The sequence below is a fragment of the Pseudoalteromonas sp. Angola-4 genome (assembly GCF_028599265.1).
Classification (GTDB): domain Bacteria; phylum Pseudomonadota; class Gammaproteobacteria; order Enterobacterales; family Alteromonadaceae; genus Pseudoalteromonas; species Pseudoalteromonas atlantica.
Window position 1 is genome coordinate 57,672 of sequence record NZ_JAQREK010000009.1, and the last position, 57,671, is coordinate 115,342.

Below are 57,671 nucleotides of genomic sequence, written 5' to 3' on the forward strand. Positions count from 1 at the left end.
TGGCTCTAACGATATAGGCTTAGATAGAGGCCAGCTTGGTAACACGCATTTAGTTCAGTTTGAGCGTTTTGGCGATAAAGTAATGTTGCGCGCGCTAAATACATATTATCGCGCTAATACCACTAACAAAGCTGAGCAGCAAAGTATTAAAGAGGCCTTTGCATCCAGTATTTTAGCGGGCTTTAAAGTGGTAGCGCAAAGCGAAAAAACGCTCCTGATTGATTACACACCCTATTTATTAAGCGATGTACACGGGGTAAGCCGTACGCTTGCAGCGAGCAAGCAAGGCAGCTTTAGCCTTGATGAATCACGCAGCGCTGTATATATGAATCGCTCAAAAGCGTTTGTAAAAAATACCGAGCTTGAAGCAGTATTAACGTTTAAGGGTACTAAACCAGGTAAATTTGTGCGCCAAGTAAGCGCCGATGCATACGCACTTACTGTACATATGCACCACTCACTTATTAAATTACCTGATGATAAATACACGCCACGCAAATTTGACCCGCAATCAGGATATTGGAGCATTGAGCATAAAGACTATGCAGCCCCCCTTGGTGAATCTATGTTTGTGCGCTATATACCGCGTCATCGCTTAGCTAAAAAAGATCCAAGTTTACCGATTAGTGAACCCGTTGAGCCCATTACTTACTACCTAGACCCTGGCGTGCCTGAGCCGGTTAAAAGCGCGTTACTTGAAGGCGGTAAGTGGTGGAATGATGCCTTTAGCGCAGCAGGCTATAAAAACGCATTTATAGTCAAAGTATTGCCGAGCAATGCTGATCCTATGGATATTCGCTATAACGTTATTCAGTGGGTGCATCGTGCTACACGCGGATGGTCTTACGGAAGCTCTGTTATAGACCCTCGTACCGGCGAAATACTCAAAGGGCATGTAACACTTGGCTCATTGCGTGTACGCCAAGATATTTTAATTGCAGAAGCCCTTGGTGCGCCTTATTTAAAAGGTAACGAGGTGGCTAAAAATTTACAGGCAATGGCACTTGATAGGATTCGCCAGTTAAGTGCACACGAAATTGGCCATACGCTGGGCATTGCACATAACTTTGCAGCCTCGGTGGGGGATAGAGCGTCGGTTATGGATTACCCGCACCCACTACTTAGCTTTAACGAGCAAGGCGAGCTTGATGTAACCCGCGGCTATGCAAGCGGTATGGGCGTATGGGATACCCAAGTTATTAAGTATGGTTACAGCGACTTTACCAATCAAGATGAAAGTGCTGAGCTTGCAGCAATATTAAAAGAGAACAAAACGATGGGCCTTGAGTTTATATCTGATAGCGACGCACGCGCAAAGGGCGGGGCACACCCTACAGCGCACTTATGGGATAACGGTACTAACCCAACGCAAGAGTTACTTAGAGTGCTTGATGTACGTAAAAAAGCGCTTTCGCAATTTGGTATTAACAACATTAAAACGGGCGATGCACTCTCGCAGTTAGAAGAAAAACTCGTGCCGCTTTATTTATTTCATCGCTATCAAGTAGAGGCTGCAGTTAAGCTAATTGCGGGGGTTAACTACGAATACGAAACACGTAACAACTCACCTGCTAAGGGCGCACAAGTGGTTGCAAAAGCGCAGCAGCAAGCGGCGCTTAGTGCTATTTTAACAACATTAAAACCGGCTAATTTAATTTTGCCTGAGTCGGTGTTAGCGCTTATTCCGCCAAAAGCATATGGCGAGTCTAAATCGCGTGAAAGCATAACAGGGCGTACGGGTATAACACTTGATGCGATGGCCTTGCCAGAAGTAGCTGCGCAGCATAGTTTATCGTTATTATTAAACCCACAGCGTTTAAATCGTTTAGCTCAACAACAAGTACGTAATTATAATTTTTACAGCTTAGATGAGTTGTTAGAGCAGCTTTACAGCCAAGTGTTTAATGTGTCATCACCTAATACAATGAAAGGCAAAATCACCCAGCGGGTGCAGTTTTTAACTGCAAAAAATATGGCTGATTTAGTCACTAGTGACAAGGTAAGCCCAGAGGTGCAGGCGCAGCTACGTTTCTACTTGGTAAAATTAAGTAAAGAGTACAATCAAAACTCAATGTTAAGTAATACCAGTGTAGGAGAAAGCGCGTTTAAACAGTATTTAGCAGAGCAAATAAAACAGTTTTTAAAAGTAGGTAAGTGGCCTGAAAACTTCAGTGGTTTACCAATGCCACCGGGCTCACCAATTTAATTATATGTTTTAGTGTGTAGTGGCTACTTAACCTGAGCTCAGGTTGCTAAATAAGTAGCCACGTTGCGGTGCCTAAAAAGGCAAAAATACCGACAATATCAGTTACTGTTGTAAGTACAACACTACCGGCAAGTGCAGGGTCTATATTCATTTTTTTCAATAAAATAGGAATACATGCGCCAGCAACACCAGCCACTACAAGGTTCATAAACATTGCAAATGCGAGCACGCCGCCAAGCATAAAATCCCATTGCCAAAGCGCAATTACACTGGCTATAAGTATTGACCAAATAACCCCGTTTAATGCGCCTATCGCCAGCTCTTTAGCCATTAAAAATCGTTGGTTAGTTTGGTTAATATGGCCCACGGCAATACCGCGAATAACCAGAGTTAAAGATTGGCTACCTGCTACACCACCCATTGAGGGCACAATGCCATTGAGTACAGCTAAAATAGGTAATATATCTAAGGTGCTTTCAAAAAAGCTGGCCACAAAGGCGGCAGCTAAGGCTGTGAGTAAGTTAACGCCAAGCCATACTGAGCGTTTTTTTGAGCTTTTTAAAACAGGTGCAAAGGTGTCTTCTTCATCATCAAGACCGGCAAGGCTTAATAAGCTGTGCTCTGCATCTTCACGAATAACATCAACAATATCATCAATGGTGACACGCCCAAGCAAGTGGGCGTTATCATCGACTACAGGGGCCGATATCCAGTTATGGCGCTCAAATAACTGAGCAACTTCGCTTTCATCCATCGAAATAGGGATAGACTCACAGTCTTCATCCATTAAATCTTGAACAATTTTTTCAGGCGGGTTAGTTAACAGTGTGCTAAGTGATAATGCACCTAAAAAACAGTTATGTTTATCAACAACGTATAAATCATCGGTGCCCTCTGGAAGCTCGCCGCGTAGCCTAATATAACGCAGCACAACATCAAGTGTAACGTCTGGGCGAATGGTCACCGTATCGGTGTTCATTAGCGCGCCTGCAGAGCGCTCTTGGTAAGATAAAGCCTGTGTAGCGCGTTCGCGGTCTTGCGTATCCATAGCGCTAACCACATCTTTGTACACGGTGTCAGGAAGGCTACGCAGGACTTCACCTAAATCATCGTGGCCCATATCCTCAGTGGCCGCGGCAATATGCTCAGGTTCCATTTGTGCAATGATACCTAAACGTACATCTTCAGAGAGCTCTTCTAGCACATCCCCTTGCACATCTGGGTCAACCAGTTGCCAAAGCATGCGTCTAATTTTATGCGGAGAGGATTCAAGCAGCAGTGCTGTATCACAAGGTGCTGTTTTTGCTAGCATGCGTCTTACTTGAACAAATTGCCCACTATTAAGTGATTTAGTCACTTGTTTTAGTTGCTGTAGTGGATAGTCTTGTTCAAACGCTTCTGGCATTGGCATCCTAAATATTTTTGTGTAATGGAAAGGTGTTTAGTAAGTGGTTTTGCCCACTGTTATTTTCTTTATTTTTTGTGCTAAACCCAATGCTGGGGCTAAATTAGTGTTTAAAATTAAGTAACCAAATTTAGCAGGGGCATGGCTTTATTACCCTAAATTAAAGCACTAAATTAGGCGAGTCGGAATACCTTAATTTACTAAATCTTTATAGTTTGGCCTGATAAGTCTTTAACTTATAAGGCTATGGTGCTTTAAGTTATTCTTGTTCGTTAAATCGTTGTGCGATTAATTGCCCAACCGCATGCAAAGCTTGCTCTGAATCAGGGCCTTCACAGACTACTTTAACTTCTTTACCTTTACTGCTTTCAAGTAACATTAAAGCTAATACGCTGTCGCCTGCGGCTTCTTTATCATCTTGGTGTAAGGTGATTTTAGCATCAAACTGTACAGCTAATTGCGCAAGGACCGTTGCCGCTCTGGCGTGTAAGCCTAATTTATTTTTTATTAAAAATGTGTCTTCACAGCGCATAAATTACTATACCTAAACTGAACAGGTTATTATTTTAAGGTTACTTTTCTTGCTCACGATGACGAATTTTGACATTCGGATGCGTCATAGCAAAGCTCTCACCAATGGCTTGCGCTAAATAAACCGAGCGGTGTTGACCACCAGTACAGCCAATTGCAATAGTGAGGTAACTACGGTTATTACGCTCTAAGTGTGGCAACCAAGTTTGTACAAAGGTTTGAATTTGCCAAGTGAATTTTTGCACTATGCTGTGATTTGCCAAAAAATCTTTTACTGGTTGATCAAGGCCCGTAAGCGGTTTGAGTTCAGGCTCCCAGTGGGGGTTTGGCAAAAAGCGAGCATCAAAAACATAATCAGCTTCTTTAGGTATGCCGTGTTTAAAGCCAAACGATTCAAACGTTACAATAAGTTGCTTATCTTTTTTACCCAGTATTTTTTCGCGAATTGACTCTGCTAATTGGTGCACACTTAAATCGGTGGTATCTAGCATAAAGTCAGCGCGCGTTACGAGTACATCAAGCAGTTCTTTTTCTTTTTTTATTGCTAAATCAAGCGGCAGTGAATCGATGGATAAAGGGTGTAATCTGCGTGTTTCTGAAAAACGTTTGATCAGTGTTTGATCATCACTATCTAAATAAAACAGTGTGGGTTTAGCAAAGTCAGGAAGGTACTCGAGAATATCGTTAAATTCGTCTTGTTCTTTGGGAATATTACGAACATCTATGCTAACGGCTATTTTGTCATAGTTATCTGAAACACTTCGCACTAAAGAGGGCAGTAGGTTGACCGGAATATTATCTACGCAATAATAGCCTAAATCTTCAACCACGCGTAAAGCAACCGACTTACCTGAACCAGAACGGCCGCTTATGATAATTAACTCCATTTATAGCCCTTAGTATTTACTACGATTGATCAACAATTACTTGATACAGCTCTGCATCGGTTTTAGCACTACGCAGCTGTTTACAAAATTCTTTGTTGCTCAGTTTATCAGCTATGGTTGCCAGAGTCTTTAGGTGCTGTTGGTTATCGCCATCTGGTACGATGAGTGCAACAAAAATATCAACAGGGCAGTTATCAATAGCATCAAAGTTAACAGGAGTGTCGCTAACAAGTACTAAAGCCAGCGGCTCTTCTACGCCACCCATTCTGCCATGAGGAATGGCGATACCCCGGCCAATACCAGTACTGCCTAGCTTTTCTCTGCTTGCCAGCGCATTAAGAATATCTTGTTGTGGTAAGTAGGGGAGCTTTTCATGAGCAAGCTCACTGATAAACTCTAAAATTCTTTTTTTACTACTAAAAAGGACCGCAGCTTTGCTGCAGTCCTGGCATACTAATGTACTTAATTTCATAATATTAGTGTCTAGCAAGCTTCTCTTTATGTTTTATGACTTGACGATCGAGCTTGTCAATCAACGAGTCTATAGCGGCATACATATCTTGGTGCTCTGTTGAGGCAAATAAATCTGCGCCACTTACATGAATAGTCGCTTCTGCTTTTTGGTTGAGTTTTTCTACATCGAGAATGACATGCACATTGCTAATATGATCTGAGTGCCTTTCTAGCTTTGCAAATTTATTATTTACATAGTCTCTAAGTGAATCAGTTACTTCTACGTGACGACCAGTTAGGTTTAGTTGCATAAGCATTTCCTCTTTGTTTTTTACGTCTTATATCAAACTCTTTCTCTGATTTGACGGTGGAATAGCTAGCGATTCACGGTATTTTGCTATTGTGCGTCTAGCTACTTTAATTCCTTGCTCTGCCAATATATCCGCAATTTTACTATCACTCAATGGTTTAGCTGAGTTTTCCGCGGCAATTAGCTTTTTAATTAGGGCACGTATTGCGGTTGATGAACACTCGCCGCCATTTTCAGTGCTTACGTGGCTTGAGAAAAAATACTTAAGCTCAAATATACCACGTGGTGTATGCATATATTTTTGCGTAGTAACACGCGAAATTGTCGATTCATGCATTTCTACCATTTCAGCAACATCGTTTAAAACCATTGGCTTCATGGCTTCGGGGCCATGTTCAAAAAATGCCTGTTGCTGTTTTACAATACAGTTTGTTACCTTAAGCAGCGTGTCGTTTCTGCTTTCAAGGCTTTTTATAAACCATTTAGCTTCTTGTAAGTGAGAGCGAATAAACTGGCTATCACCACTTGATTTTACGGTACGTGACATAGCCGCGTACTGACTATTTACGCGTATTTTTGGCATGCTATCTGGGTTTAGCTCTACCACCCAGCGGCCTTTTATTTTTTTAACCGACACATCTGGTATCACATACTCCGACTCTTCCCTTACTATTGTATCTGCAGGTTTTGGGTTGAGGGTATGTATTAGGGTCATGACCTCTTTAAGCTCGTCTTCTTTAAGCTTAGTCTTTTTCATTAATGTACGATAGTCGCGTGCCGCTAATAGATCAATGTGATCGGTTAAGATCATTTTAGTTTGTTCTATAAAAGGGGTGTCTTTATCAAACTGGTTTAGCTGAATACACAAGCACTCTTGTAAACTGCGCGCGGCTATACCTACAGGGTCAAATAACTGAATACGCTTTAAAACGGCTTCTATTTCATCAAGTTCAACTTCAACTTCGTCATCGTTTTCTTGGTTAAAGCTCTCTAAAATCTCTTCGCAACTTAGCGTTAAAATACCCGAGTCATCTACAGCTTCTACAATGGCAATAGCAATGGCTTCGTCAGTTGGGCTAAAAGGAGTAAGCTGAAGCTGCCACATTAAATACTCATGTAGCGTTTCAGTAGAGGCACCTTGATAAATAGACTCATCTTCCGGCATTGGGCCTGAGGATGCCGCAGGGGCTGCGCTCATGTACTCATCCCAGGTTACATCCATTGCCATATCATCGCTAACGGTGTCTTTATTTAAAGCTTCGCCACTGTCTTGCTCGTACTCGCTGGTTGTACCGTCAGCCGATGCGCTTACGGTTACATCATCCGTATCTGCTTTTTGTTCATTTTTTCCAGCCGACTCTTCCGTGTAATCTTGCTCTTCTACTTCTAATAGCGGGTTGCTATCAAGTGCTTCTTGTATTTCTTGCTGGAGATCCAATGTACTGAGCTGCAGCAAGCGAATCGCTTGTTGCAATTGTGGAGTCATTGTAAGTTGCTGGCCCATGCGCAGCTGTAATGATTGCCTCATGTATCTCTAACAATCCTTTTATGTTGTTATAATTAATATTAGCAGATGCTTGTAGGTGTGGCTTAAATGTTACAGCCTAAATTGCTCGCCTAAATAAACATCGCGTACAGTTTTGTCATTTAATACGTGTTCTGGGGTGCCAGATGCAATTAGCTCCCCATGAGAAACAATGTAGGCTTTTTCACAAACATCAAGGGTTTCTCTTACATTGTGATCGGTAATTAATACGCCAATGCCACGGTTTTTAAGATGTTCTATTATTTTCTTTATATCTAACACTGAAATCGGATCAACACCAGCAAAAGGCTCATCCAATAAAATAAATTTAGGGTTTGCTGCCAGTGCTCTGGCAATTTCTACACGGCGGCGTTCACCACCAGAAAGCGCCATACCTTGGCTATCGCGAATATGCTGAATACTGAATTCATCAAGTAAGTTGTTAAGCGTTTCTTCTCGCGCGGCTTTATTGAGCTCTTTACGCGTTTCTAAAATAGCCATTAAGTTTTGATAAACTGTCAGCTTTCTAAATATTGATGACTCTTGCGGCAAATAGCCAATGCCTAAACGGGCGCGGCTGTGCATAGGTAATAACGTAATGTCGTTATCATCAATAGAAATTTTACCTTTGTCGCTAGGTACTAATCCTACAATCATGTAAAAGGTGGTGGTTTTACCTGCGCCATTAGGGCCCAATAAGCCAACAATGCTGCCGGCTTCTACCTCAAGGCCTACATTTTTTACAACTTGGCGGCCTTTATAGCTTTTTGCTAATAGTTTTGCTTTTAAGGTGCTCATGGTTGACCTTCGTTACCTGTTTTTTCTTTAATTTTTGCTTCAACAGGCACTAAAATTGTGTGGACACGATCCGTAGAGTTTTCGTCTTTTTCTGCGCTAATAAGCTGCTGCTGCATGTCGTAGGTAATACTTTTAGCATTAATTTTTTGACCGGCTTGTGCGACTTCAGCATCGCCAACAAGCGTTAAAAAGCGCTTTGCTACGTCGTAACGTACTTCGTTTGCGCTGGCACTCATTACGGTACCGTCGTCTTGTTTTTCTTCGAAGTAGGCTGGGCTGCCAGTGGCAATAAGGAGTTGTTTGTTATCCCCTAAGTCTTCACGTTTATGTACTTCGAGTCGGTCGGCTGTAATTTTGCGATTACCATGCACAATTTCGACGTTCTTTTCAAAAATACCTACGTTTTCTTTAAGTTGGCCTTCTTGACGGTCTGCACTAATAGAAATTTGATTTGCTGGCGGTTGAGCGGCAGGCTCAGCAGCAGAGGCGCTAAATGCAAGCATTAGCGATGGGATAATAAGTATTTTAGTGAGTTTATTGGTCATAATATATTGTTCGCGTATGGTTAATTAGTTTTATTACTTCGGTTTTTAAATCGGCTTCAAGGCCTTTACCGACAATTTTTAAATTAGGCCCAGTGACAACCACTGGCTGCTCAGAGCGCATTGTTAACGCTTTAATGTCGACTTCGATGTTATCGGCATTGATGTTATCTATCATGGCGTTATCAACTAAATTTTTAGCAACCACATTGCCTTCTAAAATAAGTTGTTTATCTTCGTAAAGCGTTGCTTCGTCTGCATTTATTCGCCATGTTTGTTTTTCGTTATATAAAGTAAAAATAGGTTTTTCAAAAAATGTAAAACCAAGCTGTTGGTACAGCTCCATTTTAGCCGCTGTGACTTTATGGCTTATTTTGCCTTGCTCGTCATAGGCTGTTTGCTTAAGCTCTATAGCGGTGTAATCGGGCTTTGCAATTACTTCAGGTTCTTGCTCTAGCGCTACATTGGTTTGGGTAAAATAAGGGTACCAAAGCCAAACCATACAGCCGATGAATAACGCACTGAGTATAACGCGTGCTGCATTCATGAACTGGTGCCTTGTGTTGTCAGCGCTATGCCATTCTCTAGCATAAGTAAGTCTGTGAGCTCTCTAACGGCGCCAAAGCCGCCAGGCATTTGCGTAGTGTAATGCGATAAGCGCTTAATAAGCGGGTGCGCATCGTTTACTGCAACGGCAAAGCCAACGCGCTCCATTACTGGCATGTCAGGGCCATCGTCGCCAATGTAGGCTATTTGTTCATCAGTTAACTTTAAAGTGTTTTTGAGTTCTTGATAAGCAATAAGTTTGTCTTCTTGGCCTTGATAAATGTGCTGCACGGTTAAGCTGCTCATGCGAGTTTGCACTATTTCTGAGTGACGCCCCGTAATGACCGCAACTTCAAAACCGCTATTGATCAGCGCTTTAATGCCAAAACCATCTTTTGTATTAAATGCTTTTAATTCTTCGCCTTGGTTACCGAGGTAAATTCGGCCATCAGAAAATACACCATCAATATCGCATATGAGTAGTTTTACTTTTTTGGCGCGTGCTTTGGCATCATCGCTTAGCGGTTGATAGAGATCTTCAAATTGCATTTATAATACTCCTGCTTTTAAGAGGTCTTGCATATTTAAGGCGCCTATTGGCTGGTTTTTATCATTGACCACAATTAAACCATTAATACGTTTGTTTTCCATTATGTTTAGGGCTTCAGCTGCAAGTATATCGGCCGTGGCAGTTGTGCATGATTTGGTCATAACCTGGCTAATAGCGGTGCTATGTATATCCACTCTTTGCTCTAAAATACGGCGTAAGTCACCGTCGGTAAAAAGGCCAGCAAGCTGTTGATTGTTATCTACAATAGCGGTCATGCCCAGGCCTTTGGCTGACATTTCTATTAACGCGTCTTTAATTGTTTGCGTTACACCTATAATAGGGGTGTTTGTGCCGCTGTGCATTACATCTTTTAAAGTGAGCAACAATCGCTTACCTAAACTGCCGCCAGGGTGAGAGAGTGCAAAGTCATCGGCGGTAAAGCCGCGTGCTTCTAAAAGTGCAACCGCCATTGCATCACCCATTGCTAAAGTAGCTGTGGTGCTTGCTGTAGGCGCTAAACCTAATAAACAGGCTTCTTGTTCTACTTTTATGCATACGTGCACATCGGCAAGTGTTGCCATAGTAGAGAGCGGATTGCCCGTCATCGATATTATTTTTGCACCAAGGCGTTTAAGCACCGGAATAATATTAAGTACTTCGCTGGTTTCGCCCGAGTTTGATATAAGCATAACCACGTCATTTTTGGTTATCATGCCTAAATCACCATGGCTTGCTTCGCCTGGGTGAACAAAAAAAGCAGGGCTGCCTGTACTTGCAAGGGTAGCAGCAATTTTATTACCAATATGGCCTGATTTACCCATGCCAATAACAATAATGCGGCCTTGGCAATCAAACATGAGCTGACACGCACTATGAAAGTTTTCGTCAACGTATTGTGTAATATCAGCAAGCGCTTGGCGTTCAATGTTTAATACGCGTAAACCTTGCTCTATAAAATTTAGTTGTGCCATTGTTACCCTACTTGACTAAAAATATAACCTTGGTACGCCAAAAATGCGATGAGTAATAGGCCACCTTCTACTCTATTGATACGCTGAGAACCTCTAAAGTTCAATGACATAATAATAAGCGCAAGCGTAGCACCTAACATAATAAGTATGTCGCGGTTTGCAAGTGACGGGTCAACCACTGATGGGTTAATAATACCTGCAAGTGGTAATACCGCTAAAATATTAAATATATTTGAGCCCACAATATTACCTAGGGCTAAATCATCTTCGTTTTTAAGTACACCCGCTACAGAAGCTGCAAGTTCAGGTAAACTTGTGCCAATGGCGATAATGGTTAAGCCAATAACTAAGTCGCTTAAACCAAAGTATTTAGCAATATCGACTGCTGAACCAACTAAAAAGTGTGAGCTAACAGGCAATAAAACCATGCCGACAATTAGCCATAAAACGGCTTTTTTAGTTGGTACATCGTTAGGAACCTCATCGCAGGCTTCTGAAACAAAAGGGTCATCTTGATTTTTGGCGCGCAAAGAAACCACAATCAAGCCGCCAATAAACACAGCAAATGCGACTAGCAACGCCACCCCTTCGGTAAGTGAGAAGTAGTTGTCTGAAAATACATACCACGTAGCCAAGGATACCAGCATAACAAGCGGCATTTCGCGTTTTAAAGTGCTTGATGACACACTCAAAGGGCGTAGCAGCGCAGTAATACCTAACACAAGTAATATGTTTGTTATATTTGAACCTACCGCGTTACCAACCGCTGTGTCGGTTTTATTTGCCAAAGCAGCCGAGGCCGATACCATCATTTCAGGGGCCGAAGAACCCATAGCAACAACCGTTAAGCCAACAATTAAAGTAGGGACTCCAAAGTTTTTAGCAAGCGCTGCCGCACCGTATACAAATCGGTCGGCGCTCCATACAAGTGCAGCAAAACCAAGAATTAAAATAACAAACGAGGTAACCATTATGTTAAGCCAGATGTTCAAAATACAGATGGCGCGAATAGTAACAAAAGCCAACATGAAAGTATAAGCAAAAGAGCAGGGTCTACTATTGCAGTGCGTGAATTTTATGCGCTTAAGCAAAGGTTAAGGCAATTTACTTCAGCCTTAGAGCGCTTTTTGTAGGCGTATTACAAAATCTTACGAATTGTTTTTTCCATCTTGGCTAAAAAACCCTTAAAATAGGAGCACGAGTGAACATTGTTACGGAGAGCGACTTGTCGCAATCAATAGTAGAAGTCAAGGATGTTAGCTTTTCGCGAGGCGATAGAACCATATATAAAAATATGAGTTTTAGTGTTCCTAAAGGTAAGATAACAGCGATTATGGGGCCAAGCGGAATTGGCAAAACCACAATGCTACGCTTAATTGGTGGGCAGCTTAAGCCTGACGCCGGCGATATTTTATTCGAAGGTGGCAGTATTCCTAGTATGTCGCGCAAAGAGTTATATGCGGCACGAACCAAAATGAGCATGCTGTTTCAAAGCGGTGCGTTATTTACTGATATGTCGGTATTTGACAACATTGCATTTCCTCTGCGAGAGCACACCAAGTTAAGTGAAGCGTTAATTAAACTAGTCGTATTAATGAAACTGCAAGCGGTGGGTTTACGCGGTGCTAAAGATTTAATGCCTTCTGAGCTTTCTGGCGGTATGGCTAGACGAGCAGCACTTGCACGTGCTATTGCACTGGATCCAGAACTTATTATGTATGATGAGCCTTTTGCCGGCCAAGACCCAATATCTATGGGCGTATTGGTAAAGCTTATTAAGTCGTTAAATGAAGTGCTAGGTTTATCATCCCTTATTGTAACCCACGATGTGACGGAGGTAATGAGTATTGCCGATCACGTTATTATTATTGCCGATCAAGGCGTAATAGGGGCTGGGACACCGGATGAAATGCGTAATCATGAATCTCCATTAGTACAGCAGTTTTTAAAAGGGTTATCGGATGGACCTGTGCCATTTCATTATCCTGCACAAACGTATGCTGATGAGCTGTTAGGAGAAAACGCTTAATGTTGGATTTATTTCAAAAGTTAGGTCATAAAACGCTGGGGCGTTTTGCTGCATTAGGGCGCTCTGCCAACATGCTTTTTAATGCATTGTGGAATGTACCTAACTTTAAAAAAGGCACACCGCTGTTAGTGCGCCAACTTTATATGGTTGGTTCGCAATCATTATTAATTATTATGGTGTCGGGTTTGTTTATTGGTATGGTGCTTGCGCTGCAAGGTTACACTGTATTGGTTGGCTATGGCGCCGAAGACAGCCTAGGCCCATTAGTTGCGCTTAGTTTATTACGCGAACTAGGCCCTGTGGTTACAGCGTTATTATTTGCTGGGCGCGCTGGAAGTGCGCTAACGGCAGAAATAGGCTTAATGAAAGCCACCGAGCAACTCTCTTCACTAGAAATGATGGCCATTGACCCTCTCAAGCGCATTATTGCACCGCGCTTTTGGGCAGGTTTTATTAGTATGCCATTGCTTGCACTTATTTTTTCTGCGGTTGCCATTATCGGTGCTCATTTAGTTGGGGTTGATTGGTTAGGCGTAGATACCGGCAGCTTTTGGTCGATAATGCAATCGCAAGTATCGTTTCAAGAAGATGTATTAAACGGCATGATCAAAAGTTTTGTATTTGCCATGGTAGTGACCTGGATTGCGCTTTATAAGGGCTACGACTGTATCCCAACCTCAGAAGGGATCAGTAAAGCAACAACAGAAACAGTCGTTCACTCATCACTGGCAGTATTAGGGTTTGACTTTATTTTGACAGCGGTAATGTTTACCAGCTAATAGGGTATAGATAATGAATTCACGGAAATTAGAGATTTTAGTTGGCTTTTTTGTCGCATTAGGCATTTTAGCGTTTGCAATGTTAGCACTTAAAGTGGCTAATTCGGGTATTAGCGGGTCGGGCGAAACCTACACGCTAAATGCAAAGTTTGAAAATATCGGTTCACTTAAAGCGCGTGCACCGGTAAAAGTAGGCGGTGTAGTGATAGGCCGTGTTGAATCTATTTATGTACACCCACAGGAGTTTTTGCCTGTGGTAAATATGACGATAGATGCACAGTATTTATGTCGTTTTTCAGACACTAGCTCAATCTCAATTTTAACATCGGGTATTTTAGGGGAGCAGTACTTAGGTATTCACCCTGTTATTTCTCCTAATGCAGCAGAGCAGCGCTGTTTAGGTGAGACAGTGACCGAAAACGCACAAGATCAAGCAATCGATGAGTTATTTGGCGTAGAGAGTAAAGCGTTAGGTGATGGTGATTCAATCACAGATACTAAGTCTGCACTTGTTTTAGAAGAGTTAATAGGGCAGTTTTTATTCAACCAAGGTAGTGAGTAATTATTATGTTGAAACAGTTTTTAGCCGTTATTGCACTTGGTGCAACCCTAGCTGTGCAAAGTGTTAGCGCAGCCGAAGTTAAACTGACAGATCCTAACAAAATGGTGCGTCAGGTAGCAGAGCATACATTTGAGCGCATTAAAAAAGATCAACTGCTTATCACTAAAGATAAAGAGCACCTTCGTGTTATTGTAGAAGAAGAGCTGATGCCTTACATAGACTACAAATATGCAGCACTTCGTGTGTTGGGTAGTGAAGTGTCTAAAGTGCGTGCAATTACCGATGAAGCCGAAAAAGCCGAAGCAATTAAAGACATCCAAGAATTTATTGGCGCGTTTAGAGGCTATTTAGTTGCTACTTACGCGGGGGTATTTACTCAATACACTGACCAACATGTAGAATTTGGCGCAGAGCAACCATTTAAAGGCAAAGATGTAGTTGTAGTAAAAACTAAAATTACAGAAGATGGCAAGCCTGACATAAAAATTGATTTTAAAGTGCGTGAAGATCGCAGCGGCGAGTGGCGCGCATACGATATGATTGCAGAAGGAATTAGCTTACTCGATGCAAAACAAAGTGAGCTACAAGGTATTTTACGCCAGCAAGGTATTGCACACGTAAGCAAATTACTAGAGCAAAAGAGCCAGTTACCTGTGCAATTTAGAGGCAACAACAGCAATGACTAAATTGGCAATTAGCCAAGTAGATGAGCAGCACTATAGGGTAAGTGGTGAACTTACCCGCAGCTCAATTGGCAATGAACAGCTTCTGAACGCCAAGTCATTAAGTAAGCATAAAACCATCTATTTTGACCTTTGTGAGGTAATGAGGGTTGACACAGCGGGCTTAGCTTGGTTAATTCACTCTTTTGCTGAATTTAAGCAACAGGGCACACGCCTTGAATTGCAAAATCCACCTGAGCAATTGCAAAATTTAATGCAGTTGGGTCAGGTAACAACTTTATTTGAGTGAGAGTTATGGAAACTAGCCAAGTCGAAACATTATTACGCGACGAACTTCAATTATCTGAAGTAAAAGTAAAAGCCAATGGTAGCCATTATGAAGTAATTGCAGTAGGTGAGTGCTTTGACGGTTTAAGCCGCGTTAAAAAGCAACAGCTAGTTTATGGCCCATTAATGAATACTATTTCAGACGGTACAATTCACGCTGTATCAATTCGTGCATTTACGCCAACTGAGTGGAAGCGTGAACAAAAATTTATTTTACCTCAATAGTTAAGGCCTCTTAATGGATCAGTTTGTAATTCAAGGTGGCACTTCACTTGCGGGTGAAGTAACTATTTCTGGCGCTAAAAATGCCGCATTACCAATTTTGTTTGCCGCACTCCTTGCCGATGGTAAAAGTACATTTACGAATGTTCCTCGCCTTCGCGATATTGTGACCACTGAGGCGCTTTTAAGCACCTTAGGCGCAACTGTAAATTGGCAAGGCGATACACTGTATATTGATGGCGCGACCGTTAATAAAACGCTTGCTCCTTATGATTTAGTTAAGCAAATGCGTGCCTCTGTTTTGGCACTTGGGCCTTTAGTGGCGCGTTTTGGTGAGGCGCAGGTATCGCTACCTGGTGGCTGTGCTATAGGCGCACGCCCGGTTGATATACATATTCAAGGTTTAGAGCGCATGGGCGCACAAATAAACGTTGAAAACGGTTATATCAATGCAAAGGTCGAAGGCCGCCTTAAAGGCGCTGAAATTTTCATGGAAATGGTCAGTGTTGGCGCAACCGAAAACTTACTAATGGCCGCAGCACTTGCTGATGGTAAAACGGTGCTTGAAAACGCAGCTCGCGAGCCCGAAATTATTGACCTGGCCAATTGCCTAATTGCTATGGGTGCAAAAATTACTGGTGCAGGTACAAGCCGTATAGAAATTGATGGCGTAGAGCGTTTAGGCGGCTGTGAGCACCGCATTTTACCTGACCGCATTGAAACGGGCACTTTTTTAGTTGCAGCAGCGATGGCTGCAGGCGAAGTACTTTGTAAAAAAACAGATTTTCATTCACTTGAGCCTGTTATTGAAAAATTACGTGCCGCAAATGCATTAGTTGAAGTAAACGATGACAGCATTTATTTAGATATGCGTAATCGTGAGCTCAAAGCCGTTAATATTAAAACCATGCCACACCCTGGTTTTCCAACCGACATGCAAGCGCAGTTCACCGCGTTAAATGTAGTGGCTAATGGTAGTGCAACAATTACCGAAACCATTTTTGAAAACCGCTTTATGCACGTACCAGAGTTACAACGCATGGGCGCTAATATTCGTTTAGAAGGGCACACCGCTATTTGTGGTGAAACGCAAAGTTTAAGTGGCGCACAAGTAATGGCAACCGATTTACGCGCCTCTGCAAGCTTAATTTTAACCGGTATTGTGGCGCAAGGTGAAACGGTAGTCGATCGTATTTACCACGTAGACCGAGGCTATCAACGCATTGAAGATAAACTCAGTGGCTTAGGTGCCAATATTAAGCGCAGAAGTAGCTAATACCCATTCGCAATAATATTTATTCGCTTTGAGGTGAGAGCACACTTGCTCCTAAATTAAGCGCGCTGAGTTAAACACAGTTTACTTTAGACATAAAAAAAGGTCGGATACGCGTATTGCTATCCGACCTTTTTATTGCCATTTGGGTTAGAGTTTAGTTTCGAGCTCTGCAACTCTAACCATTATTTTTTCTACTTTACCGTTTCGGTACAGCTCAAATTCTATTTCTTTACCGGGCTGTGTATTGCCTATTTTTTCGAGTACTTTTTGCGGGTTGGCGACACTTAACCCTGCAATTTTAATAACGATGTCTTGCTCTTCAATGCCAGCTTGCCATGCAGGGCCTAATGGGTCTAAATTGGTGATGCGCATACCAGCAACCTCAGTAAGGCTGTCGTTTACCTCTTTGCCCGTGCTATCTACAGCGGTGCCTTCAAAGCCTAAATAGCCACGTACTACACGGCCATGGCGTATTAGCTTTGCCATTACTTCTTTAGCGAGCGAATAGGGAACAGCAAAAAATATTCCTTGGATATTTAGGTTTTCACGGGTTTTAAATTGCGCAGACGTGATCCCTACTAAATCACCATTTGAATTAACCAAAGCACCGCCAGAGTTACCTACATTTATAGCAGCATCCATTTGCAGTAAGTTGTTATAAGGGCTATCGGTAATTTTTTGTTTACCGGTGGCACTAATTATACCTTGGGTGATGGTTTGCCCTAAATTGAGTGGGTTACCAATGGCCAGCACTACATCACCTACACTGGTGGTGTAATTATCGTTTACGGGGATCACCGGCAGGTGGTCGGCGTTAATTTTTAATAAGGCTAAATCGGTAATGGTGTCAAAGCCAATTAACTGCACATCAAAAAAGCGTCGGCCATCGGTTAATATAACCAAGATTTGATCTGCATTATTTATAACGTGGTAGTTAGTTAATATGTAGCCGTCTTGCGCCATAATTACGCCAGAGCCAAGCTCTTGAACGGTGTTTTGTTGCTTATAGCGAGGCTCTTTAGAAATGCTTTCTGAAAAAATAGTTACTACCGATGGTGCAGCACGCTTAACCGCGTCAGCAAAACTAAGGTGATTTGAGCTCATAGCACTGGGCAAGGGAACATTAGGGAGTAAAGAGGCGCGCATATTAGGGCTGAAAAAAACCACTAAAAAAGCGATACCTAAACCGACAAACAAAGGGGGAAGTACAAATTTTAGTAATTTCAGCACGTGATTCTTATTGTTAGTGAGCAATTCTTTATGATGGCACAAAAAAAATAACAGCGGCAAGTGCTGCTGTTATTTTTATTGCTTATTTATAACGTGTTACTTATTGGATAAGTACAAAGATAGACTCTCTGCCACGTTTAACGCCAAGTACAATATTACCTTGGGTATCTTCGATAATTTTGTTCATTTGACGAATGTTTTCTACACGTTGGCGGTTAACTTGTACAATCACATCACCTTCTTCAAGACCAACACGTGCAGAAGGAGAGCGCGGATCTACTGTGGCGACTTCAATACCTTTAGTGCCATTTTTTTGCACGTTTTCAAGCGTTGCACCTTGGAATGCAGGATGCAGTTCATCGCCTGCGGCGGTTACACCCGAAGCACCATCAAGCGTTACTTTAATGGTTTTTACTTTGCCATCGCGGTAAATACCTAATTTAACTTCGCGTCCTTCACCTAATGTTGCTATTTTACTTCGCAGCTCGTGGAAGCCACTAATATCGCTGCCATTAATACTAATAATAACATCGCCGGCTTTAATACCTGCTTTGCTTGCTGCGGTATCATCCATTACTTGCATAACGTAAGCACCTTGTTTAACGTCAAGTTGCTGTGCTTTTGCAAGGCCTGCATCAAGTGGGCGGCCAGAAATACCCAGTGAGCCACGGCGTACTTCGCCATGTTCAATAATTTGGTCGACTAAGTTTTTCATCATATTTGATGGAATGGCAAAGCCAATACCAACATTTCCACCCGAGGCACCTAAAATAGCAGTATTAATACCAATTAGTTCGCCATTTAGGTTAACTAAAGCGCCTCCTGAGTTACCTTGGTTAATAGCTGCATCGGTTTGAATAAAGTCTTCGTAGCCTTCAATATTTAAACCACTACGCCCTAATGCACTTACAATGCCCGAGGTTACTGTATGGCTTAAACCAAATGGATTACCAATTGCTACTGCAAAGTCGCCGACACGCAATTTATCTGAATTTGCCAGTTTAACTTCGGTTAAGTCATCTGCATCTATTTGTAATAGCGCAATATCAGACTCTTTATCGGTACCAATTTTGGTGGCTTCAAATTCACGGCCGTCTTCTAGCGTTACCACCATTTTTTCGGCATCTTGAATTACGTGGTTATTTGTTACTACATAGCCTTCGTCGGCATCAATAATAACCCCTGAGCCTAAACCGCTAAATTGGCGCTTTTGACTACGTGGTTGAGGGTTACCAAAAAAGTATTCAAGCGGGTCTGCACGGCGGCGCACTTCTTTTGAGCCAGAAACCTGAATGCTCACAACGCCAGGGGTAATTTGCTCAAGCATAGGCGCAAGTGTGGGTAATTGTTGGCCGTTAACTGCAATAGGCAGTTTTGCATAAGAGGCCATTGGGCTTAGTAATAAGCTTGTAGATAAGATTGCAGCACTAATAAGTGATAATTTCATTTTCATAGTCAGGGTGTACTCCACATCACAGGAAAAGCAAAAAGGCTGCATAAGCAGCCTTTTCGAATTTAAATATAAAGCTGTTACATTTAAAGACTATGGGGTCAAAAAAAAGTTCCTCAAGATAGCACTAACATTTTAGCGTGCTCAGTATGTTAAGAGGCTTTTGCAGGTTTTGTATCGCCATTTTGCCCTGCAAATAAACCAGACTCACCCGAGACGTAATCGGCAGGTTGTGCTTGTGCCGATGAACGGTCAACCTCGCGCTCTTTTAAAGACGCTTGTAATTGCTCTGTTGTTTCTTTAGAGAAAAACGGCTCGCTAGGTGCTTTGTTTTTATCATCAAGTAAGAGTTGATTGGTTTCTTCAACATGGCTGAGTAGTTGGTCGTAGTTTTCTTTCATTTTATTCACAAGCTTACCTGTGCTTGCTAAATGATCGGCCACATCTTGGCGATACTGCTCAAGCGCGTTTTGTGCTTGCTCGGCTTGCTCTTTTAATTCATCTTGCTTAAATTGCTTTTTAGTAACGAATGCACCAACAAAAAATGCCACTACAGCAGTAATAATAATTAAACCTACCCACGTAACTGTGCCCATAACTTCACCCCTTTGGGAAAAAATATCTAATAATGCTTGATTCAAATATAAATCATCCTGTGGGTAATATACCCCGAGTTAAGATGCGTGTTAATATGTTGTGCAAATTAAACTGTGTTTAAAATGTAATTAGATATGACTCCTTGGCAAACTTACCAGCAAGATCTTAAGCGCGATGACTTTGTACATGACCAAGCACAAGAAAATGCAGTGCGCCATTTACAACGTTTATACGATGACCTCACAAGTAAAAAACCACAGCAACAAGGCTTTTTTGCAAAGTTGTTTAATAAAAGCGAACCTGAGCCTATCAAAGGGCTTTATTTTTGGGGTGGTGTAGGGCGTGGTAAAACCTATTTAGTAGATACCTTTTACGAAGCGCTGCCAGGTGAGCGTAAAATGCGCGTGCATTTTCATCGCTTTATGCACCGAGTTCACGATGAACTAAAAAAGCTAAATAATAAAAGCAATCCACTGGAAATTGTTGCCGACATATTTAAAGCCGAAACCGATATTATTTGTTTTGATGAATTCTTTGTTCAAGATATTACAGATGCCATGTTATTAGGCGGCTTAATGCAGGCATTATTTGCACGCAATATAGTATTAGTCGCTACCTCTAATATAGTACCTGATGATTTATATAAAAACGGCTTACAGCGTGCGCGTTTTATTCCGGCCATTGAGCTGGTAAAAGCGAACACAGAAATAGTGAATGTAGACTCTGGTATTGATTATCGCTTGCGTACACTTGAGCAAGCCGAAATATTTCACAGCCCGTTAGATGAGCAAGCCGATAAAAACTTATTTGAATATTTTGATAAGCTATCGCCAGAGGCGGGGGAGCTTGATCAACCCATAGAAATAGAAGGGCGCTTAATCAACACACGCAAAGTGGCCAAGTGTGTAGTGATGTTTGAATTTAGCGAATTGTGCGAAACCGCACGTAGCCAAGTCGACTACATGGAAATTAGCCGTTTATATAACACTGTTATTATTTCTAATGTTAAACAGCTTGGACAAAATAATGATGATGCAGCTAGGCGCTTTATCGCTTTAGTGGATGAGTTTTACGAGCGACATGTAACATTAATTATTTCGGCTGAAAAACCGATCACGCAACTTTATACCCAAGGCAATCTTAACTTTGAATTTAAGCGCTGCATTAGCCGCCTGCAGGAAATGCAGTCTTTAGAGTATTTAGCAAAAGAGCATTTAGCATAGCGCTAATACGACTGTATCGACTCTTTAAAGTGCCCTTATTGTTGTTTTTATATAAATGCATAAATTTTTGTAATTTTCTTGTGGAAAAAACAACCGCTCGGTAGCAATGTGTTTTAAGTGCTGGTATACTCCCGCGTCTGCCACGTTGCGTTCTATGTCCTCATATAGTTTAGCCACTTGTGAGCGGCGCTAAAGTCTAAAACTCGAAGGGGTTATAGCATACTTAGAGCGGTAGTTAATAATAACTGCCTGTGGTTTTAATTGAAAAACATTGGATTTTTATAAATGAAAACGTTTGTTGCTAAACCAGAAACAGTAAAACGTGACTGGTACGTAGTTGACGCTGAAGGTAAAACTTTAGGTCGCATCGCTACTGAAATCGCTCATCGCCTACGCGGTAAGCACAAAGCTGAATACACTCCACACGTAGATACTGGTGATTACATCATCGTTATCAACGCTGAGAAAGTTACTGTAACTGGTAACAAATTCAAAGATAAAGTGTACTACGCTCATACTGGTTTCCCAGGTGGTCTTAAGTCTACTACTTTTGATAAACTTCAAGCTGCAAAGCCTGAAATGATCATCGAAAAAGCTGTTAAAGGCATGTTGCCACGTGGTCCTTTAGGCCGCGCTATGTACCGTAAACTTAAAGTTTACGCAGGTACTGAGCACAACCATGCTGCACAACAGCCTCAGGTTCTAGACATTTAAGGAGCACTATCATGGCAAATCAATACTACGGTACAGGTCGTCGTAAAAGTTCAAGTGCTCGCGTATTCTTACGCCCAGGCACTGGTAACATCGTAATCAACAAGCGCTCTTTAGAAGAGTACTTTGGTCGCGAAACAGCACGCATGGTTGTTCGTCAAGCTCTTGAGCTTGTTGACATGACTGAAAAATTTGACCTTCACATCACCGTTGCCGGTGGTGGTACAACTGGTCAAGCTGGTGCTATCCGTCACGGTATCACTCGTGCACTTATGGAGTTTGACGAGTCATTACGTCCACAACTTCGTAAAGCAGGTTTTGTTACACGTGATGCACGTAAAGTTGAACGTAAGAAAGTGGGTCTTAAGAAAGCGCGTAAGCGTCCACAGTTCTCAAAACGTTAATTTTTACGTTATCAAGAATTCAAAAACCCAGCTTATGCTGGGTTTTTTGTTTTTGGCATTAAAATTTAAGTACTTACCTGCCTCAAGCCCGCTTTTTTAAGGCTAGGCGCTGATCATATTTTATAAATACTGCGTATTTAATGTACGAAAGCTTTAAAATACCCATTTCGCTGCAAAAAAGTTAAATAATTATCGCAATTAGTGTAAATCCATCAGTTAATTGGTGGAATTTTTTGCTACAATTGGCTGGCAAGTAGTATGAGCAAGTTCAACATCACCATGTACAGTTTATCTGTTTCCTCGTAGTGGGGTTGATCTTGGTCAGTATATTGTTTTTACAGAAGCGCTATTATAGTCATTCGGCTTTATTCTCGATCTTACTTTATCAAACTATTGATCAAGTCGGGTTATTCGAGCGTGAGGCTGTGAATAACCTTGTTTTAATCAAGGGTTTTAATTATGATCGCTTCTATTTTAAAAATTTCGAAAAATTAACCTGCTGTAACTGATGTTCTCAATATAGCAAGTGTTGAGAATCATAGTGGAGATAAGTGGATGAGCAATGCGCCTGTAGACAATGGCCGACGTCGCTTTTTAACCATAGCTACCTCTGTTGTAGGTGGTGTTGGTGCGGCTGGGGCTGCTGTTCCTTTTATTGCGTCTTGGAATCCAAGTGAGCGAGCTAAATCTGCGGGTGCGCCTGTAGAAGTAGATATCAGCAAACTTGAGCCAGGACAATTAATACGTGTCGAGTGGCGTGGTAAACCTGTATGGGTTGTATCACGTACCCCTAAAATGCTTGAGCAGATGAAAGAACATGAAGGTCAACTTCGTGATCCGCAATCGCAAGAGCCACAACAACTAGAATCATCAACAAATGATTACCGTTCATTACGCCCAGAGATTTTTGTCGCTGTTGGTATTTGTACGCATTTAGGGTGTTCTCCAGGCTTTTTCCAAGGTAACTTTAGTGAAAAAGTTGAAGGGACAGATGATGGTTTTTACTGTCCATGTCACGGTTCTAAATTTGATATGGCTGGGCGAGTATTTCAATCAGTTCCTGCACCATTGAACTTAGAAGTACCACCTTATACTTTTCTTGATGAAACCACTATTTTAGTGGGCGAAGAAAAAGGGGTAGCCTAATGTTTGGTAAAATTGTTAGTTGGATTGACGACCGTATCCCAATGACACGTGTTTGGAACATGCACATTGCACAGTATCCAGCACCTAAAAACTTTAACTTCTGGTACTTTTTTGGCTCGCTAGCCATGTTAGTACTAGTAAACCAAATACTTACTGGTATTTGGTTAACGATGAACTTTGTTCCCTCTTCTGAAGGCGCTTTCGCATCAGTAGAGTACATCATGCGTGATGTTGAATACGGTTGGTTATTACGTTATTTACACTCAACGGGTGCATCTGCGTTTTTCATCGTTGTTTATATGCATATGTTCCGTGGCATGATCTACGGCTCTTACCAAAAACCACGTGAATTACTGTGGTTGTTCGGTATGTTTATTTTCTTAGCATTAATGGCTGAAGCCTTCATGGGTTACTTACTACCATGGGGTCAAATGTCGTTCTGGGGTGCGCAGGTAATCATTTCGTTATTCGGGGCTATTCCGGTAATTGGTGATGACTTAACACTTTGGATCCGTGGTGACTACGTAATATCGGGTGCAACGCTTAACCGCTTCTTTGCATTACACGTTATTGCACTACCACTGGTTATTGTAATTTTAGTGTTCTTACACATTGTTGCGCTGCACGAAGTGGGCTCTAACAACCCTGACGGTGTTGAAATAAAACGCAAAAAAGGCACTGTGGCTGAAGAAGATAAGTCTAAATTTAAATTCCATGAGTATTACACCGACAAAAAAGACATTGTTGATGCGATACCGTTCCACCCGTACTACACAGTAAAAGATATTGTGGGCGTGGTTGGCTTCTTAATCTTGTTCTGTTGGGTTGTATTCTTTATGCCTGCGATGAATGGTTTCTTCCTAGAAGCGCCAAACTTTGAAGCAGCAAACCCACTTAAAACGCCAGAGCACATTTTCCCAGTTTGGTACTTTACGCCATTCTATGCAATCTTACGTGCAATCCCTGATAAGCTTATCGGTGTTGCGGCAATGGGTGCGTCAATTGTGGTACTCGCATTGTTACCGTGGATTGACCGTGGTCGTGTTAAATCGGTTCGTTACCGTTGTGGTTTCCACAAATGGAACATTGCAGGTTTCGTTGTAACTTTCGTTCTTTTAGGTTGGGTGGGTGCAACGCCACAAACTGATATGAAAACGATAATTTCTCAAATCTGTACTGTGACTTACTTTATGTTCTTCGTACTGTTATTTATATACAGTAAGAATGAAAAAACTAAGCCATTGCCTGAGAGGTTAACGAAATGATGAAAAAGCTACTTATTGGTGTATTTGCTTTATCAGTAAACTTGCTGCCTAACATGGTTATGGCTGCGGGTCCTTCGGTTCCTCTTATGGAAGCGGGTAACGATATATCTGATCAGCCTTCTTTGCAGCGCGGCGCAAAGTTGTTCATGAACTACTGTCTTGGTTGTCACCAAATGCAGTATCAACGTTATGAACGTACTTTCCGTGATATTGGTATTCCAACCGAGCTTGGTAAAGAGCAATTGATTTTTGATGGTTCAAAAGTAGGTGGCCATATTCTTAACGCTATCGCAAAAGAAGATGCTGCTAAATGGTTTGGTGCGGCTCCGCCGGATCTAACCAATGTGGCGCGTGTGCGTGGCAGTGATTGGATTTACACTTACTTAAAATCGTTTTATAAAGATGAATCTCGTCCGTTTGGCGTAAATAATACGTTATTCCCATCGGTGGGTATGCCGCATGTTCTTCAAGAACTACAAGGTTTACCAACACCTATCATTGAAGAAGTTGAACAACATGGTCAAACAGTGACTAAAGTTGTTGGTACTGAAACAGATGGTAAGGGCGAATTAAGCGTTGATGAATACGATCAAGCGGTTCGTGATTTAACGAATTTCTTAGAGTATGTAGGTGAACCTACACGCCTTGAGTCAGAAGCGTTAGGTATTAAGGTAATTGGATTTTTAGTTATCCTGTTTATCTTGGCATTTATGCTTAAGAAAGAATACTGGAGAGATGTTCATTAATTTGAGCATTTTACAAGGTAATTTTGCAATAGGGGCTTAAGCCCCTATTGCTGTTTTAGTTATTTAATGGAGGTATAGGCATGGCCGTAGCTGCCAATAAGCGCCCTGTAATGACCCTTTTTTCTGGTGCTAACTGTATGTATAGCCACCAAGTACGTATTGTACTTGCAGAAAAAGGTGTAAGTGTAGATATTCATTTGGCTGAAAAGGATAACTTGCCAGAGGCACTTCACGAAATTAACCCTTACGGTACAGTACCCACACTGATTGACCGTGAGCTTGGCTTATATCAGGCAAACATCATCATGGAATACCTTGATGAACGTTTCCCTCACCCTCCACTAATGCCTGTGTATCCGGTAATGCGTGGTCGTAGCCGTTTAATGATGCACCGTATTGATACTGATTGGTACAGCCTTGCTGAAAAAATCATTAACAATACAGCAGGTGCTGCACAAGCTCGTAAAGAGTTAACTGAAGCGTTACTTGCAATTGCACCAATCTTTAACGAAGCTCCATACTTTATGAGTGAAGAGTTTAGCTTAGTAGATTGTTATTTAGCACCACTATTATGGCGTTTACCAGAGTTTGGTATTGAGCTTAATGGCTCTGGCGCTAAAGAGCTAAAAGAGTACATGATCCGCTTATTTGAGCGTGAGTCATTCCAAGCTTCTTTAACTGAAGCAGAGCGTGAGATCCGTTTATAATGACGCCTAATCGTCCTTATTTACTACGTGCTTTTTTTGATTGGATCGTAGATAACGACTGCACACCACATTTAGTGGTTGATGCGCAGTACCCAGCAGTACAAGTGCCTACGCAGTTTGTACAAGATGGCCAAATAGTGCTTAATATTAGCCCTTCTGCCGTTACTGGGTTTTCGTTAGATATGGAACAACTAAGCTTTAATGCGCGCTTTGGCGGACAGCCAATGCAAGTATATGTGCCTTTAGGTGCGGTGCTTGCTATTTATGCGCGTGAAAATGGCGAAGGAACAGTCTTTACTGCAGATGAGTTTTTAGAGGACGAAGACGATTTTGCACCTGACCTTGAAAGTGTGGAAACATCAGATGAGATTATTGATGAAACCCCGCCAGAAAAGCCAGAAAAGAAAAAAGGCTCACATTTACGCGTCATCAAGTAACGCTTAAATACAAAAAAACCGCTAATTAAGCGGTTTTTTTATGTGCCTCATAAAGGGCTTTTTATGTATTTTATAAATATTCAAACACTTTAATAACGCGCTCTACACCCGATACATTGCGTGCAATGTTAACCGCTTGGTTAGACTCAGATTCAGATACTAATCCCATTAAAAATACTTCAGCGTTTTCGGTCACTACTTTAATATTATTACTCGGTATATTTTTAGCTGTTAAAAGCTGCGCTTTTACTTTAGAGGTTAGCCACGAGTCGTGCGTTTGTGTGGTAATTCCAATATTTGAGCCAATTCTAATTTGGTTATGTATTTTACGTATACCTGAGAGCCCCTCAATGCTCTGCTGAGCTTGGTCTTTCATTTCTTGATTGGCAACCTGACCTACCAGTAAAACAATGCCATTAACGCTTATAGCGTCTACATTGGCGAACTTTTCTAGTCGTTCAACTTCACTAAGCGCAATACTGGCTTTAATTTCTATATTATTGTCGTCTATTTGCGAGCCAATGGTGCGGCGATCATTTGCTGCTGTTACTGCACCAGCTGTTCCTGCAACCACTGCGGCTGCACAGCCTTGCAGCAAAACAACAGTACCTAAAACAATAAGAGAGCGTTTAAACATAATTTTCATCCTGCGGGAAAAGAGTTAAATCAACCAGTTCACTTAAGCAATGTAAGTTAACTAAGTGAGATTCAATAATGCGGCTAGGGCGCTTAGAAGGCGTACGAATTTCTACATCATTAGGGCCTAATAAGCCAACGAGTTCTCCACCATCGTCACCTACCATCACTATGACCTTCATATCTTTAGTAAGTGCCGCTTCTACAGCAGAAATAATATGTTTTTCGTTGCCATTAATTGCTAACGCAAGCAGTAAATCGCCTTGCTGTGCAAAGGCACGTACTTGGCGAGCAAAGGTATCATGCTCATCTACTTGGCTACTTTGCCCTAAATTGATGTTTTCTTGAGATAGCGCAATAGCAGGTAAACAGGGGCGCTCTGTTTCGTAGTGATTAACTAATACGCCGGCCATGTGCTGCGCTAGCATATGGCAGTTTGCCGTGCCACAGCAAAGGAGTTTGTTACCATTAATTAAACTTTGTGCAATGGTAAATGCCGCAGACTCTAGTGCGCTTGGCAGTACTTCGCCTGCTGCTATTTGTACTTGAATGCTTTCTGTAAAAATTTCTTTAATTGTATCTTGCATAGACTACCAATAATTTATTCGTCATTTTTGTTTGTTGCTGGGCGTTTTACTAATCTGTTTGCGTGGTGTTAAAGTACGCTTTTGATCCAATTTATATTGCCAGAGCCTTCACCTGTAATGGCAACATAGTCGACTCTTATAGGCTGATTAGTTAAGTTTTTTGCTGCCAAGTAGTGATAAATAGTGCGTTTTAGTCGTGCTTGTTTTTGTGCGCCAAGGGCATAATTTGCACCGCCTCTCGCATTGTTTTTACGAAACTTGACTTCTACAAATACAAGCGTATCGCCGTGTTTCATAATCACATCAAGCTCACCAAAGGGGCAGTAATAATTACGCTCAATAGGCGTAAGCCCTTCACGGGTTAAGTATTTTTCTGCTTGGCGTTCATAGTACTGGCCTTTTTCTCGGCTATTTTGCCACAGCTCTTTAAACCACGACATAGCCGCTCCAGATTAATCAAACGTAAGCGTAGTGCTTTCGTTGGCTGATTGCATAAATAAAGGCACGGGCTGCTTTGTTTCTAGCTGTACGGCTTTTATGCGTCTATTTGTGTATTGTGCCCAATCAAGCGTACGCTCTATGTGTCCGCTTGTATTTACCGAAAGCTTTCCACTTAAACCTGTAAACTTATTACCGGGCATTACACTCAATTGCCTAATGTCGCTTAGCACCGACACGGCATCGTAAGCCATGGCAAATAGGCGTTGGCTTATATCGGCATTTTCAGGCCACAGCGTGTTGTATTGATTGCGTAAGTTATGTTGTTTAACTGTCGTATTAAGCATCCACGGAAGCTCTGTAAAGTAAAGCCCTTCTAAATCGCCTTTATCGGTGCGATCTATTTGTTTACTATGGCTTTTAGAGCTGGCATAAAGCGGGATCCGCTGTGCAAAAGTACTTACATTTACATCTAAATAAGGTTTTATCAGGCGTGTTTCTATAGCGTCGCCTAAAATGTAAATCGCATCAATATCGCTACGAGAGCGGGTTTCACTTTCTACTTCTTGTTTAAATAAAGACTTCACCGTTTTAATACGCTGCTTAGATTTATCAACCTCTAACAAGCTTGTAATTGTGTTTGGCATGTCTTTGTTATCGTTATAAAACCCAATTTGCGGTTTTGTTTCGCTATAGCGCTGCCACTGAATATTAAAGTAATCAACCAAACGCTGACCATTGGCATTATTAGGCGCTAATAACATAGGCTTTTGATAACCTTTAGCTAAAAAGTGCTCCAGCGCTTGCTGCACTTCATGCTCAGGGTTTAAAGCAAAAAAGTAATGTTGCAGCGAGAGTCGCTCACCATCAAATGTATTTAAGTGTAATGTTGGGGTATCAATAAGTGTTTTAGCTTGCGCAAGTTTATCTATATTCGCTTTTAATAATGGCCCAATCACAAAGTCTGGATTAAATTTACTCAGCTGCTCGCTTAGCACTTGGGTTGCAAGGTTCTCATCTATAAAAACAGTGTCGCTAATACTTTGCTTATCAAGCCCTGCCAAAATGCCGGCTTTTAGGGCGTCACCTAAACGCTCATTTGCGCCTGATTGCGGTAAAAGTACAGCTAATCGCTCTATATTAACTGGTGCTAGGTCGGCTAGGGCTTCATCTTGCTCGGGTAAAATAGCTACGGCTGGGTGCCCAGGGTAGCGACGGCGCCAATTATTGATGGCTTGGTCAAGCTCTACACCGCTATTTGCATATACCTGGTGGTACAAAGCTAAGTTAGTCCAACCTTGTTGAATAACAGAGCCACGATTAAAGCGCTCCAGCGCATAAGAAGACAGCTTTGTTAAGTTATCCCACAGCGCACTTTGCAGAGCAGGGATCTCAATATTGTTTTTATTCGCAGTTTCTGAGGCTCTAAAAAAATAAGGAGCGGCGCGCTTAGGAAAGTTTTGCGATGCATATATGCTAGCAGTTAAATATTGATGCCAAGCAAAGTGTTCAGGCTGTTTAAGTTGGCCATCGAGCGATTGCAAAATAACGAGCGCTTGGTCGTTTTTATTTTGCTGCTTTTGTGCATAAGCAATGTATAAGCGGTTTTGAATTTTATCTACACTTGGGGTTTGCTCAAGCTCATTACAAATGTTTTCAAGTAACGGCCAGCTTTGCTCCGAAATAGCCGCATCACGCGCACTATAAAGCAATTGAATTTTGTCGGCACCGGTACGATTAAGCGCTAATTTATAAATAGCATCGGCACTGGTTGCTTGATTTTGCAGCGCATTCGCACTGGTGTTAATGCTATCGCTATTTTTAGTTGGTTTTTCGGTTGTGCTACAGGCCGATAACCCTGACAATATAATTAATAGACTAACAAGTTTAAGTCGCACAATGATTTCCCAATACGTTAACGCGATTTGCTTATATTACTGACTGACGCAGGAGACCTCAATGTTAAATGAGGAGAATTCACAGAAAATTGGCACTCTTTACATTGTTGCCACCCCAATTGGCAATTTTGACGACTTAAGCCAGCGTGCCATCGCGACATTATCGCAAGTTGACTTAATCGCTGCTGAAGACACGCGCCACACCGGTAAGCTACTAAGCCACTTTGGTATAAAGGCTAAAACCTTTGCATTACATGACCATAACGAAAAACAAAAAGCGCAGCAGATTATTGATTGGCTAAACGAAGGCAAAAATATCGCGCTAGTTTCAGATGCCGGCACGCCACTGATAAGCGACCCAGGTTATGCCGTGGTAAACCTGTGCCGCGAGCAAGGCGCGCATGTAACACCCGTGCCCGGCGCGTGTGCTGCTATTACTGCAGTGTGTTGCTCAGGCCTGCCAACAGATCGTTTTCAGTTTATTGGCTTTACACCGGCTAAAAGTAAAGCCCGCCAAGACTTTTTCATAGAAGCTGTAAACTCAAGCATTACCAGCATAATGTACGAAAGCACCCACCGTATTATGGCAAGCCTAGATGATTTAGAAGCGGCCTTAGGTAGTGAGCAACAAGTGGTATTTGCAAAAGAGCTTACCAAAACCTTTGAAACCTTTTTTAATGGTAGCGTAAGTGAGTTAAAGCAGTTTTTAACTGATGACCCAACCAAGCAACGCGGCGAAATAGTGCTCATGTTGCCTGGTAAACCCAAGCAAGTAGATGATATACCGCCAGAGGCGCGTAAAATGCTGGCGCTACTTGAAAGCGAAATGCCGATGAAAAAAGCCTGTGGTATTGTTGCTGAATACTTTGGAATGAAGAAAAACGCCCTGTATAAAACAATTATTGACGAAAAAGAGTAAATCTTTACTGCGTACAAGGCACAGCTCATGTATACTGCGCGCCGAGTTAGCCAAGATAATCGCTGCCTGTGACGAAAATGATCAGGGGGAGGAAAGTCCGGGCTCCACAGGGCAGAGTGCCAGCTAACGGCTGGGGGGCGTGAGCCCACGACAAGTGCAGCAGAGAGGAGACCGCCAACCCTCGGGTTGGTAAGGGTGAAAGGGTGCGGTAAGAGCGCACCGGGCCACTGGTAACAGTTGGTTGCAAGGTAAACTCCACTCGGAGCAAGACCAAATAGGGTTCCTTATGGCGTGGCCCACGTTGGAACCGGGTAGGTTGCTTGAGCCATAGAGCGATTTATGGCCTAGACGAATGATTATCACTTTCTTCGGAAAGGACAGAACCCGGCTTATATGGCTAACTCACTCATTCAACAAAAAAGCCCGCAGTTAACGCTGCGGGCTTTTTTGTGCCTAAAAATTAAGAAAAGTTTTTAAATAAAATAAAAAATGCTCAAGAGTCGATTATCAATATTAAGAGTGAACTATGGTGCAATGACTTTGAAGAGGCTAGATTTTATCTTTCATAGACTCACTTATTTAAACCAACTAACGTTAATACATATTAACGTTAGTTGGTAATTGAGATAGTTTGGGTGAGCTTTTCAAGCTCCTTTATTAATGAGTTATATTTTTTAATAGAGTCTTCATCTATACATTCATAAAGGTTATGAAACTTTATTAATGATATTAAAAATGATCTATAGCCTAATGCTTTATTTATTATTTGATCATAACAGTACTTTTCTAGGAAGGATTTTTTAGGTTCAAACTTAAATTTAATTTTTTGTATGTTCTTTTTGAAAACCTTTTTCATTATTGTCACATTATCAGTGCCTTTATTTTTTTCATGCAATAATTTTTCTATAATTTTCAGTTTCTTATTAGAAATACGTATTGTTCCTAACCTTTTCTCATCTTCACTTCCGTCAATCGTATATCCTTTTATAGATATTAGCTTCTTAGCAGATAATATTTTGCTATTGTTTATTTTAAAACCTCCACTAGATAATAAGAAACAGACTTCATTGTGAAAAAAAGCCGATTGAATGGTGTTCAAGTTTTTAGGTGAAGAAAATAATAAGTCATCGGCATATCTAGTGTATTCAATGTTATATCTGCTACATAACATTTGGATTAAAATATCAAACTTCCTAAAAATAATATTTGATATTACTGGGGAGGTGCTAAATCCAATAGGTAATATTTTTTTCTCTAAAAACTCTTTGTTTTTAGAGTCTCTAGGTAAGTTCACTGTTACCAAATTTATAAAGCTATCAACCAGTAACGATCTTGTCTTAGTATTTACTATTTGTGCCTTAAAGTAAGAGTCAAAGGATTCTTTAAGTAAATCTTCAGATATTGAATGAAAGAAGTTCTTAATATCTAACCGTAAAAAGTTATAGTTCTTACGGTGAGGCTCAAGGAAATTTAAATAAGAGGTTTGAGGTCTAAATGCTTTTGCTGAATTGTTTAGAGGGATATTGTTTAAGAATTTTGAAACAATACTATTATGGCTTTTACTCAGATCTGAACTTTCTTGAACTTTATAAAAGAACTTTTTCCCTGATTGAAACTCAATGACCTCATTGAAGCTTATGGGTGGTATACCTGTAACTCTAAATAAAGAGTATTTTCCTACAACAAGTTGATCAAAAAAAGTAGGGTTGTCAATTTCACTCATAAATTATTGTTTCCGCTTTGATACAAGATCATCTTTTCACTTAGTGGACTAAAAGGCAGCCCTAGTCGACAAGTATCCCGATTAACCATTAATGGGCTAGGAGTGTCTAGCACTCACTTACCTATATTAGCGTAAGTCCCTACTCTATCGAAGCGGAAACTTTCTTAAGAATAACAGATAGCTCCATAAATGTATTCTCAAATTCTGCTTGAAGGTTAGTTTGATTTTTATTAGTCATTTTTATTAAATAATTAAAACTAAAATTTATAAAGCTAGTAACCCAGCCGCCTGTTTTTGCAATTTTATGTGGGTATGTTGAGTTGAGTTCATTAGAAATAAGAGTGACTGCATTAGAAATTTTATCAGATACATATTGATAGTTTTCATTATCACGACCCTCCAGAAGATTTGTTTTCCCATTGAATACAAGCCTAAATATAGTAATCAACTCGTCTTCGGTAAGTTGTAAAGCCTCTATCTGAACGATTAAATCTTTTATATAAGATACTCTTACTTTTCTAGACTTGGAGATACTAGAAGTTGTTAGTTTGCCTCTGAATGGAGGGAACTTAAATATACTTTTAAATACCTGTTTTATATTCATATGTGAGCCGAGCTTAGGGTATAGAGTATCTATAGTTTTATTTACGTCTCCACTTCCACCAACACATGCTGTATATAAGTACTCATTAAATAACCACTTATAGAATACTTTAATTGTTTTCTTATTAATTAGCGCACCTTCTATTGTTGTTGAAAAAAAGTAGGTGTTTAATGTTCTTAAAGTCGTAATGTTGATTCTTTTAATGAATTCATTGTATTTGAAAATTTCGTAGTCAGTTTTATCTTCGTTCGAGTTTTTTTCGTTTTTGTCATGACTAATTAAGTACTTGATGTTTGCACCTTGCGTATACTTTTTGCTCCCATAGATAGAAAATTTATAAGGTTTGGCTAGTTCATATAGATCGACAGTATCATTCCTGAAAGTTAATGTTGATTTAGGGAAATCATATTTTAGTAATTTATCTGCATCATAGATAACAAGGTAAGGTATTGCTACATTTGCAGAGCGAGGGTTAATAGAGTTGAGCATTACTTTATTAGTTTTATAAGTATCAACAAGACGTAGCCGTGGAAATAGCTCCATTAATTTTTGGTTTCCAAAAATTTCTAATTCGGTTTCACCTTCAACAAATAAGATGTAGTCACTAAAAAAAAGTCTAGCTTCATTATCTGAAAAAATATTAATAAAACGCTTGTCTGGGAAATGTGTATTTAAAGTTGTCACTTTAGTTGATGCTTTCTTTTTTTTAGAAAAATGCAATAGCTGGTGTTCTTCTTCTCCTTCGAATAGTCTAACTAACTGTTTGACTATATTAGGTGAGTGGGTAGAAAATATTATTTTAGGGTAGGGGGTAGCATATTTATTTTTTTGTTTTCTTTCTTCATTTTTTTTATATAAAAAGTAGATTTCATGAAGTCTATAAATTAATTCTTCATTCCTTTTTGGATGTAAACCTATTTCTGGTTCATCTATATAAACTGAAGGAGTAACAAATTCTCGCCTAGTTAGTGCTATGATTAAACTAAGAAATAGTTCTAAATATTTATGTGAGTTAGTCCCATCAGAGTGAAATTCCAAATCCATACCATCTATATTGAAATTTTGGCCTCCCAAGCCAACCTTGACATAATTTAAAACTCGCTCTTGGTAGCTATAGTCACTCCTTTCCGTTATATCATCGATTTTTTCAATATAATCTTTATATGACCCACTTTTTGCAGATATTTTATCGTTTAAGAAATTAACAACGTCTTCTTTCTTTAGAGACCTTGTATTTAAAAACTTCACTTTACTTATCAATGACCATAATTTTCTCCAGTCATATAACTCTATTTTCCGAGTGTCGATCGAAAAGAAAGGGTATACCCTACTTATTATTTTCAATATTTCATGGTCTTTTATTGACCAGAAGATTGAATCATCTTTTCTAATTGTAAGTGTAACCTCTATATAGGGCTGCTTTTCTGTAAAGTTGCTGCTGCCAGCGAAAGGAAATACAAAACCTTTATTAAACTCACCAGTGAACAAGGTATTATAAATATGTCTTTGATAGTCACTTTTTTTACGATTGGATGTAACAACTTTTTTTAAGCGTGTTATGTCAAAACCTAAGCTAATAGAGCCTGTAGGAGTGTATTCAGAGTTTAATTTAGGTGGAATGGCTTGCTCACCGTCCATTTTTTTATAAAAGTAGTCAATTAACTTAAGGAGGTTAGATTTTCCTGAGTTATTTTTTCCAATAATACAGTTGATATCTTTGAAGTCATTAATAACAAAGTTGTCAAATGAGAGTAAGTTATTTATTTTAATAGACTTCAAGCCCATAGCTCATTCCTTGAAAGTTAATTTTTGAGATTTTAAAGACTACATCCTACTCTAATCAATGAATAAGTTCACTTAATAAGGCTTAGAGAGGAACGAGTAACACTCGTAGATATTAGTCAAAAACAGCCCTGGTTTTAAGTAGTTAGTCATGTATACCGACTATACGTTTATGTATAAGAGGTATCTATTATGTCTAATTACACACCTACAGAATGCTACTTAAATAACTTAGCGCCAACAGGACTAAAGGCTGTTATTTCACTGATAAAAAGTGTTAAAAACACTTTGTTATTGAATGTTAATCCAACCGCATTATCATTCTACAAGTTAAACGTTGAGACGCTTTCAACGCTTAACCAAATGAGCTAACTATGCCTGCCTTGGCTTAGCAGTTTATCTAACTAAGAACCCTTAAATTACTCTGTCTCTGTTTTTTTAAGTCGCTTACTGAGTGCTGGCTGGGATATACCGAGTAGTTGCGCTGCCATTGATTGATTTGAGTTGCTACGTTTCATAGCTTCTGCCACCAGTAATTCTGCGGCTTGTTTTAAAGTGGGTAGCGTTGATGTTGACTCAAATAACGGCTTGGCAAGCTGGGCTTGCATATCTAATTTGGGCACGGCGCTGCGTACGCTTTCAAACGCTTTCATAGACAGGGCGCCACTTTGGTGGGTGCTCATTGCATCAAAGGCCATGGCGCGCAGCTCTCTTATATTGCCTGGGAAAGCGTAGTTTTCGAGTAAAATTAATAATTCTTTTGGAATACTTGCCACCGGTTTATTAAATTCTTGTGCGGCAAGCGTTAAAAAGTGCTCGAGTAATAAGGCTATATCTTGCTTGCGCTCTCTAAGCGGCGGAATATTTACATGATGAATTTTTAAACGGTAGTATAAGTCGTTTCTAAATTCGCCATTTTCTTTTTTAGTGAGTAAATTTTGGTGGGTGGCTGCAATAATGCGCGCGTTGATGCGCTTTGGGGTATCGCTGCCTACTGGGTAATATTCGCCTTCTTGCAAAAGCCTTAATAACTTTACTTGCGAGGCCAGGTTTAAATCGCCAATTTCATCAAGAAATAGTATCCCGCCTGATGCGCGTTCTATCATGCCTTTGCGGGCTTGTTCAGCACCTGTAAAAGCGCCTTTTTTATGGCCAAATAAGGTATCCGAAAATAAGTTATCGTCAAGGCCGGCTACGTTTACACACACAAGTTCGCCACTGCAGCTACTGGTTTCGTGAATGGCTCTGGCTATAAGCTCCTTTCCTACGCCGCTTTCTCCGGTTATAAGAATAGGTTGTTGGCTATTTGATATAGACTCAATGTAATTAAACACCGAATGCATTTGGTGATCTACACTGATAATTTTAGAAAACGCAGGATGCAGGCTTGTTTGGTTTTCTAGCAGATAGCCGCGCATGGCTTGGTTTTCTAGGTTTAGCTCTTGAAAACGCACCACCTGCATTATGCTATTGCTTAGGCGTTCGGGATCTTCTGTTTTTACATGATAACCATAAGCACCTAACTTTATGCATTTTACAGCGGCTTCTACTTGGTTAATACCGCTGATGATCACCACCGAAATGTGCGGAAAAAGCTCTGTAATTTGCGCTATAAGCTCATCGCCGCTGATATGTGGCATGTTTAAATCAAGCAATACAACGCGAACATTCCCTTGGTTTAGTTTGGCAATTACATCGCGGCTATCATTACATTGTACAATGTTGTTAATGCCGCAGTAGCGCTCTATTGCAAACGATATGCTTCGTAAAAAGCTGTTGTCGTCATCACAAATGAGGACCTCAAAACTAGGATATAAATTAGTATTCATAGTTCACTCTCGTGTTGTAATAAGGGTAGTGATAGCTTTACTTTTGTGCCTTTACCGAGGGTTGATTTAAAGGTGAGTTGGCCTTGGTGATCTGCCACGATCCCCGCTGATACAGAAAGCCCTAAGCCGGTGCCGCCAGATTGTCGTTTGGTGGTATAAAACGGGTCGGTGAGCTTAATTAAGTGCTGTTGATCAATTCCTACGCCTTGATCTTCAATGCTCAGCACAACCTGATTGTGTTTAGTATGGAAATAGCTGGTGATAATAATTTTTTGCGATTTGTCTTCAAGCGCTTGGCAGGCATTTAAAATTAAATTAACGATTACTTGCTCGATGCGGCTGCCGCTGCCTTTAAACGCAGGCAGTGAGTTGGCTAAGTTAACCTCTAAGTGGTTTGTCGAGTTTTTAATTTGATTTGTGACTAAGCGAATAGAGCGGTTTGTTAGTAGGTTTAAATCTAGCTGCTCAGTTTTCTCATGCGATGCTTCACCTTTTACGGCAAAGCTTTTTAAATCCTCTACTATGCCTTTTACCTTGTTACTGGCAATGTGCATATCGTCTAAAATTTCTGGCAGCATATGTTTAAAGCGCTGATAGCTTACACCGGCAACAAGAAAGTCGCCTTGGCGTGCTTGATGCTCGTCAAGTATGTCTGTTGCATCTTCAAAGGCTTCTTTTATAAACGGAAAATTTAACGTTAAAATGCTACATGGGTTATTTATTTCGTGAGCTACTCCCGAAACCAACACCCCCAGTGAGGCCATTTTATCTGCATGAAGTAGCTGTAACTGCTGCGCTTGTAGCTCTTTGGTGCGGCTTTCTACTTTTTTGCGCAGGGCTTTGTTCCAAATTATCACCACGGTACTAATTAGTAGTAGCACCACTACACATATACCCGCTATTACACCGGCTTTTGACCAAGGTGATACGTTTAACGGGCCAAACCATTTGTCGTAAATTTCTTGCTGGCGGCCGGTGTTTTTTAAAATAGCTAAGCCTTGAGTAAATTGCGATAACAGCGCTTCATCTGCGGTTTTAGTGGCATAGCCATAAAGTCGGTTTCTTTCTAGGCTAGAAATAGCAGTGATGTTTGATAGCCCCAATTTTTTACTTAAATATAAGCCGGGTAAGTTTGAAACCACTGCAAAGTCATAGCGGCCTGAGGCAAGCAAGCGCAGGGCATCGGCATGGGTTTCAACCGGTATAAGGGTAATGTTTAAGCCTGAGTGGTTAAGCATATCAAATGCCGAGCCATTGCTTTGTACAATAACGCGGTAGTTTTCAAGCTCGCTGTAGTGCGCTATTTTAGGGCTATTGTCGCGCGCAAATATAGAGTGGTTAACAAACGTGTGTGGGCTAAAGTTATACAGATCGGTGCGCTCGGGTGTGGCGGCCATGCCTTGTAAAATATCCACATTTCCACGGTCAAACTCGGCTCTTATTTCGGCCCAGGGCATTAGCTTTATTTTTATATTAAGCCCCATTACAGCGGCTATTTCTTGGCTAAGTTCTACGTTGTAACCTGTAAGCTCGCCATCTTCGTTAATAAACTCATAAGGGGGGTAGTTAAAATCTCCGCCCACTATAATTTGTTTTGGCTGCGATAAATTAGCTTGTGCAATGCAGTTTAGGGTATTGAAACCCAGTAGGCTTAGTAGCGCTATTTTTAATACATAAAACCAAGCGTTTTGTTTAATAAACAAGTGAGTAAACCTCTGCATTTTTTAGTTGTGGTAGTGCGTTAGTAAATTGTCTAAACAGTACAAATAAAATGGCGTTTATGTTCCTTTTACAGCCGCAAAAAGGTTGTTTTTAGTTGGCAGCAGGGGACTATAGTCTGTATTTTAATTTTATATAAATTAGGTACTAACGAATTTATCATGGTTTTAAGTCTTATCTATTTATACTTTAAACTAAATAAGAATAAATTAATTGTTAATTAAGGTTTTTTGTAAGGCAGTTATGTCTTTTTAAGGCTGTTTAATAAAATAAAAGCGATTTAATATCGGCTATTAAATCGCTTTTATTGGTTGGGCCTATTTAGAGGATGTTGACCTGTGTAGATTAACGTTTTTCAAGCTAGGGCAGTTTAAGCAAGGCGCTGGCTTTTAAGCAAGTAGGCTTAATAATCGCTCTTGCTAAATACTAAACTCACTACTGTAATTTTAATCACGATTGGTCAACATGCCTTAGTACTAAAACTTCATGTTTAGGTTTACTTGAATGCGATCGCGGCCATTGTTGTTAGTGGGTATATCGTTATTAATATTATCCACGCTAAACCATCTTAAATCGGCATTAAGATTCTCTGCAATTTTGTAATCTAGCTGTACGCGTGTGCCTTTAATATTGGTATAAGAACCCGGAGTATTAGTTTGCGTAAACGCGCCGTTCATAGGCAATGCATAGGCTTCGGTACGTAGCACGTAAAAACGCAAGCCAAACTGTTTATTAATTTGATAACGAGCATGTACAGTAAACGCTGTATTTTCGCTGTCGGCTTCACTTGTGTAGTAATCGGCTGCAAAGCGCACTGCGCCATAACGTACATCAAGGTTGTAGGTCATTACGTTGCCTGCTTGGTCATCATCAAGACCCGACTCAGCACTGGCATAGGCCGTATCTGAGGCGCTAACAAAAATTCCGCCAATACCGGCTTTAACGTTAATGTTATTAAAACTTGTAGCATATACACCTTGTAATTGTTGCCAGCTAGCATCGCGCTTGCCTTCGCCATTATCGACATTTTCTTCAAGAATAATATGCCCCGCATTAACGCTAAGCGTATTGTTACTCCAGTTAGCTTGTACACCTTCTAGCGCTATATCGTCACGAAAAAGCAGCTCTGATGAATGCATATAAACGGGTGCCGCTTTACCAATATATACTTGGGTGTTACTAAGCCCTGTGTACTTCATAAAGGCGCGGTCTAAACCAAAGTCATCGTTATCGCTGGTATCGGTGATACCAAAAGTTTGATGGGTTGAATCGTGTTGGCTTGAGGTTGTTCTAAAGCGCATTTGCGCTGACCAGTTATCGGTAGCCGCGTATTTAATACCAAAACGGGCACGCAAACGGGCGCGGCTTGTTGAGTCAACTGTATCGCCTTCGGTGCGCTCAAAGCGCATACGCATATCGCCAAATAGCTTAACGGCTTCAAGGCCATTTAAACCTTCAATTGTAATATCTGCGTGGGCAGGTTTAGCTAAGGCAATAACACCTAATGCAACGGGTAAATATATAAGTTTACTAGTCATGGTTTGTTCTCTATAAAATTACTAAATCGAGGGTTATTGCTTAGCGGGTTGAGCCGCTGTGTTGTCTTGGTTGTAAAGGGTTTCGTCAAGCTCGCCTTCGCTTTTGCCAATTAATAAAGTAACCATTAAATCGCCAGTTACATTTATGGTAGTGCGCGCCATATCTAAAATTCGGTCAATACCGGCAACTATTGCAATGCCTTCAAGTGGTAGGCCAACGGTGGTCAGTACTAGCGAAAGCATAATAAGGCCTGCACCGGGTACACCAGCGGTGCCTACAGAGGCTAAAGTAGCTGTAGCTATAATGGTTAAGTAATCTGTTGTGGTGAGGTCAATACCAAAGGCTTGGGCAATAAACAGTGCTAATACGCCTTGGTATAAAGCGGTGCCATCCATGTTAATAGTGGCGCCTACTGGCAGTACAAAGCTTGATACAGTACGCGATACACCTAAGTTTTGAGTGGCGCATTTAATGCTGGCAGGTAAAGTACCTGAGCTACTTGTGGTGGTAAAAGCAATAATTTGCGCTTCGATAATACCTTTATAAAAACGTTGTGGATTAAGCTTGCCTAGTAAGCCTACAAAGCCGCCACCTAACACTAAAACGTGAATAATACAGCCTAGGTATACTAAGCCAATTACTTTTATAAGTGGCAGTAAAACATCCAGTCCGTACTTGCCAGATACCCAAGCCATTAATGCAAATACACCGTATGGCGCCAGCTTCATTACAAGCTCAGTTAATTTGTACATTGCATCGGCTAGGCTTTCAAACATTTTGCTAGCGGGTTCGCCTTTTTCACCAATTAGGTTTAAAGCAATGCCTAAGCTCAACGCAAACACAATAATTTGTAAAATATTACCTGAGGCTAATGAGCCCACTGGGTTTTTTGGTACTAAACCTACAATGGTGTCTACTAAGGTAGGGCTTGGTTTAGCATCGACTACTGTGGTTGCAACCATATTTAAGCCTGCGCCAGGTTCAAACAACAACCCAAGACCTAAACCAATCGAAATAGCTACTGCGGTGGTGGCTAAATAAAATACGATTGATTTAACACCAATACGACCCATTTTAGTGGTGTCTTTCATTGAGGTAACACCAACAATTAATGAGCAAAATATAAGCGGTACAATTAACATTTTAATGGCGCTAATAAATAGCTGGCCAATTGGTTTTATATATTCAGCATTATTGCCTAACAGCATGCCGGCAATAATACCCGCTATCATACCTATGAGTATTTTTAGCCAGAGCGCCATTTTTTTAGGCTCGTTGTTATTAATACTTGTTGTACTGGTCATAGTGTTATTCCAATTATTTATAATATTTAGTGGGAGCTATTTAACTTTTGCTTAGGGCGTTAACGCGCATATTGCACCGGCACGTGCACAGGCCGCACAAGGGGCTTGCAATGATATGGACAAGCTTTCGTTAGCCTTTTTAGATAGGGGTTGTTTGTACACGTGCATAATTAAGCTCTAAAGTTGTTAGATTATTGTTATTGCATTAATAATGCCAAGCACGGTTTTGTTAATAACGTATTGAATGTTATTGGTTTTATTGTTTTTGGTTGGCGGTTTGTTAATATAACTTTTTGAATAATTATTAATAATGAAAGGCGGGTTAAAGGCGGCTTAAATGATGGTTTATAAATAACTCATTTAAAATCAATTAGTTGATAGGTGTATAACTTTTATTATTGGTATAACAAAAGTTATATTTAATGCATTAATTAATCATATTTTTTGATTTTTTAGGGTTTAAAACATTATTAAGCTGTAAATTGGCTGTATGTGGTTTTATTTTTTCTTAGGCGTTTAACTTAGATAATATTTTTACCCTGTTCAGGATCCCGTGATTTCTCGGCTTGATCACGAATTTCGTCGGTATCACTACTTACATCATCAACCGTTTCATTTTGCTGCTGCAGCTGCTTAGAGCTTTGCTGAGTAGTTAAAGGTTGCTCAGCTTTGTTGGTGGGCTTTTGTGTATCACTCTCATCAGGTGCACTGAGTAAAATACGCTCGCGGGCATCATCTGGCATACTGATGTTTTGCGCTGTAAATTCGGTTACTAGCTCACGCATTAACTGCGAGGCCACTTTTAACGGACTATGTTGTTCGCTGTTAACCCAAAAAAACAGATTAAAGTTAATTGTTGAGCTGCCTAAATTATTGATCAGCACTTGTGCTGGTGGCTCAGTAATTACACCCGTTTGCTTGTTTGCAATTTCAAGGGCGAGTGTTTGGCAGTAACGAATATCGTTATCGTAACCTATGCCAATCACCACCTTGGCACGCATTTTTGGATTTGCAGTTAGGTTTTTAATGGTATTTTTATAAACCGTGGCGTTAGGTATTTGTATATGGTTGCCATCGTAATCAACTAAGGTGGTTGCGCGAGCGGTGACCTTTTTAACCACACCTAAGCGGCCATCGACTTCTATTACATCGTCTATTTTAAATGGCCGTTGAACGCTCAACAGCAAACTAGCAATAAAGTTCTCTGCTATGTCTCTAAAGGCAAAGCCCAATATTAAGCCTATTAATCCGGTGCCGCTCATAATGGCAATAGCAAATTCGGTAAGTCCTGCTAAACGTAAAAATAAATACACGCCCAGCAATAAAATTAAAATGCTAATCCCGCGTTTGGCCACTAAGTGCACAAGTTTACTGTCGGTCATATAAATGAGCGGTTTTACTAACAGCTTAGACAAAGGACTGGCGACAAAGTAGCTAATAGTTAAAAGTATAAAACCTAATAAAAGAGTGGGTAATATTTGCGCTGTTGCGTGAAGTAATTGCAAACTTTGGGCGTATAAATACTGCCAACTGAGCACGCTTTCTGGGGTGTTTAAGGCATTCACAGCCGTGGTGTTCACTGCAATTAGCATAGTTATAAGGCTGTTCATGGTGTATTACCTTGGTATTTTAAATAATCTAGCAAGCAGCAAGTTTAATACCAATGCCATAAGCACAGCTTGGCAAACTTTTTGCTCGATAATAGGCTAAAAAGGAGCAAACAATGAGCAAACCTAAACGGGGACAACATGCCGAGCAGCCAGTGCACATTCCGGTTATTGGTTGGTGGGACATAGCCAAACGTATTTTTAAGCAAATGAGCCAAGATAACTTATCGCTGGTTGCAGCGGGCGTTGCGTTTTATGCCTTACTTGCTATTTTTCCTGCTATTGCTGCAATGGTTTCTGTGTATGCGTACTTTTCATCGCCCACCGATATTAGTGAACACTTAAGTAAAATAGTTACCTTATTACCGCAAAGCACGAGCGATTTAATTTTATCTCAGGTCTCGAGCTTGGCTCAAACCTCTAACGCCAGTTTAAGCTTAAGTGCAATTGGTACACTTATTCTTACTATTTGGAGTAGCTCTAAAGGCAGCCAAGCGCTTATTACTGCCTGTAATATTAGTTATCATGAATACGAAAAACGCTCTTTTTTTCATGCTCAGTTAGTACGTTTTTTATTTTCGGTAGGGGCTATTTTAGTGGCTATTTTTGCTTTGCTAATTATAGGTATTTTACCCATAGTACTTAATTTAGTGGGCTTAAAAGAAAGTATAGACTTACTAATAAAGTTAATATCGTGGCCATTACTCGCCTTTATGTTTAATTTTGCATTGGTGCTTTTGTATCGCTATGCACCACACCGAAAACCCGCTAAATGGCGCTGGATCACACTTGGCTCGTGTATTGCGACTGTATTATGGATTTTAGCCTCAATTGGTTTTTCGTTTTATGTGTCTCACTTTGCAAGCTACAACGAAACGTATGGTTCGTTAGGCGGGGTAGTGATTATGCTAATGTGGCTCTATATAAGTGCCTATATTATTACGCTTGGGGCGGTAATAAATGCGGCAACCGAACAACAAACAGCGAAAGATAGTACTAAAGGCCCCGCTAAAGAACGCGGTAAACGCGGTGCCTATGTTGCTGATCACCTTGATGTAGATGAGCCGACAAACTCTTAGCCGGGCTCGTTATTGCACAAGCTTATGAGATGCTGAGTAAATGCTTGGCCAACGGGGCCTAAACGGTCATTGTCGGTGCACATTAAATAAAGCTTTAAGGAGCGGGTTGTACCTTGCTCTAAATTAAGGGGTTTAAGAGTGTTGTTTTTAAGATAAGGTTTAATTTGTGCACTAGGCAGCCATGCATAACCAAAGTTTTGGCTAACCATATCAATAGAGTTACGTAAGTGACTCACTGTCCAGCGCATATCAGCCCCAAGCCAGCCGTCGTCGTGGCTGGTGTGGGTGGCCGAATCGCGAACAACTATTTGCCTGTGTAATTTAAGCTCTCTGTAGGTCAGTGGTTCAGTGCGCTGGTGTAAGGGGTGATCAGGGTGCGCAACGGCAATAAATTCTATATCGCACAAACTATGGCAATTAATGCCATAAAGCGCAATAGAAGTAATTGCTAAGTCGACCACTGCATTGGTAAGTAATTCGTTTGCGCCGTTAAGTACGCTTTCTATCAGTTCTATTTTTACCAATGGGTATTGCTCATTAATATGGCTTAGCGCTTGGTACAATAAATGCTGCGGAAACACTTCATCTACCGCTATTTTTAATGTGCTTTCAATACCTTCGCTTAACGTATTAGCAACCGATTCTATTTTGCTGGCTTCATCTATTAAAAATTCGGCGCGGCGCAATATAAGCTTACCGTTTTCGGTTAAATACGCTTTACGGCCTTTTACTTCAAGCAATTTTACTTGCAGTGCCGACTCTAACTTTTGCACTGCATGGTGCACGGTTGATTGGCTTTTAAATACCGCGCTGCTAGCACCGGCAAATCCACCATGCTCTACAACAGCTTTAAACATTCTCCATTGCTCGAGTGTTGCCTTTGCCATTTTAAACCTTGTTACTACTTACTATTGATTAAACTACCTGACCGTGTAGACACTCTATTTATTGCGTAACTACTTATTTATTATTGGTAATAACCATTTTTTTGCTGCTCAGCAGCGTCATAAACTCTTTTTTAGGCACTGGCCTTGAAAACAAATAACCTTGCCCGTAGTCGCATCCTGCTTTTAGTAGTAGTTGCATTTGTTGCTGCGTTTCAATCCCTTCGGCAATAACTTTTAGGCCAAGCTGGTGGGCCATTACAATAATGGCTTCACATAAAGCAAGCTCCTGGCTCCCAGCTTTAATATTATCAATAAAGCGTTTATCTATTTTTAGATAATCGGTATCCATTTCTTGCAGGTACGCGAGCGATGAATAGCCGGTGCCAAAGTCATCTAGCGCTAATTGCACACCTGACTGGACTAATGTTTTTAAGCGACTTTGGGTTAGTGGCTCTGGGTTAACCATAAGGCCTTCTGTGATCTCGGCCACAATAGAGGAGGCGGGTAGTTTGGCTGCTTTTAAAATCTCACACCAATCGTCAATTCCGCTATCGATTGTTGATAACTGCACAGGAGAGACATTTATACTAATTTGAAATTGCTCCCCCATGGTGGTATTTATTTCTTTTAGGGTGTGTATTGCTTGCGTAAATACAAATTGGCCCAGCGCATTTATTTGCCTAGTTTCCTCAGCAAGCGGTATAAACGTCGCCGGCGAGACTAACCCCTTTTTAGGGTGGTGCCAGCGAATAAGCCCTTCGGCTTTATGAATGTGCAAATCGTTTAATGCCACAATAGGCTGATAAAATAGCTCAAATTGTTCAAGCTCTATGGCGGAGCGTAAATCTTTTAATAGCTGCATACGCGCTTGCGCATGAATACGCATATCTTTTGAAAAAAACTCAAACCCATTACGGCCGTTATTTTTAGCTTTATACATGGCTTGGTCGGCAGCTTTTAATAGCAGCTCTGTACTTTGGCCATCGCTAGGTGCGCATGCAATGCCCATACTAGCGCTAATAAATAGCTCCTCGTCTTCAAGCTGTATACTTGATGAAAGGCTTTGCAATATATTGCTGGCAATTTGGTTTATATGGCGACTGCTTTTAACATGGTCGTATACAATCACAAACTCATCACCGCCAATACGCGCGACAAAACTGGCGTTTATTGCAGCTTGAATTATCCGTTGAGAAACTAACTTAAGTAGATTATCGCCATAATGATGGCCTAACGTGTCATTAATATCTTTAAAGTGATCAATATCGAGCAGCATCACAACAAGTTCGCATTTGTCGCCTGTTACTTCTTCAAAACGCTTATTTAAACGCTCTTTAAGCTCAAGCCTATTTGGTAAATCAGTTAAGTGGTCGAAGTGAGTTTTTCGCCATATGGTTTCATCGGCTTGTTTTTTTTCTGTTAGGTCGGTAAAAATGGCCACCCGGCGAGTAGGCATGTTTTTATCATCGTAAACGGTATCTATGATCAGAAACTCGGTATAGGTGTCGCCATTTTTTTTACGATTAATTATCTCACCCTGCCAACGGCCAGTTTCTCTGAGCTCTGCCCACATTTTTTCATAAAAAGCTTTTGAGTGTTTGCCAGATGCTAAAATCCGACTGGTTTTACCTATCGCTTCTTCTTTGCTGTATTGGGTTGTTTCGCAAAACGCAGGGTTTACGTCATAAATAATGCCGTCGGGGTCTGTAATCATCATCCCTTCACTACTATTACTGTAAACAAGCGACGCTAAATGAAGAGCTTTTTCGTTGACCTTTTTCTGGCTTATATCTCTAAGAACAATAATGTATTCATTATTAGTGAGTGCATTGATTCTTGCCTCAAAAAAGTGCTCTTTAGATTTTTTAAACAATGTAAACTCAATGGTTTGTGAACCCTCTAAAGTACCTAAATGAGAAAGCAGTAACTCTGCGTTGGCCTCAGAGAGTACATCAACTAATTTTAAAGCTTTGCCTGTCTCAACATTTAGCACAGGGCTAATATAGCCGCCAATATAAAGGATTTTTCCTTGGGCATTTATACGTATGTAGGTATCGGGTAAAGCATTTAATAAGCTCATTAACTCGTTGTGCTTATTTTTTAATTTAGCCTCTGCAGATAACCGGGTTTGTGCCATCACAGCAAAACGGTCATAAAGCGCGCGCAGCTCTGGGCTATTGGGCTTTTTAATATGTTTGGGCATAGTGCCATTTGCCAGTTCATCTGTGGCTTTGGTTAAATTAGCGATAGGCTTAAATATACTTTGTTTAATTAAGCGCCTAGCTAGCAACACCAACAGGGCAATAGCCGATAAAAACGCAAAAATGGTTTTAGCAAAGCTTTCATTCACTTTATTAATAAAATCTTCAACCGAAACGGCTATATAAATATCTAAATTATTATCATGGCCGTCTTTGTATATAACTGAGCGATGAAAAACCTGGTTTTCGCCTTCTGCATTTTTAAACACGGTTAACGAGCTTTTATCGTGAAGTAAATCTATGTCGGTAATTTTTTGGCCTAAATTACGTGGTTGATTAGGGTAGTTGGCCAGTATTAAGCCATTAGAGTCGGCAATAACGGCCTTGGCATTGTTAGGTAATTTTGCTTCGCTTAAGGCGATATTCCACCAATTCAATGCAATAACGGTAACCAGTGTGCCTTTTAGTTGGTTATTACTACCTATAATTGGGTAGGCAAAATTGACACTTTGCGCTTGAATACTTCGGTCGTATTGAAAATACCCTACCGAAAAACTTTTATTACTAATGGCATTTTGAAAATAAGTACGATCGCTAATATTAATATTTTTACTACGACCATTTGTCACGCACTGTAGGTCGCCATTTTTATCAACAATACCTATATTTGCAATATTCTTATAAAGGGCTTTTATTTCGTAAAAGTAATTAGGGCAGGTTGTGGGGAGTGTTTCATTTTTTGCTGTTTTATCGGCTAAATAAATAGTAATACGTTTAACATCATCAACCATTGTTTTTTGATGTTGTGTCAATTGCTTAGCTATATTTACTATTCTTTCTTCACTTTTTTCAATGGCAGCATCACGCTCATACCATAGCGTAAATACCGTCACAGCGGCACCGGGAATGCTAAGTAGGATGAGTAGCCTATACAGCTGACTTTTAAGCGATGAAGTAAAAATAAGTTTTCCTTAAGCTCTGCGTCCCTAAAAAGTGATTGTAGACATAAAAGCCAAAAATAACCATACAAAATATAGGGTTGCACTAAAAAGTTATTAGAAATCAGCTTAAGTCTGTGTTTTTAATCATGAAGCTTATTATGCCAAATAAACGAATTATCAAAATAAGCACTAAACTTTCTAAAAAATAGAATGTTTTGCTCGATTTAAAGACATAGTCGTATTGTTTTATGAATGCTTTAATAAGCTCATTAATTAATCTACTACAGTATTTTAAATATGAACATAGCAAAAGTGTTAACTGCTTACGCCACCCAAGATAGTGATGGTGTAAACATAAGTCGAATACCTGGTTTTGATGGCAAATATCTCGACCCTTTTTTAATGATTGATGAGCTAAAGTCTAACAATGAAAGTGACTATATTGGTGGCTTTCCACCGCACCCTCATCGCGGCATTGAAACCTTTACGTACATTATTAAAGGTGGCTTTGAACACCAAGATCAAATGGGCAACAAAAAAGCGATCCGATCTGGCGATGTACAATGGATGAGTACAGGTAGAGGCGTAATGCACAGTGAAATGCCACTGACAGATGCAAAAGAGGGGCTGCATGGCTTTCAAATTTGGATCAATATGCCCAGTGGCGAAAAAATGCGTGCGCCACGTTATCAAGATACTACACAAAATCCAGCGCCTGAAGTCACTAACAAGCACGGCGTGAGCTTTAGCGCACTTGCGGGTAATTGGCAGTTTGAAGATTCTACGTTAACGTCGAGTTTGCAAAGCTTAGCGGCCAATGCTGCACTGGCCAATGTTACTCTCCCCGTTAATACACGCATGCAGTTAGCAGGGCTTAAACAACGTAAAGTGATGATTTATGTTCATACAGGTGAGCTTATTACAGGTGACGAGCAAACATTTAATGCTGGCAAGTTGCTTATATTAAGTGAAAACAGTGACATTGATATATCTTCACAAAAGGGGGCGGGGATACTTATTTTGGCGGGTAACCCACTTGAGCAACCTATTGCACATATGGGCCCATTTGTAATGACCACGCAAGAGGAAATTAAACAAGCGGTGCGTGATTATCAAAACGGCGAATTTGGCAACATTTAATAGTTAATTGAGGAGGTTATTATGGGTTTATTAGTTGATGGCCAATGGCAAGACAAATGGTACGACACCGACTCGAATAATGGTAAATTTAAACGCGAAGCAGCGCAGCTTCGTAATTGGATCACAAAAGATGGCAGCCCAGGACCTACAGGAAGTGGTGGGTTTAAAGCGCAAGCAAATCGCTACCACTTATATGTTGCCTTAGCGTGCCCGTGGGCGCATCGCACACTTATATTCAGACAGCTAAAAGGCCTAAGCGATATTATTAGCGTATCGGTAGTCAGCCCAGATATGTTAGATAAGGGGTGGAGCTTTGATAAAGATAACCTCAGTAGCGGCGATGATTTATTTAATAGTGAATACTTACATCAAATTTATACTAAGCACGATGAAAATTACAGTGGGCGAGTAACTGTGCCTGCACTTTGGGATAAGCATCAAAATAAAATTGTTAGTAATGAATCTGCAGATATTATTCGTATGTTTAATACCGCATTTAATGAAATTACGAATAATACGGATGACTATTACCCACAATCACTACAAGCTGATATTGATGAAATTAACGACCTTGTTTATACCAATATTAATAATGGGGTATATAAAGCGGGTTTTGCAACCACACAAACAGCATACGAAGATGCATTTACTGCGTTATTTAAAGCACTTGATAAAGTAGAGGGCATACTAAGTAAAAATCGTTACCTGATGGGGAGCACATTAACTGAAGCGGATTGGCGTTTATTTACCACACTCATTCGGTTCGATAGCGTGTATGTAGGGCATTTTAAGTGTAATTTACGCACCATTGAAAGCTACCCAGCGCTGAGTAACTATGTACGTGAGTTATACCAAATAGAGGGAGTAGCCAGTACGGTTAACCTTGAGCATATTAAGCGACATTACTATTTTAGCCACACAATGATCAACCCAACGCAAATTATTCCAAAAGGGCCGGCGTTAAACTTTAGCCAAAACCATAATAGAGACGAGTTGGACTAAGAGGTATTAAAGTAAGCGGCAATTGCACTTTTAAAAAAGCTTTTATAAATGCAATTGCTGCTATGCAAATAACTTTACCAGCCAGCCGTATTTTCGCACAAAGCTCGTTTCGCTTTTGCCTGCTTGAACTGTTGCTCCGGCTAAAAAGGCTGATGCCAGTCCTACCTTGGTGGCTGCAAAGCGCTTAAAGCGATACTTTATTGCTGCATGGTGCTGGCGTTTTAATGCATGCTGTAAATCCATTTGCTTATTTAACGTGTCAACGTTCTCATTGGGTTCTTTAATTAGAAAATTAACGAGCATGGTTATTTCCTTATAGATTTAAAAGTTGCTTCACACTTTTAATCGTTTTACTAAAGCCAATTTTATTGCTTAGGTATACGGTATTTCGCCAAAGCCAAATTAAACAAATTATTTGCGCGAGTGCAGCAGTAGCAAAGCTAAGCCAAACCGAGCCAAATAAATCATATACACCGTAGCCAATTGCACCTAGTAAGCCGGCCCACAACAAAATCAAACCACTGGCAAAACATCCTAAAAATATAGTGATCAACGCCATTGATCGTAACGACAGCTTCCACTCAGCTTTTGCAAGTTGGTGGGTAAGCTTTCCTTGCGTTTTATAATCCTCCTTGAGCTGGTCAGAGTATTCAATGATCTTTGCTATATGATCCTGCCAATCATCCTTTTGGCTAGGGTCATCAGTTGTTTGATTTTGAGCATTACCGTCCGTGGTTGCTGTTGTTTGTGAGCTACTCATTATTTATTACTTACGACGAAATAGTGACGTTACAAGCATACCCGCCGCAAAAGCAATACCCGCTGTTGCTAGCGGATTTTCTGAGGCAAAAGCACGCGTTTTTGCGCTGCACTCAGTTAGTTTTTCACGAGCAATAAGTTGTTTTTCGCTTAGTGCTTCTGCAGAGCTTGAAGCGCCTTTACGTACGCTTGACTCAGCAACTGATGCCTTGCTTGAAAGTGCATCTACTGCATCGTGTGCTACAGACGTTGCTTTTTCAGTCAACGGTGCCTCACTCTCTTTTTGTTTAAGATCAGGTTTCATGTTTGTTTCAGTATTCGGTTTTGTATTTGTTGCAGTAGCCATAATCAATCCTTAATAAATAAAATAAAAAAATTTAACTGGTGCTATAGCAGATGCAACGATTAAACCAACCATTAAAAATAATTTAACCACTTGATTTTATTGTTTTTATATATTTAAGGTAGGGTGCGGTAGATTAAATAAAAAGCAGCATGAAGTAAGTATTGCTGCTGTGCTAAGTAAATTTTACATGCCTATAAACCTAGGGCCTGTTTACCTTTCGAGATTTAATTTGCAGCAGTCTGTTTGGGATTTAGGCAAGGTAGAGCCTATGTAGTGTGGTTATTCCCCATAAATAGGCGATAACGATGTATAAATGTCAAACAGGCGCTGCCCGAAGGGTTCTGCCTAGGGGGCATTTACTCTTTGTTACTCGGTTTTTACTTAGCCCACTAGGTTACAAACCTCACGCCGCGATTAAATACCCCCTAGATTGAACAAATTATAATCCTTAAAGGTCAACAGGCCCTAGATTCATTTTTTTGTAATTATTCATTGATTATTCAGTAAGCAAATTATGTAAACCAAACGTTATTAGTATCGCTTTAAAAAAATTTTATCTACTACCTCCACTTTTTCCCACGTAATTCAATCGCTTTGCGTAAAGCCTTATTTTTTCTAGCTTAGCGAGACGTTAAAGCTGGTCAGCTTACTTGACAAAAAGGCTTGTCAAGCCCTAAACTGGAGCACTGTGGTAAAAAGTGGTTTTTAGTGGATCTAACTGGATCAAATTAATCGAAACTCGATTACACAATTTAAAAGTAGGCTTTTTATGTTTCGTGGCGCTAGTTCACTGAGCTTGGATGATAAAGGACGTTTTGCGGTACCGACTAAGTACCGAGACGCTTTGCTGTCTGAAGATCAAGGAACGGTAATATGTACCATTGCGCTAAACGAACCGTGTTTATGGTTGTATCCTCTTGCACAGTGGCAAGAAATAGAAAGCCGCTTATCTAAAATCTCTAATATGAATCCACGCGCTCGCCGAATGCAACGTATGTTGTTAGGTAATGCCACAGAGTATCAACTTGATAAAAATGGTCGAATTTTGCTGGCGCCTTCATTGCGTAGCCACGCAGAACTTGGCAAAAAGATCATGCTAGTTGGTTTAATGAATAAATTTGAAATTTGGGATGAAGCGCGTTGGCACGAACAAATGCGCCAAGACACTGAGCTGGAAAGGCTCGGCGATTTTGAAGCAAACCAAGATTTAGATAATTTCACACTCTAACGGCACTAAAAAAGGCAAACACAAGCTAATGACTGCGCAATTTGAACACGTATCCGTATTAATGGACGAAACCATCGATGCTCTTGCAATTAAGCCAGACGGCATATACATGGATGGTACTTTTGGACGTGGCGGACACTCAGGTCAAATACTTGCTCGACTTGGTGAGCAAGGGCGTTTACAGGCCATTGATCAAGACCCACAAGCAATAAAGTCGGCTGAAAAATTTGCCGATGACGCACGCTTTGCTATAGCTCACACCCGCTTTTCTAACTTATACGATGTTGCAGAGCAAAACGATCTGTTAGGTAAAGTTGATGGCATTTTATTAGATATTGGCGTGTCCTCACCCCAGCTTGATGACGCAGAGCGTGGCTTTAGCTTTATGAAGGACGGCCCTCTTGATATGCGCATGGACCCAACTAGTGGGCGCAGTGCAGCGCAGTGGCTAGCCGAAGCTGAGCTTGAAGACATTACCCATGTAATTAAAACCTACGGTGAAGAAAAATTCGGTAAGCGTATTGCCCACAAAGTACTTGAGGTAAGAGAGCACACGCCAATTACCACAACCAAGCAACTTGCCGATTTAGTCGATGAAGCGGTGCCCGTTAAAGATAAATTTAAACACCCAGCCACACGTACATTTCAGGCAATCAGAATTTACATAAACAGTGAACTGGAAGAAATTCAAACCGCACTGCAAGCCGCTGTAAAAGTATTAAAGCCAGGTGGGCGTTTAGTGGTTATTTCGTTTCATTCACTTGAAGACAGAATAGTGAAGCAATTTATTAGAAAACAGAGTAAGGGAGAAGCGATACCCAGAGGTCTGCCTTTAACCGACGCACAAATAAATAAAAACCTGACGTTAAAAGCAGTGGGTAAAGCTATTAAACCAAGTGCTGAAGAAATTGAGCGTAATCCACGCTCTCGCAGCTCAGTACTTAGGATTGCACAGAGGCTTGGATGAACACTAAAGCGAATCATCGCCAACCCAATTTATTTTTAGAAATATTAAAAGGCCTAGGAGCTAACAAGCTAACCTCGGCCTTGTTGGTTGTGATATTCGCTTCAAGCTTTGCAGTAGTGCAGGTTACGCACTCGGCTCGCGCGCAGCTAATTAAGCAAGATACGCTGCTACAAGAGCGAGATGAGCTCGACCTTGAATGGCGTTATTTACTTGTAGAAGAAGAGTTTTATTCGCAGCATGCGCGCATTGAAGAAGTTGCTACCACGCAGCTTCAAATGAAGCGCCCTACCAGTCAGGATGAACAGGTAATAATAATACAATGAGAAATCGCGGCAAAAAACAGGTCAATAACTTAATCACATGGCGCTTTATGTTGGTGTGCACTGTGGTGTTTTTAGTGTTTGTAACACTGGTGTCGCGTGCTGCCTATTTACAAGTTATTGAGCCAGATAAAGCCCGTTCAGAAAGCGATAAACGCACCGTTCGTGTAGAAAAACTACATGTACAACGCGGTATGATCTTCGATCGTCAAGGCAAAGAGCTTGCTGTAAGTGTGCCTGTAGTCAGTGTATATGCCGATCCTAAAGCATTGCATAAGTCACTTGTTGCTAAAGTTATAAAACAAGCACGTAAAAACGGTGAAGATCTTAAAACGCTTGCAGAAAATGCCGCTGAGCTTGATAAGCGTACTTCTGTTTATTATGAAAATGATCTGCGTTGGCGTGAGCTGGCAGATGTATTACGTATCGAGCCTAAAAAAATAAATTCGCGTTTATTAAATGATCCCACCCGTCGTTTTGTGTATTTAAAGCGCCAAGTTACACCGGCTGTTGCCAACTATATTAGCCAATTACGCTTACCTGGTATTCATTTGTTAGATGAGTCTAAACGTTATTACCCCGCGGGAGAGGTAACGGCCCACATTATTGGTTTTACAAACATTGATGGAAAAGGTATAGAAGGCATTGAAAAACTCTACGAAAATGCCTTAACAGGCGAAGAGGGCCGTCGCACTATTCGTAAAGATGCCCAAGGCCGCGAAGTTGAAGTATTAGATGAGCGTGAGCGTGTAGAGCCTGAAAATATTCAGCTGAGTATTGATCAACGTATTCAAGCAATTGCTTATAAGGCAGTAAAATCTGCTGTACTCACGTATAAAGCGACATCGGGGTCGGCCATGGTAGTTGATGTTAAAACCGGTGAAGTTTTGGCCATGGTAAATAGCCCATCATTTAATCCAAATAATTTGAACGATGCACAACCACATAAACGCCGTAACCGCGCAATTACCGATTTGTTTGAACCAGGCTCAACCGTTAAGCCACTAGCCATTTTAGCTGGGCTAGACTACGGCGCAATTAAAGCCGACGACACCATTGATACCTACCCAGGTTGGATGCGTTTAGGCGGCAGTTTAGTAAAAGATACCCGTAACCACGGTGAAATGACGCTTCGCGAAATTTTAAAGTATTCATCAAACATGGGCGTGGCAAAGGTAACGCAGCAAGTACCTAAAGATTACTTAGTTGGCTTATATCAAAAAGTGGGCTTTGGTAGCGATACCGGCACAGGCATGGTTGGCGAAAGTAGTGGTTTATTTTATCCAAACCGCCGCTGGTCTGACTTTGAAATTGCCACGTTATCGTTTGGTTATGCTATTTCGGTAAGTACGGCGCAAATGGCCCGCTTTTACACCATGTTAGGTGCCGGTGGGATTAATCGTCCGTTAACGATTTTAAAGCAAGACGGTGTGCCAGAAGGCGAGCGTATTTTTAAACAAAAAGACGTAGAAGCCGTTGTTCACATGATGGAAAGCGTGTTTGAAAAAGACGGTACAGCCCGAAACATAAAAGTAGATGGCTACCGTGCGGCAGGCAAAACCGGTACTTCTAAAAAGGCGGTTGCTGGTGGTTACGGTGATGAATATGTAGGTTATTTTGCAGGTGTAGCACCAGCAAGTAATCCACGCTTGGCTGTGGTAGTGATGATAAATGAGCCCGGTGGCGATGTGTACTATGGAGGTGCCACCGCAGGCCCTGCATTTGCAGAAATCGTCTCTAACGCATTAAGAATATTAAACGTAGCCCCTGATAAGGAAGAAGTGGCTTACGTAAAAGGTAAAGATAACGATGCGTGATTTAAAGGCTATTTTAAAATACATCGACATAGATGCACCTTCGCAGCTAGTTAAAGATTTACGCCTTGATAGCCGTGATGTAACCCCTGGCGATGTATTTGTGGCTATAAAAGGCCATGCGCTTGATGGCGGACAGTTTATTGCCAAAGCAATTGAAAACGGCGCTACAGCCATTATTGCCGATAGACTGTGCGAATTTGATGTCACTTTTGAGCCACTGTATTTAGTAACTGAGCTTGATAAAAAACTCCCAGAGCTAGCGAGTCAATTTTATGAAAACCCAAGCCAATCTCTCGATTTAATTGGTGTAACGGGCACTAATGGCAAATCTACAACAACGGCTATGATGGCGCATTTAGCGCAGTTTTGTAGTACCCCTTCGGCCATTATAGGCACATTAGGTTATGGCCACCCCGATACACTTACGCCACTTATTAATACCACGCCTTCGGCTGTTGACTTGCAGCACATATTGCATGACTTAAAACAGCAGCATAAAAAGCTTGTGGCGATGGAGGTTTCATCGCACGGGTTAGTGCAACAGCGTGTGGCACAATGCCAATTTAAAGCGGCGGTATTTACTAATTTATCGCGCGATCACCTTGATTACCATGGCGATATGGCAAGTTATGGCGACGCCAAGCTTATGCTGTTTCGCGATTTTGACCCACAGTTAGTGGTGCTAAATCAAGACGATGGGCAAGCAGAGCAATGGCTTGAAAAATACAGTTTTAATAATCTTATTTGTTATGGCCGTAAAAATTTAGCACCTAAAAATGCACAGTATGTGTATTTTTCTGATGTTGAATATTCTAAAAATGGTATTTCGGCGCAATTGAGCACAAGTTGGGGCGATATTAGCGTAACATCGCCTCTATTTGGTGAGTTTAACTTATATAATTTAACTGCGGCACTGGCAACATTGTTGGGGCTAGGTTATCCGCTTGAGCAGTTAGCCGCCGGATGCGCGCATTTGCACCCCGTTGCTGGGCGTATGCAAGCGTTTAGCGAAGTTAATTTACCCACGTGCGTTGTTGATTACGCCCATACGCCTGATGCACTTGCTCTGGCTTTACAAGCATTGCAAAAGCATGTGCCTGGTGGGGTTAGTTGTGTTTTTGGTTGTGGTGGCGACAGAGATAAAGGTAAGCGTGCCTTAATGGCGCAAGCGGCAGAGCAAAATGCAGATAAGGTTATTGTTACCAGCGACAATCCGCGTTCAGAAAACCCAGATGCTATTTTAGCAGATGTGGCAGCGGGTTTATCGCAGCCTGAAAAAGCCCATTTAGAGGCTGACAGAGCAAAAGCCATTCGCTATGCAATAGAAAATGCAAATGCGGATGACGTTATTTTAATTGCCGGCAAAGGCCACGAGGATTACCAAATTATTGGCGATCAACGTATCGACTTTTGCGATCGCAGTTATGTAAAAGAACAACTAAAAAAAGCAGTAAGAGGGATAACTCAATGATCCCAATGGACTTTGATTGGCTGGCAAATGTGCTAGCAACCGATTATCAAGGTGATAATCTCAATGTAGTAAATATTAATACCGATACCCGCAGCATTTGCGATGGTGAGGTGTTTTTAGCTTTAAAAGGGCCTAATTTTGATGGCCATAAATTTATTGCTGACGCTAAACAAAAAGGCGCTATTGGCGTTATTGTTCAGCATAAAGTAGATGTAGATATTGTGCAGTTTGTTGTTAGCGATACCCGTATTGCACTAGGTAATATAGGTGCGGCAGTTATGGCGCAGGTTAACCCTAAAACCATTGCTATTACAGGCAGCGTGGGTAAAACAACGGTAAAAGAAATGTGCGCCGCTATTTTATCGGTGCACGGAGATGTGCTTGCTACAAAAGGTAATTTTAATAACGAT

The 57,671-nt window shown here is 40.9% G+C and carries 57 protein-coding genes, 1 other RNA gene and 1 pseudogene (2 of these 59 cut by a window edge); 28 read left to right on the forward strand and 31 right to left on the reverse strand.

The genetic code is table 11. From position 1 onward, the window contains the following. Positions 1–2,206, forward strand: the 3' portion of a protein-coding gene (locus tag PSH48_RS11820) for a zinc-dependent metalloprotease (RefSeq protein ID WP_273611640.1). The gene continues 224 nt to the left of window position 1, outside the view; 2,206 of the gene's 2,430 nt are visible here — the last part of the coding sequence; the start codon falls outside the window, past its left edge; the stop codon is at positions 2,204–2,206. Between the two features lie 46 nt (positions 2,207–2,252). Here PSH48_RS11820 and mgtE read toward each other — a convergent pair whose 3' ends face one another. From mgtE to PSH48_RS11880, 12 genes are all read right to left on the reverse strand, one after another. Next, the gene (mgtE, locus tag PSH48_RS11825) at positions 2,253–3,611 is read right to left on the reverse strand and encodes a magnesium transporter (protein ID WP_004589080.1); all 1,359 of its coding nucleotides are present in this window, start codon (positions 3,609–3,611) and stop codon (positions 2,253–2,255) included. 259 nt (positions 3,612–3,870) lie between these two features. Next, positions 3,871–4,143 carry an HPr family phosphocarrier protein gene (locus PSH48_RS11830; RefSeq protein WP_004589081.1) on the reverse strand — a complete coding sequence of 91 codons (273 nt, stop codon included), beginning with the start codon at positions 4,141–4,143 and terminating at the stop codon, positions 3,871–3,873. A 40-nt stretch (positions 4,144–4,183) separates the two neighbouring features. Then, on the reverse strand, positions 4,184–5,029 hold the full coding sequence (gene rapZ, locus PSH48_RS11835; protein WP_004589082.1) for an RNase adapter RapZ: 846 nt from the start codon (positions 5,027–5,029) through the stop codon (positions 4,184–4,186). A 19-nt stretch (positions 5,030–5,048) separates the two neighbouring features. Then, positions 5,049–5,501, reverse strand: a complete 453-nt coding sequence (locus PSH48_RS11840; protein ID WP_004589083.1) for a PTS sugar transporter subunit IIA — start codon at positions 5,499–5,501, stop codon at positions 5,049–5,051. A 4-nt stretch (positions 5,502–5,505) separates the two neighbouring features. Then, on the reverse strand, positions 5,506–5,793 hold the full coding sequence (gene hpf / locus PSH48_RS11845; RefSeq protein WP_004589084.1) for a ribosome hibernation promoting factor: 288 nt from the start codon (positions 5,791–5,793) through the stop codon (positions 5,506–5,508). A 27-nt stretch (positions 5,794–5,820) separates the two neighbouring features. Beyond that, a complete protein-coding gene (locus tag PSH48_RS11850; RefSeq protein WP_273611641.1) occupies positions 5,821–7,320 on the reverse strand; it encodes an RNA polymerase factor sigma-54 in 1,500 nt (499 codons plus the stop codon). 69 nt (positions 7,321–7,389) lie between these two features. Further along, positions 7,390–8,115, reverse strand: coding sequence for an LPS export ABC transporter ATP-binding protein (gene lptB / locus PSH48_RS11855; RefSeq protein ID WP_273611642.1), 726 nt, complete (start codon positions 8,113–8,115; stop codon positions 7,390–7,392). Beyond that, positions 8,112–8,660 carry a lipopolysaccharide transport periplasmic protein LptA gene (gene lptA / locus PSH48_RS11860; RefSeq protein ID WP_004589087.1) on the reverse strand — a complete coding sequence of 183 codons (549 nt, stop codon included), beginning with the start codon at positions 8,658–8,660 and terminating at the stop codon, positions 8,112–8,114. The genes lptB and lptA overlap by 4 nt, the downstream gene beginning before the upstream one ends. Beyond that, complete coding sequence (lptC, locus tag PSH48_RS11865; RefSeq protein WP_024033332.1) at positions 8,650–9,204, reverse strand: LPS export ABC transporter periplasmic protein LptC; 555 nt, start codon at positions 9,202–9,204, stop codon at positions 8,650–8,652. The genes lptA and lptC overlap by 11 nt, the downstream gene beginning before the upstream one ends. Beyond that, positions 9,201–9,752, reverse strand: a complete 552-nt coding sequence (gene kdsC, locus PSH48_RS11870; protein ID WP_004589089.1) for a 3-deoxy-manno-octulosonate-8-phosphatase KdsC — start codon at positions 9,750–9,752, stop codon at positions 9,201–9,203. Before kdsC ends, lptC begins: the two co-directional genes overlap by 4 nt. Further along, on the reverse strand, positions 9,753–10,724 hold the full coding sequence (locus PSH48_RS11875) for a KpsF/GutQ family sugar-phosphate isomerase (protein WP_004589090.1): 972 nt from the start codon (positions 10,722–10,724) through the stop codon (positions 9,753–9,755). A gap of 2 nt (positions 10,725–10,726) precedes the next feature. After that, on the reverse strand, positions 10,727–11,695 hold the full coding sequence (locus tag PSH48_RS11880) for a calcium/sodium antiporter (RefSeq protein ID WP_004589091.1): 969 nt from the start codon (positions 11,693–11,695) through the stop codon (positions 10,727–10,729). 254 nt (positions 11,696–11,949) lie between these two features. Here PSH48_RS11880 and PSH48_RS11885 point away from each other — a divergent pair, with 254 nt between their 5' ends. From PSH48_RS11885 to murA, 7 genes are read left to right on the forward strand one after another with little or no spacing between them, the layout of a single operon-like run. Further along, positions 11,950–12,753 carry an ATP-binding cassette domain-containing protein gene (locus tag PSH48_RS11885; protein WP_004589092.1) on the forward strand — a complete coding sequence of 268 codons (804 nt, stop codon included), beginning with the start codon at positions 11,950–11,952 and terminating at the stop codon, positions 12,751–12,753. Beyond that, complete coding sequence (gene mlaE / locus PSH48_RS11890) at positions 12,753–13,532, forward strand: lipid asymmetry maintenance ABC transporter permease subunit MlaE (RefSeq protein WP_024033330.1); 780 nt, start codon at positions 12,753–12,755, stop codon at positions 13,530–13,532. The genes PSH48_RS11885 and mlaE overlap by 1 nt, the downstream gene beginning before the upstream one ends. 13 nt (positions 13,533–13,545) lie before the next feature. Then, positions 13,546–14,094, forward strand: coding sequence for an outer membrane lipid asymmetry maintenance protein MlaD (gene mlaD, locus PSH48_RS11895; protein ID WP_004589094.1), 549 nt, complete (start codon positions 13,546–13,548; stop codon positions 14,092–14,094). Positions 14,095–14,099: 5 nt separating this feature from the next. Continuing rightward, complete coding sequence (locus tag PSH48_RS11900; RefSeq protein ID WP_029774075.1) at positions 14,100–14,780, forward strand: MlaC/ttg2D family ABC transporter substrate-binding protein; 681 nt, start codon at positions 14,100–14,102, stop codon at positions 14,778–14,780. Beyond that, positions 14,773–15,066 (forward strand): STAS domain-containing protein, encoded by a 294-nt coding sequence (locus tag PSH48_RS11905; protein ID WP_024033329.1) that lies wholly within the window; start codon positions 14,773–14,775, stop codon positions 15,064–15,066. Before PSH48_RS11900 ends, PSH48_RS11905 begins: the two co-directional genes overlap by 8 nt. A 5-nt stretch (positions 15,067–15,071) precedes the next feature. After that, entirely contained in the window at positions 15,072–15,329 is a 258-nt protein-coding gene (locus PSH48_RS11910) for a BolA family protein (protein ID WP_004589097.1), read from the forward strand. A gap of 13 nt (positions 15,330–15,342) precedes the next feature. After that, a complete protein-coding gene (gene murA / locus PSH48_RS11915) occupies positions 15,343–16,602 on the forward strand; it encodes a UDP-N-acetylglucosamine 1-carboxyvinyltransferase (protein WP_273611643.1) in 1,260 nt (419 codons plus the stop codon). Between the two features lie 147 nt (positions 16,603–16,749). On the opposite strand, the gene PSH48_RS11920 is transcribed toward murA, so the two are convergent. The 3 genes from PSH48_RS11920 to PSH48_RS11930 form a co-directional block, all read right to left on the reverse strand. Beyond that, the gene (locus tag PSH48_RS11920) at positions 16,750–17,832 is read right to left on the reverse strand and encodes a trypsin-like peptidase domain-containing protein (protein ID WP_024033328.1); all 1,083 of its coding nucleotides are present in this window, start codon (positions 17,830–17,832) and stop codon (positions 16,750–16,752) included. A gap of 100 nt (positions 17,833–17,932) precedes the next feature. After that, complete coding sequence (locus PSH48_RS11925; protein WP_004589100.1) at positions 17,933–19,285, reverse strand: Do family serine endopeptidase; 1,353 nt, start codon at positions 19,283–19,285, stop codon at positions 17,933–17,935. Positions 19,286–19,434: 149 nt separating this feature from the next. Then, positions 19,435–19,851 (reverse strand): YhcB family protein, encoded by a 417-nt coding sequence (locus PSH48_RS11930; protein ID WP_353683220.1) that lies wholly within the window; start codon positions 19,849–19,851, stop codon positions 19,435–19,437. Here PSH48_RS11930 and PSH48_RS21255 point away from each other — a divergent pair. The 9 genes and pseudogenes from PSH48_RS21255 to PSH48_RS11970 all read left to right on the forward strand — a co-directional run. Further along, a pseudogene (locus tag PSH48_RS21255) lies at positions 19,790–19,918 on the forward strand (hypothetical protein); the annotation flags it as partial. The gene PSH48_RS11930 and the pseudogene PSH48_RS21255 overlap by 62 nt on opposite strands. 95 nt (positions 19,919–20,013) lie before the next feature. After that, on the forward strand, positions 20,014–21,102 hold the full coding sequence (gene zapE, locus PSH48_RS11935; protein ID WP_154945003.1) for a cell division protein ZapE: 1,089 nt from the start codon (positions 20,014–20,016) through the stop codon (positions 21,100–21,102). A 285-nt stretch (positions 21,103–21,387) separates the two neighbouring features. After that, positions 21,388–21,816, forward strand: coding sequence for a 50S ribosomal protein L13 (gene rplM / locus PSH48_RS11940; RefSeq protein WP_004589103.1), 429 nt, complete (start codon positions 21,388–21,390; stop codon positions 21,814–21,816). An 8-nt stretch (positions 21,817–21,824) separates the two neighbouring features. Next, on the forward strand, positions 21,825–22,217 hold the full coding sequence (gene rpsI / locus PSH48_RS11945; RefSeq protein WP_024600778.1) for a 30S ribosomal protein S9: 393 nt from the start codon (positions 21,825–21,827) through the stop codon (positions 22,215–22,217). A 555-nt stretch (positions 22,218–22,772) separates the two neighbouring features. Continuing rightward, positions 22,773–23,363, forward strand: a complete 591-nt coding sequence (petA, locus tag PSH48_RS11950) for a ubiquinol-cytochrome c reductase iron-sulfur subunit (RefSeq protein ID WP_004589105.1) — start codon at positions 22,773–22,775, stop codon at positions 23,361–23,363. Beyond that, positions 23,363–24,628, forward strand: coding sequence for a cytochrome b (locus PSH48_RS11955; RefSeq protein ID WP_004589106.1), 1,266 nt, complete (start codon positions 23,363–23,365; stop codon positions 24,626–24,628). The genes petA and PSH48_RS11955 overlap by 1 nt, the downstream gene beginning before the upstream one ends. Continuing rightward, positions 24,625–25,374, forward strand: coding sequence for a cytochrome c1 (locus PSH48_RS11960; protein ID WP_024033324.1), 750 nt, complete (start codon positions 24,625–24,627; stop codon positions 25,372–25,374). The genes PSH48_RS11955 and PSH48_RS11960 overlap by 4 nt, the downstream gene beginning before the upstream one ends. 80 nt (positions 25,375–25,454) lie before the next feature. After that, the gene (sspA, locus tag PSH48_RS11965; RefSeq protein ID WP_273611644.1) at positions 25,455–26,081 is read left to right on the forward strand and encodes a stringent starvation protein SspA; all 627 of its coding nucleotides are present in this window, start codon (positions 25,455–25,457) and stop codon (positions 26,079–26,081) included. Beyond that, a complete protein-coding gene (locus PSH48_RS11970; RefSeq protein WP_004589109.1) occupies positions 26,081–26,518 on the forward strand; it encodes a ClpXP protease specificity-enhancing factor in 438 nt (145 codons plus the stop codon). The genes sspA and PSH48_RS11970 overlap by 1 nt, the downstream gene beginning before the upstream one ends. 70 nt (positions 26,519–26,588) lie before the next feature. On the opposite strand, the gene dolP is transcribed toward PSH48_RS11970, so the two are convergent. From dolP to PSH48_RS11990, 4 genes are all read right to left on the reverse strand, one after another. Beyond that, complete coding sequence (dolP, locus tag PSH48_RS11975; protein WP_138577850.1) at positions 26,589–27,155, reverse strand: division/outer membrane stress-associated lipid-binding lipoprotein; 567 nt, start codon at positions 27,153–27,155, stop codon at positions 26,589–26,591. Beyond that, positions 27,148–27,741 (reverse strand): SIS domain-containing protein, encoded by a 594-nt coding sequence (locus PSH48_RS11980; RefSeq protein ID WP_004589111.1) that lies wholly within the window; start codon positions 27,739–27,741, stop codon positions 27,148–27,150. Before PSH48_RS11980 ends, dolP begins: the two co-directional genes overlap by 8 nt. Before the next feature lie 68 nt (positions 27,742–27,809). After that, the gene (locus tag PSH48_RS11985; protein WP_004589112.1) at positions 27,810–28,181 is read right to left on the reverse strand and encodes a YraN family protein; all 372 of its coding nucleotides are present in this window, start codon (positions 28,179–28,181) and stop codon (positions 27,810–27,812) included. 12 nt (positions 28,182–28,193) lie between these two features. After that, positions 28,194–30,077: a penicillin-binding protein activator gene (locus tag PSH48_RS11990; protein ID WP_273611645.1), complete on the reverse strand. Its 1,884-nt coding sequence runs from the start codon at positions 30,075–30,077 to the stop codon at positions 28,194–28,196. Between the two features lie 61 nt (positions 30,078–30,138). Here PSH48_RS11990 and rsmI point away from each other — a divergent pair, with 61 nt between their 5' ends. Then, positions 30,139–30,996: a 16S rRNA (cytidine(1402)-2'-O)-methyltransferase gene (gene rsmI / locus PSH48_RS11995; protein ID WP_024033320.1), complete on the forward strand. Its 858-nt coding sequence runs from the start codon at positions 30,139–30,141 to the stop codon at positions 30,994–30,996. Positions 30,997–31,039: 43 nt separating this feature from the next. After that, positions 31,040–31,404, forward strand: an RNA gene (rnpB, locus tag PSH48_RS12000) — RNase P RNA component class A. A gap of 202 nt (positions 31,405–31,606) precedes the next feature. Here the strand turns inward: rnpB and PSH48_RS12005 are convergent. The 7 genes from PSH48_RS12005 to PSH48_RS12035 all read right to left on the reverse strand — a co-directional run bounded on the left by PSH48_RS12005 (position 31,607) and on the right by PSH48_RS12035 (position 43,088). After that, positions 31,607–32,719 (reverse strand): reverse transcriptase family protein, encoded by a 1,113-nt coding sequence (locus PSH48_RS12005; RefSeq protein ID WP_273611646.1) that lies wholly within the window; start codon positions 32,717–32,719, stop codon positions 31,607–31,609. A 139-nt stretch (positions 32,720–32,858) separates the two neighbouring features. Continuing rightward, positions 32,859–35,108, reverse strand: coding sequence for a retron Eco8 family effector endonuclease (locus PSH48_RS12010; protein WP_273611647.1), 2,250 nt, complete (start codon positions 35,106–35,108; stop codon positions 32,859–32,861). 416 nt (positions 35,109–35,524) lie between these two features. Further along, positions 35,525–36,934: a sigma-54-dependent transcriptional regulator gene (locus PSH48_RS12015; protein ID WP_273611648.1), complete on the reverse strand. Its 1,410-nt coding sequence runs from the start codon at positions 36,932–36,934 to the stop codon at positions 35,525–35,527. Then, positions 36,931–38,637 (reverse strand): transporter substrate-binding domain-containing protein, encoded by a 1,707-nt coding sequence (locus tag PSH48_RS12020; RefSeq protein ID WP_273611649.1) that lies wholly within the window; start codon positions 38,635–38,637, stop codon positions 36,931–36,933. Before PSH48_RS12020 ends, PSH48_RS12015 begins: the two co-directional genes overlap by 4 nt. A 492-nt stretch (positions 38,638–39,129) precedes the next feature. Then, positions 39,130–40,191 carry a putative porin gene (locus tag PSH48_RS12025; RefSeq protein WP_273611650.1) on the reverse strand — a complete coding sequence of 354 codons (1,062 nt, stop codon included), beginning with the start codon at positions 40,189–40,191 and terminating at the stop codon, positions 39,130–39,132. Between the two features lie 33 nt (positions 40,192–40,224). Continuing rightward, on the reverse strand, positions 40,225–41,496 hold the full coding sequence (locus PSH48_RS12030) for a dicarboxylate/amino acid:cation symporter (RefSeq protein ID WP_273611651.1): 1,272 nt from the start codon (positions 41,494–41,496) through the stop codon (positions 40,225–40,227). Between the two features lie 521 nt (positions 41,497–42,017). Next, the gene (locus PSH48_RS12035; RefSeq protein WP_054982666.1) at positions 42,018–43,088 is read right to left on the reverse strand and encodes a mechanosensitive ion channel family protein; all 1,071 of its coding nucleotides are present in this window, start codon (positions 43,086–43,088) and stop codon (positions 42,018–42,020) included. 131 nt (positions 43,089–43,219) lie between these two features. On the opposite strand from PSH48_RS12035, the gene PSH48_RS12040 reads away from it, so the two are divergent. Beyond that, entirely contained in the window at positions 43,220–44,182 is a 963-nt protein-coding gene (locus PSH48_RS12040; RefSeq protein WP_004589124.1) for a YihY/virulence factor BrkB family protein, read from the forward strand. On the opposite strand, the gene PSH48_RS12045 is transcribed toward PSH48_RS12040, so the two are convergent. After that, positions 44,179–45,069 carry a LysR family transcriptional regulator gene (locus PSH48_RS12045; RefSeq protein ID WP_004589125.1) on the reverse strand — a complete coding sequence of 297 codons (891 nt, stop codon included), beginning with the start codon at positions 45,067–45,069 and terminating at the stop codon, positions 44,179–44,181. The genes PSH48_RS12040 and PSH48_RS12045 overlap by 4 nt on opposite strands. 73 nt (positions 45,070–45,142) lie before the next feature. Beyond that, entirely contained in the window at positions 45,143–48,163 is a 3,021-nt protein-coding gene (locus tag PSH48_RS12050) for a bifunctional diguanylate cyclase/phosphodiesterase (RefSeq protein WP_273611652.1), read from the reverse strand. Positions 48,164–48,508: 345 nt separating this feature from the next. Here PSH48_RS12050 and PSH48_RS12055 point away from each other — a divergent pair, with 345 nt between their 5' ends. After that, positions 48,509–49,351, forward strand: a complete 843-nt coding sequence (locus tag PSH48_RS12055) for a pirin family protein (RefSeq protein ID WP_273611653.1) — start codon at positions 48,509–48,511, stop codon at positions 49,349–49,351. 21 nt (positions 49,352–49,372) lie between these two features. After that, positions 49,373–50,353, forward strand: a complete 981-nt coding sequence (locus PSH48_RS12060; protein WP_273611654.1) for a glutathione S-transferase family protein — start codon at positions 49,373–49,375, stop codon at positions 50,351–50,353. A 60-nt stretch (positions 50,354–50,413) separates the two neighbouring features. Here the strand turns inward: PSH48_RS12060 and PSH48_RS12065 are convergent, their stop codons facing one another. From PSH48_RS12065 to PSH48_RS12075, 3 genes are read right to left on the reverse strand one after another with little or no spacing between them, the layout of a single operon-like run. Beyond that, positions 50,414–50,656, reverse strand: coding sequence for a hypothetical protein (locus PSH48_RS12065; protein ID WP_004589129.1), 243 nt, complete (start codon positions 50,654–50,656; stop codon positions 50,414–50,416). 10 nt (positions 50,657–50,666) lie between these two features. Continuing rightward, entirely contained in the window at positions 50,667–51,113 is a 447-nt protein-coding gene (locus PSH48_RS12070) for a hypothetical protein (RefSeq protein WP_024033307.1), read from the reverse strand. Positions 51,114–51,119: 6 nt separating this feature from the next. Beyond that, positions 51,120–51,458 (reverse strand): hypothetical protein, encoded by a 339-nt coding sequence (locus PSH48_RS12075; RefSeq protein ID WP_004589131.1) that lies wholly within the window; start codon positions 51,456–51,458, stop codon positions 51,120–51,122. A 769-nt stretch (positions 51,459–52,227) separates the two neighbouring features. Between PSH48_RS12075 and mraZ the strand changes: the two genes are divergently transcribed. The 6 genes in view from mraZ to PSH48_RS12105 are tightly spaced (at most 28 nt apart) and all read left to right on the forward strand, a layout consistent with a single transcriptional unit that may run on beyond the window. Then, complete coding sequence (mraZ, locus tag PSH48_RS12080) at positions 52,228–52,686, forward strand: division/cell wall cluster transcriptional repressor MraZ (RefSeq protein ID WP_004589407.1); 459 nt, start codon at positions 52,228–52,230, stop codon at positions 52,684–52,686. A gap of 28 nt (positions 52,687–52,714) precedes the next feature. Further along, positions 52,715–53,653: a 16S rRNA (cytosine(1402)-N(4))-methyltransferase RsmH gene (rsmH, locus tag PSH48_RS12085; RefSeq protein WP_004589408.1), complete on the forward strand. Its 939-nt coding sequence runs from the start codon at positions 52,715–52,717 to the stop codon at positions 53,651–53,653. After that, positions 53,650–53,976 carry a cell division protein FtsL gene (ftsL, locus tag PSH48_RS12090; RefSeq protein ID WP_024033306.1) on the forward strand — a complete coding sequence of 109 codons (327 nt, stop codon included), beginning with the start codon at positions 53,650–53,652 and terminating at the stop codon, positions 53,974–53,976. The genes rsmH and ftsL overlap by 4 nt, the downstream gene beginning before the upstream one ends. Continuing rightward, positions 53,973–55,790 (forward strand): penicillin-binding transpeptidase domain-containing protein, encoded by a 1,818-nt coding sequence (locus PSH48_RS12095; RefSeq protein WP_273611655.1) that lies wholly within the window; start codon positions 53,973–53,975, stop codon positions 55,788–55,790. Before ftsL ends, PSH48_RS12095 begins: the two co-directional genes overlap by 4 nt. Further along, the gene (gene murE / locus PSH48_RS12100) at positions 55,783–57,261 is read left to right on the forward strand and encodes a UDP-N-acetylmuramoyl-L-alanyl-D-glutamate--2,6-diaminopimelate ligase (RefSeq protein WP_054982316.1); all 1,479 of its coding nucleotides are present in this window, start codon (positions 55,783–55,785) and stop codon (positions 57,259–57,261) included. The genes PSH48_RS12095 and murE overlap by 8 nt, the downstream gene beginning before the upstream one ends. Then, on the forward strand, positions 57,258–57,671 hold the start of the coding sequence (locus tag PSH48_RS12105) for a UDP-N-acetylmuramoyl-tripeptide--D-alanyl-D-alanine ligase (protein WP_273611656.1). Its footprint extends 969 nt past the window's final position; the window shows 414 of its 1,383 coding nt (coding positions 1–414); its start codon is at positions 57,258–57,260; its stop codon lies off the right edge, out of view. The genes murE and PSH48_RS12105 overlap by 4 nt, the downstream gene beginning before the upstream one ends.

Excerpts from the sequence above, each read along its gene's own strand:
- mgtE (WP_004589080.1), bottom strand. The coding sequence starts at position 3,611 with ATGCCAGAAGCGTTTGAACAAGACTATCCACTACAGCAACTAAAACAA.
- PSH48_RS11830 (WP_004589081.1), bottom strand. The coding sequence starts at position 4,143 with ATGCGCTGTGAAGACACATTTTTAATAAAAAATAAATTAGGCTTACAC.
- rapZ (WP_004589082.1), bottom strand. The coding sequence starts at position 5,029 with ATGGAGTTAATTATCATAAGCGGCCGTTCTGGTTCAGGTAAGTCGGTT.
- PSH48_RS11840 (WP_004589083.1), bottom strand. The coding sequence starts at position 5,501 with ATGAAATTAAGTACATTAGTATGCCAGGACTGCAGCAAAGCTGCGGTC.
- hpf (WP_004589084.1), bottom strand. The coding sequence starts at position 5,793 with ATGCAACTAAACCTAACTGGTCGTCACGTAGAAGTAACTGATTCACTT.
- PSH48_RS11850 (WP_273611641.1), bottom strand. The coding sequence starts at position 7,320 with ATGAGGCAATCATTACAGCTGCGCATGGGCCAGCAACTTACAATGACT.
- lptB (WP_273611642.1), bottom strand. The coding sequence starts at position 8,115 with ATGAGCACCTTAAAAGCAAAACTATTAGCAAAAAGCTATAAAGGCCGC.
- lptA (WP_004589087.1), bottom strand. The coding sequence starts at position 8,660 with ATGACCAATAAACTCACTAAAATACTTATTATCCCATCGCTAATGCTT.
- lptC (WP_024033332.1), bottom strand. The coding sequence starts at position 9,204 with ATGAATGCAGCACGCGTTATACTCAGTGCGTTATTCATCGGCTGTATG.
- kdsC (WP_004589089.1), bottom strand. The coding sequence starts at position 9,752 with ATGCAATTTGAAGATCTCTATCAACCGCTAAGCGATGATGCCAAAGCA.
- PSH48_RS11875 (WP_004589090.1), bottom strand. The coding sequence starts at position 10,724 with ATGGCACAACTAAATTTTATAGAGCAAGGTTTACGCGTATTAAACATT.
- PSH48_RS11880 (WP_004589091.1), bottom strand. The coding sequence starts at position 11,695 with ATGGTTACCTCGTTTGTTATTTTAATTCTTGGTTTTGCTGCACTTGTA.
- mlaE (WP_024033330.1), top strand. The coding sequence starts at position 12,753 with ATGTTGGATTTATTTCAAAAGTTAGGTCATAAAACGCTGGGGCGTTTT.
- mlaD (WP_004589094.1), top strand. The coding sequence starts at position 13,546 with ATGAATTCACGGAAATTAGAGATTTTAGTTGGCTTTTTTGTCGCATTA.
- PSH48_RS11900 (WP_029774075.1), top strand. The coding sequence starts at position 14,100 with ATGTTGAAACAGTTTTTAGCCGTTATTGCACTTGGTGCAACCCTAGCT.
- PSH48_RS11905 (WP_024033329.1), top strand. The coding sequence starts at position 14,773 with ATGACTAAATTGGCAATTAGCCAAGTAGATGAGCAGCACTATAGGGTA.
- PSH48_RS11910 (WP_004589097.1), top strand. The coding sequence starts at position 15,072 with ATGGAAACTAGCCAAGTCGAAACATTATTACGCGACGAACTTCAATTA.
- murA (WP_273611643.1), top strand. The coding sequence starts at position 15,343 with ATGGATCAGTTTGTAATTCAAGGTGGCACTTCACTTGCGGGTGAAGTA.
- PSH48_RS11925 (WP_004589100.1), bottom strand. The coding sequence starts at position 19,285 with ATGAAAATGAAATTATCACTTATTAGTGCTGCAATCTTATCTACAAGC.
- zapE (WP_154945003.1), top strand. The coding sequence starts at position 20,014 with ATGACTCCTTGGCAAACTTACCAGCAAGATCTTAAGCGCGATGACTTT.
- rplM (WP_004589103.1), top strand. The coding sequence starts at position 21,388 with ATGAAAACGTTTGTTGCTAAACCAGAAACAGTAAAACGTGACTGGTAC.
- petA (WP_004589105.1), top strand. The coding sequence starts at position 22,773 with ATGAGCAATGCGCCTGTAGACAATGGCCGACGTCGCTTTTTAACCATA.
- PSH48_RS11955 (WP_004589106.1), top strand. The coding sequence starts at position 23,363 with ATGTTTGGTAAAATTGTTAGTTGGATTGACGACCGTATCCCAATGACA.
- PSH48_RS11960 (WP_024033324.1), top strand. The coding sequence starts at position 24,625 with ATGATGAAAAAGCTACTTATTGGTGTATTTGCTTTATCAGTAAACTTG.
- sspA (WP_273611644.1), top strand. The coding sequence starts at position 25,455 with ATGGCCGTAGCTGCCAATAAGCGCCCTGTAATGACCCTTTTTTCTGGT.
- PSH48_RS11970 (WP_004589109.1), top strand. The coding sequence starts at position 26,081 with ATGACGCCTAATCGTCCTTATTTACTACGTGCTTTTTTTGATTGGATC.
- dolP (WP_138577850.1), bottom strand. The coding sequence starts at position 27,155 with ATGTTTAAACGCTCTCTTATTGTTTTAGGTACTGTTGTTTTGCTGCAA.
- PSH48_RS11980 (WP_004589111.1), bottom strand. The coding sequence starts at position 27,741 with ATGCAAGATACAATTAAAGAAATTTTTACAGAAAGCATTCAAGTACAA.
- PSH48_RS11985 (WP_004589112.1), bottom strand. The coding sequence starts at position 28,181 with ATGTCGTGGTTTAAAGAGCTGTGGCAAAATAGCCGAGAAAAAGGCCAG.
- rsmI (WP_024033320.1), top strand. The coding sequence starts at position 30,139 with ATGTTAAATGAGGAGAATTCACAGAAAATTGGCACTCTTTACATTGTT.
- PSH48_RS12005 (WP_273611646.1), bottom strand. The coding sequence starts at position 32,719 with ATGAGTGAAATTGACAACCCTACTTTTTTTGATCAACTTGTTGTAGGA.
- PSH48_RS12010 (WP_273611647.1), bottom strand. The coding sequence starts at position 35,108 with ATGGGCTTGAAGTCTATTAAAATAAATAACTTACTCTCATTTGACAAC.
- PSH48_RS12015 (WP_273611648.1), bottom strand. The coding sequence starts at position 36,934 with ATGAATACTAATTTATATCCTAGTTTTGAGGTCCTCATTTGTGATGAC.
- PSH48_RS12025 (WP_273611650.1), bottom strand. The coding sequence starts at position 40,191 with ATGACTAGTAAACTTATATATTTACCCGTTGCATTAGGTGTTATTGCC.
- PSH48_RS12030 (WP_273611651.1), bottom strand. The coding sequence starts at position 41,496 with ATGACCAGTACAACAAGTATTAATAACAACGAGCCTAAAAAAATGGCG.
- PSH48_RS12035 (WP_054982666.1), bottom strand. The coding sequence starts at position 43,088 with ATGCTAATTGCAGTGAACACCACGGCTGTGAATGCCTTAAACACCCCA.
- PSH48_RS12040 (WP_004589124.1), top strand. The coding sequence starts at position 43,220 with ATGAGCAAACCTAAACGGGGACAACATGCCGAGCAGCCAGTGCACATT.
- PSH48_RS12045 (WP_004589125.1), bottom strand. The coding sequence starts at position 45,069 with ATGGCAAAGGCAACACTCGAGCAATGGAGAATGTTTAAAGCTGTTGTA.
- PSH48_RS12055 (WP_273611653.1), top strand. The coding sequence starts at position 48,509 with ATGAACATAGCAAAAGTGTTAACTGCTTACGCCACCCAAGATAGTGAT.
- PSH48_RS12060 (WP_273611654.1), top strand. The coding sequence starts at position 49,373 with ATGGGTTTATTAGTTGATGGCCAATGGCAAGACAAATGGTACGACACC.
- PSH48_RS12065 (WP_004589129.1), bottom strand. The coding sequence starts at position 50,656 with ATGCTCGTTAATTTTCTAATTAAAGAACCCAATGAGAACGTTGACACG.
- PSH48_RS12070 (WP_024033307.1), bottom strand. The coding sequence starts at position 51,113 with ATGAGTAGCTCACAAACAACAGCAACCACGGACGGTAATGCTCAAAAT.
- PSH48_RS12075 (WP_004589131.1), bottom strand. The coding sequence starts at position 51,458 with ATGGCTACTGCAACAAATACAAAACCGAATACTGAAACAAACATGAAA.
- mraZ (WP_004589407.1), top strand. The coding sequence starts at position 52,228 with ATGTTTCGTGGCGCTAGTTCACTGAGCTTGGATGATAAAGGACGTTTT.
- rsmH (WP_004589408.1), top strand. The coding sequence starts at position 52,715 with ATGACTGCGCAATTTGAACACGTATCCGTATTAATGGACGAAACCATC.
- ftsL (WP_024033306.1), top strand. The coding sequence starts at position 53,650 with ATGAACACTAAAGCGAATCATCGCCAACCCAATTTATTTTTAGAAATA.
- PSH48_RS12095 (WP_273611655.1), top strand. The coding sequence starts at position 53,973 with ATGAGAAATCGCGGCAAAAAACAGGTCAATAACTTAATCACATGGCGC.
- murE (WP_054982316.1), top strand. The coding sequence starts at position 55,783 with ATGCGTGATTTAAAGGCTATTTTAAAATACATCGACATAGATGCACCT.